The sequence below is a fragment of the Lysinibacillus sp. NPDC093216 genome, assembly GCF_050280325.1.
In the GTDB taxonomy this organism is placed as follows: Bacteria; Bacillota; Bacilli; order Bacillales_A; family Planococcaceae; genus Lysinibacillus.
Window position 1 is genome coordinate 1 of sequence record NZ_JBNNVB010000037.1, and the last position, 42,179, is coordinate 42,179.

A 42,179-nucleotide genomic window follows, 5' to 3' on the forward strand; every position below is an offset into this window, starting at 1 on the left:
AGTACAAACTCAAGCAGCATAATTTTTAAAAACGTAAGTTTTCTTAATAGGAGCAGTCTAAGCTCTTGAAAAAAGTGATTTATGAAATTGATTCATTCAAGAACTTTTTAAAATTTCCTCTTGAACCTCAAGTTACTTTAGGTTATATGATAAACCTATACTTTTGATAGGAGGAATTTTGATGAATAAGGATAAAAAGTTTTCTATTGGTGAATTTTCAGAAAAGACAGGAATTCCAATTCCTACTTTGCATTACTATGATGAAATTGGTTTATTACAACCCGAAAAGAATCCATCTTCAGGGCATCGCACTTACTATTTTCAAGATATTATTACCTTACAAAAAATTATTAGCCTAAAATTCCTAGGGTATAGCCTAGATTTGCTGAAATACTTTCATGATTCGCCTCTCCTTGTGTCGCAATATTCAAATTTTCAACTTCGGACTTATTTACAAAATCTACAAATATTAGAAATTTTCTATCGACGAGTTGACATTTAAACCGCAAAATATTAAGGTATAATAATCCAACAAGGAGGTTTCTATACAATTATGGAAGTATTATTTGCCTTTATACCTATTCTTTTTCTAATAATTTTCTATGTTGTCCCCTTAGTATTTGTCGTTTGGTTCGTATTCAAAATTATTAGCATACATAATGAACAAACTCGAATTCTAAAAAGTATAGCTGAAAAGCTAGATAAATAATGTACTAATGGAGATCTGCTATAGCAAGCTTTCTACTGCAAAACTACCACTTACTTTGATAATTCAATAGTTTGGATACCTAGTGATCTAATCTAATACCAAGCGTCTGATTTATCCTTCTCCTGTTTGGATATTCCTACAGGAGAAGGACTTTGTATGGTATGAAATAAAAAATAATTTCCCGGGTAAGCGCAAGAAACGACAAGTTTTACCTTATCAGCAGCAGAAGGACTTTGAGAGGTATATTACTGTTCAATGATTAATTTCTCTTGAGTAGGATCATCTTCAATTACTGAGTAATCCGTAACGTCCATAACATCGTTCATATCCTCTGTTACCTCGGTTTTAATCGTTTCGTCATCCTCTGTACCTAGTAAACTAGAAACAGCTACATATTTGAGCATTGCAGTTGTAATTACCATTTTTAGTAGCCTTCTTAATTGTTATACGTCTTGATAACGATTCTTTGATATTTTTTCATAAAAAATTGGTTGTTCTTCTTTTAGTCGTTACTATCAAGTCGATTAGTTTGAACTGTTTTAAAAGTGACCTTGAAGTGATTAGAGTGCCCTTCTGCAACCTCACATGATTATTTTGAGTTGATTTTCATACTCTTTTCGTTGCTTTTCCTCAACCTTTATCAATTCAATTGCTTTTTAATGTTTGTCCTCGCTTAATGCTAACTTTGTCTAGGCATCGTTTCCACATTCATCTTTTACTGAATATTATAAGAACATAACTAATCAGTTGAGGTGAAATATGGATTACAATCATTTACGTTATCTTGCGATAGGCGATTCACTTACTGTAGGTATCGGCGTTCCGTTTTTGGACCCTGGATTTGTTGAATATTATAGATGTCTAAGCCAGCAAATTTTAAAAAAGCGTATTTCTTATCAAAAACATGCAAGGTCAGGAGCAACGACAGAGGATGTTTTAGCTATGCTTAATGCCCCGATTGTGACGGAAGCTGTAAAGTGTGCAAATATCATCACGATAACAGCTGGAGGGAATGATTTAATAAACGCTGCTAAAGAATTTCGAATAAGTAAAAATGAAGAAAGTATATCTCGAGCTATTAAGCAATCAGGGAAAAACATCTCAAAAATATTAGAAAAAATTCACCATCTAGACAAACAAGATAAATATATTTTACGGTTACAGAATTTATACAATCCATTTAGCGATATTCCTATAGCAGATGCGGGCATTAGAGCGTTTAATTCATTAATTAACAGTTTTGGTCGGGAATTGAATGTTAAAGTAGCTGATATCTATAGTGTATTTAAGGGGAATGAAAAAGCTTTATTATCATCAGGAGGAATTCATCCTAATAGTAGAGGATACTATCAAATGGCATTAGCTCTAAGTAGGCTCGGATATTCCCCTTTATAAGGCTAATGGCTGTCAGTTAATCTAATCCTGTTTGTTTTAAGCTATTACTTATTATTTTTCTAGCAAGAGGCTGACTATTATTGTCAGCCTCTTACAATGTAATAAAAATGGATCTTTGAACCATATCAGAAATGAAAATGACAGAATTTTAAATTCCTTTTTCAGGAAAATCACAACGCATTCACCTTATTCACATTTTCAAATTCTTTAGTCTTTTCCTGTAGTGTTTTTTTGACAAAAGATAAAATGATCGTTAGGATTCCAAATGTGTAGATGATCTGCACAGTATCCACGAAGCCATAAAACTCCATTAATTCGTCTAAGATAGAAACCTTTCGGAAAATGATCGTCTTCAGTTAGTTTTTCAGATGCTATTGTTATGGAACCAGATGGAGCTTTTTGTTGCTGTAAAGAATCCCCTGAATATTCTTCAGTTTGATCCAGATACTCCATCCTTAGGTGAGGTCCCAGCTCAAGCGGACATAATTTCAAACCAAGTTCCTCAGCTCTTTTAAAGATTCGATCCGTATTAGCTCCATCAGGAAAGCCAAGGTCTCCAACAGTTAGTTCAACAGTCTGCAGGCTGTACTTCTTATCAGAAGTCGTAAATTTATCATCAGTAAATAACTTTTCTCCATACTCATTCATCAAGATAGAGTACTGTTGCAATTTCTGAATAAGCTGTGATTTAGTAAGGCCACCAACTTCCACCGTTCTGGTAATAAATGGGCAACATGGGTATATTTCATTATTTTCAAAACACAATTGTAGTCACTCCTATCAAATTTGGTAATAGTTTGAAAATACAATACTATAGAAGATTATATTTAGTTATTCTGCAATTTACCAATAATTCCCCTTATTTAACTAACCTGTGCTGTTGATTTAATCCGGCTACTTTTCAAAATACTATTTCTTTCTCTATAAATTGTCCTACTAGATAGTTTCATCTACTTGGCAATTGCTCGCATGCTATTTCCCTCTAGCGTTCTGAAGAGTTTCTACATCCCTAACACCAATCACGTAAGGAATGCGTTTCTGAACTTCTACAACCTTTTGCGTATTCCTTAATGCGATAATTCAATGCATAAACACGGCGTTGAACTTCTGCAAACACCAGATCACTGGTACATTGCTGACTTTGGACCAATGTAGCTGTTGTTAGCATTAAAAAAATAATTTTGTTAGAATAATTTCATAAAAAGGAATGATACTATGAATCAATTAATCCAGTATATCAACTACCGACCAAGCTTGTAGGGCGTGCCGTAACATCCCTTGACCTCCTTGCAAGCTTTGGAGCTGATATTTGATGAAAAATCGTTCAAAAGCCTATATTCGCCATCAGAGAGAGCGAATTATTCGAAAAAAATTGACCATTGTTAAAAATGTTTTTTCATTGCCAGGAAATGAGTACAAACCTATACATGGCAAATTGAGCAAAGGTAAAGTTCATTGCTCTTGTAGAATGTGTAGATACGAACAGTATCACTCGATTCCAAAAGCAAAAATAAAAGCAAAATTAAAAGCTATGGAACAGGAAATAGACGAATATGTCTATTTCTTTTTTTCTATGTCGCAGATTCATTCGTTTAAAACTACTTTTTTCATTTGTAAAAAAAGCTTTTATTTTTCATTCATTTACTTTAATATCGATAAGGGCACCCCAAAAAAGAGATAGAGGTGCTGAAATGTACGGTATTATTAATTATGAAATGTTTTTATTAACAGGGATCTTATTAAATCTAATCCCTGGTGCGGACACCATGTATATTGTCGGTAGAAGTATTTCGCAAGGTAGAAAAGCTGGTATTTACTCTGTGTTTGGTATTATTACTGGCTCCTTAGTTCATACGTTATTAGTTTCTTTTGGCTTATCGCTCATACTTACAAAATCTATTGTATTATTTAATACCATTAAATTTATTGGTGTTATGTATCTCGTTTATTTAGGGATTAAAATGATACGTGATAAGTCAAACATCGGTTTCGAAGCATCGTCAAATAAATTAAACTTAAGAAAAATTTATATACAGGGACTTTTAACAAGTCTAACGAATCCAAAAGTTTCTTTATTTTTTATTGCGTTTCTCCCACAGTTTATAGATATTAAGGCATCAGGTCCTATTCCTTTTTTAATTTTAGGACTTACTTTTACAGCAACTGGACTACTATGGTGCTTATTTGTTGCTTATTTCTCTTCGTACATTACTAAAAAACTAAGAGGAAACCAAAAGGTAGGAATGATCCTGAATAAGATAACCGGAATGATATTTATTGGAATGGGGATAAAGTTGCTTCAAACGAAAGCCCCTTAATAAATTTATATAAAAATGCCCCCTATTATAAAAATGTTATATTGAATGTTAAATAGTTCACTTTTATTGAACAGTCCTTTCAAATTGAGAGGACTGCTTTCTTATTTATCCACTTCTTTTATTAAACATGTCTCTCATATTGTTCATTAGTTTATGTAGCATGTGAAGACGCTACGGCTTTTTTATTTTTTAATCTATTTCACAGGCAATTCACTATACAAACATAGCTATCACTTCATAATAATAGTAAGGTAAAGCTAATTTAGCCTTACACCTCCGAAGGTTTTACTGAGGGTCACTCCTATCCCAAGTGACCCTTTTTTATTTTCTTATCTCACAAAAAAATATTTTTTAATGCCTATAGCTGCATGGTTTAACACCCCACTCCTTCTCTACAGCTAACATATTATATATTGTAGAAAGGAGGTGTGCTTTATGGGATACTATGGTGGAAATGTTGGTGGAATTAATAACTGCGGCTATTACGGCGGCGGATATGGTAATGGTTCAACATTTGCCTTAATTGTAGTTCTATTTATACTTCTAATTATTATCGGCGCTACTTTTATGAATAGAGAGTATTAACATTTTCGATTTAAGGGTCGCCCCCCCAGCCTGGTGACCCTTTTATTCAATAAGATTATTTCACATTTTTTGTAATCAATGCTAATGTAAAAATACACATTATTCTAATACAACAGCGGAGGTTACACTAAAAATGTTTCAGATTGAATTACACAGCCTTCGTAAATTTAGGGAGTAAAGTCTTTGTTTTACTTTCTTTTATTTTTTCCAAACTTCTCGTTTCCCCGCTTAAAATTACCCGTAATTTTAGCTAATAATAACTGTACGGCTGTTAGATTATCTTCAACTTCTTTGATCCTCGCAATAAGACGCACAGCCTCCCCATCCTTTACAGTTTTTATTTGTTTCCCTTCGTAATATATGACAACCGTTCCTTTTTTCGTTATTTGATAATCAAATGGTTCTTCTTCACTTAATCTGTTTCGATTATCTATTTCGCTCACTTCACCATCTCCCTAATTCTTATAGTTTCAAACATTATATTCAAAAAAATATGTTGATTCACTCGTTTTCTTAATTATTTTCAATATGTATCTGATGTAGTAAATAGTCTTCACCCAAACCGCTGTCTTTTGTATAAATGCCGTGGATTTTTATAAAAAAAATTAAGTCCATTCCATACATACAGATTTTATTCCCACCAATTAAGTTGATTAGTTTATAAAAACATATTCACATGTAATTTAAGACTGTTTTCTCAAAGATTGTTGCTAAATAGCATTAGATATTTAAAGGGAATGTTATATTTTGGATTATTGGAAAGGTCTAACGAAATAGTATAATTAAGCGTATTTAACTTATTTCGTAAGAGGTGCTGAGTTTGTTTAAAAAGAAAATATTAGTTGGACATTCAGAAGATGCTTTCCCGGCAATTATCGAACACTTAAAGAGAAGTAGCGTTCCGTTTGAACTAGGGATCAAAGATATTTTAAGGCAATCGTCTGGAAGATTCCGCTCGAAAAAAATGATGAAGTATACATAGCGTTTTATACAGTCAAAGTTCGAAAAAAATATGAGGAACAAGTAAAAGCTATTGTTGAGCAGTATATGTCGCAAGAAGATGTGATGCAATGGTATAAAGTATCGAAAAAGAATGCTAGAAAATTAGAAAAGAAGGAAATGTCGTCTTTTTCAGTTGTGTCTGGTATAAACTACATAGCGATGACAATCATCCATCAAGGTAAGATTGATGGCGGGGGAATTGTTTCGTATATAGCTTGTGCGGTCATAATGATGACTGGTGCATTTTTGACGATAAGTAATTATAAGGAGATGCAAAAAGAATCGAGCTATTTGAGACTGATCGATATGGGATTGGCAATCATAGGTATTGGTGTGATGATTTATGCTGTTTCTTCTTTTTATCTTTACTTCGATAATATTCTCAGAAACATAAATATTTCTAGTGTTTTTTACCTTCTTTCCTTTAATCTTTTATTTACATATTCTGGTAATATAAAAATCAAACCCACTAGTATGAACCCTAAAGAATGTACTTATAATTCATAATTCATATGTATAGTATCATCTGCAAACTGACTAAATACCGGACCGCCTCGGCTACTCAGTCTGTGCATGAACAACTTAAAACTACCAGTTAAAAGAAAAATGTACCTATAATATAACCTGTATTCATAATGCTTGCATGACATTCTTCAAGGAAAAATCTCCTGAAATAAGTTAACTAACAACAAAATTTATGTTAACATATTATCAATCCAATTATTGGAGGTGTTTTTTTGACAGAAAAGAATAGAACATTACTTAGCTCGGTTAGTGGTTTGGCATTAGGTACAGTAGGAGGATATAGAATTTTTACAAACAACTTAGAAAGTATGTCAATGCTAGTAGCATATATTTTCTTTATTTGCGGTTTGATTGGTTTTATTTCTAGTGTTGTAAAGTTGTCTAGAATTTCTTGAACTTGCGTTGCTTTATTGCAACGCTTTTCTTATTACTATTGCACATTATCTCAAGATTCTCTTAGCTTACCTACACAAATTAATAACCTCTTTTCCGGTTCTTTTTCACTGCCAATATTTCGGACATTCTTTAGTTGAAGTTTTTTTGAACGTCAGCTCAACACGTCATTCCGCTTCATCACTTACAGTTCACTTTTCTTTCTAAATCCCCTCGCATAGCAAGAGGGCTTCGTAGCATACAAAAAAGTCACTCATGTTTACTTATGAGTGACTAGACTATCGTGAGAGAAAACGAGCTAATTATTTTATACCCTTAAAAGCTTCAGTTTGCTCCTTAATTCCTTTTTCTGCAGCAAATCTTTCAATACTAGATGCACCAAAGAATCCAACAATTCCATCTACTCTTTCAATAATATAAGCAGCATCTTCCGGTTCTGCAATTGGACCTCCATGGCAAATCGCTAATATATCAGGATTTATAGACTTACCAGCATTAATAATTTTTCGGATTCGATCGGCACAGTCATCTAAAGTTAATGAAGTTTGTGCACCAATCGTTCCTTTTGTTGTTAATCCCATGTGGGCCACTAAAATATCTGCACCCGCTTCAGCCATTTTCTTTGCTTGCTCCTCATCGAAAACATATGGAGTAGTTAGTAAATCTAATTTATGAGCTTCTCTAATCATATCTACTTCTAAATCATAGCCCATTCCTGTTTCCTCTAGATTTTGACGAAAAACACCGTCAATTAATCCAACTGTAGGAAAATTTTGAACGCCACTAAACCCTTGATCTTTCAGCTGCTTTAAGAAAACTCCCATCACTTTAAAAGGGTCTGTTCCATTAACACCTGCTAGTACTGGGGTATCCTTTACAACGGGTAATACCTCATTACCCATTTCAACAACAATTTGGTTAGCATCACCATATGATAATAAACCTGCTAGTGAACCACGACCAGCCATTCTATAACGACCCGAGTTATAGACAATCAACATGTCTGCTCCCCCAGCTTCACTACTTTTAGCTGTAATTCCTGTACCCGCGCCAACACCTAGAAGAATATTTCCTTTTTTAATTTCTTCTTTAAAACGATTCAATATTTCTTGTCTCTGTAACATAATCGTTGTCCCTCGCTTTATTTTCTATTAATTCAATCAATTTTTTCGCTGAAGCTAGTGCAAACTCTTCGCTATTTATATCCGCATTGATTTCAATCATTTCCACTTTATGTTGGTCAACCTTTTCTCTTAATGTATCAAATAACATGTTGTCTTCCTCTAAACCGTAGAAAGGCTGTCCTTCAACATCAAGACCTGAGAGCCCTTTTAACGGTAAAAATAAAGCCGTGTACCCTTTAGCTAAAGCTAATTTTTCAGCAATCACTTCACCTATTTGCTTGTTCTCTTCAACAGATGTACGCATTAAAGTTACTGTCGGATTATGCTTATAAAATTTTCTTCCTACAAATTTATGAGGGACAGAATCAAATGGACCAAAGTTCACCATATCTATTGCACCCACTGATACAACTTGAGGAATTTGTTTTTTTGAAGCTGCCTCTAAACGATGCGGTCCAGCTTTCAATACGCCCCCAATTAACTCATCTGCCCATTCAGTAGTTGTAATGTCAAGAACACCATCTATAAATCCATTAGCAATTAAATTCTCCATTGTACGACCACCAACACCCGTTGCATGGAAAATTAATACCTCATATCCTTTAGCTTCCAAGAAATCTTTAGCCTGATTAATACAAGGTGTTGTCACTCCAAACATAGTTGCGGCAATAAGAGGCTTCTTTTTCTCTATAGTTTTATTTTCAAAGTTAAGCATTCCTGCTATCGCAAATACTGCATTCGTAAATATTTTTGTCGAAATTACATTTAAACCAGCTACATCTACTACTGACGGAATCATCATAATGTCGCTAGTCCCTACATACGGCTCCGTATTGCCAGAAGCGACTGTTGAAACCATTACTTTTGGAACACCAATTGGTAATGCCCTCATGCCAGTTGTTACAATAGATGACCCTCCAGTGCCTCCAAAGGATAGTACACCGTCGAATTTACCTTCTTCATACAATTTCGGTAAAAGCACTTCCATCCCTTTTGCAAGAACTGCGGTTGCATTTGCTCGGTCTCCTTTCGCTGCAATTTCTTGTATATCTTCTCTAGCTGCAGCAGCTACTTCAGCATTTGATACATCAGGCTCAAATGCTGGAGTAAAAACACCTGTATGGATCGTAAAAGTATTAAAACCTAACGATTCTATCAACTCTTTTACATATAAATATTCTTTTCCTTTTGAATCAAATGTTCCAGCCAAAGCAATTGTTTTCATATCAACTCTCTCCCTTCTTGATCTTTAAAATCATATAAGAAAGCGGTTTCATTTATTACTCCATTTCATAATACCGTTTTCTTTTAGGTGAGTTAATGTGCTTTTGTTCTATAAAATTGTCTCTTTGTTATTTTTTATATAGTTTTGAGGTGATACACCTTTATATTTTTTGAATATTTTACTAAAGTGAGTATAATCGGGATAACCTACCATTTCGGCAATATTATTTAGTGGTAATTTTTCTAATTTTAATATTTCAATTGCCCTATTAAGTCGAAAGTTAATAAGATATTCTGTAAATGAAATACCCACTTCTTTTTTGAATAATGTGCTTAAATAAGAACGAGACAAATTTAATATTTCTGCCACTTCATTCAATGACATTTCATCCATATAATGTAAACTAATGTACTTCTTGATAAAATTAATATAATCAGCTTGACTTCCTAGACCATCAGTAATTTTACCGATTAAATCATCCAACTGAAAATCGTTCGTTTGCTTAAATGATTTCGTAATATGTATGAGAGCTTGTTCATTTGGAATCCTTTCAAACACAGAACCTCCGATATAACCCATAATAATAGTATCATCATACATATATTGAACATCTATTGGTTTATTAACCGGGCCTCCATAAATCATTTTAATAATGTTAGGATTTAGTTCATTACATCTATTAAAAATATTTACCGCCAACCTTTTGGCAGCCTGTAAAGATAAAATCTTTTTAGCTCCAAGTGATCCGCCATTTGTTAAACCTAAGTGAACACAAATTATATCTGCACCGGCCTCTATCATACTTATTGCTTGTTCTTCGCTAAATACAAAGGCCACTGTAAACAGCCCTTTTTCATTAGCGATACGAATAGCTTCTACCTCTTTATCATAAGTAATCCCTTGTTCCTCTAAAGCTTCTCTAAAAAGCCCATCTACTAAACCTATACTTGGATAATTATTAATGCCCGAAAATCCTCTTTGCTTAATTAAATCGATATAACTATCTAATTCAATTGTTGGATCTGTAGCACATAAACCAAAACAAACTGGAATTTTTTTGATCATAGGAATGATCTCTTTACTTGCAAAATCCATTACTACATCATTACTATTTGCATATGGTAAGAAACCAGCTAATGAACTTACACCCATTAATCTGAATCGTCCTGAATTTAGAGCTAAAATAAAATCTGCGCCGCCTTGTTCTGCATATTTAACCGTCATTCCAGAACCAGCAGCAACACCTAAAATATATTTATTTTTATTAATTTGTTTTCTTATATTATTTTTTATTTCATATTTATTATTTAGCTTGTCCTCCATATAATTTTCACCTCTACTAATACATTGTTTACTACGGATTTCCTAACTTTTAAAATGCGGCAAAAATCACTAGTATTTAATTCAAAACTCTTCTTAAATGGCAGTATAGTTCAGCTTTTAGAACTAATAAAAACCCTCACTTAAATCTCCCATAATCTCTTTACATCGACCAATTCTTGCCCATCGAATTCCATTCTGTATATGTCTGGCTTTGTTGTATGTAATAAAAAGTTCAGATCGTATTTACTATCATAAAACCGCATCATTAAAGTCATAACTGCACCATGTGTGCCAATTACTACTTTCTGTCCTTGATATGTATTTAATATTTCTTTTAAAACATTTATAGCACGTTTCTGGCAGTCAGCATTTGACTCACCTCCCTCTAAAGCATAGGTTGGGTCAGAAAATGACTTTTCTAATAAAGGGAATAATTCCTTGTCAGATATTCGCTTATCACCAACAATAAATGTTTGCTCTTTAAGGTCTTCAAATACAATTACTTCTTTTGCTATTTGTTCAGCTACTTTCTGAACAGTTAAGATTGAACGACTATACGGACTAGAGATAACAGTATCAATTCTCTCTTTTTTTAGAATATCAGTTATTCGTTGTGCGTCTATTCTACCTTTTTCAGTTAATTGTCTCGTTCTCTCATTTCCGTCTTTCGGTGAATCTCCATGTCGTACCATATATATGAATGTTTTCATAATGCCTCCTATAGTGCTTGAGTCTTTGAATCATTTATGAAACGAAACTAAAAATCAATATTGCTCGGAAGAACTTCTACTGTTCGACTTCTGATATCGGTAAGACTGTTGAATATTTAACTTCTCGTAAAGATAAATTCGTTTGAATTCGGGAAATGCCCAGTCTATTTAATTTTCTTATAAAGCGATCTAATTCTTTTCGATCTCGAATAACAACCTTTAAAAGATAATCATACTCTCCTGTTAAACAATGACATTCTAATATTTCCGGCATTATTTTTAAGGCCTTTTCCAAAGCTTCTAATTCCTTAGCTTGATGAATATTTGTACTCATGAATACATAGCACAGTAAATCGAATCCCAGTTTCTCTTGATTTAAAATGGCAACTTGTTTGTCAATAAACCCTTCACTTTCTAAACGTTTTATTCTTGTATGGGTTGCTGGTGGGGACAAATTCACCCGTCTCGCTATCTCTGCATTACTTATCTGGACCTCCCTCTGCAAAATATCTAGTAATTGGGTATCAATACTATCTAATAATTTTCTTTCAACATCTTTCATGCATTTTTCCCCCTTTTTTATATTCGAAATTTCAGCTTCATTCGGCACCGATTACTAATTATATTCTGAGAAAACCAGTTATTCTTATTGTTATTTTGTTTTTAGTTCATCACACAAAATATTATACAGTTAAAAAGGTAAAAATGTTATTATTCTTTTATCTGAAAAATCAATTATACATACGATAATCAAAGGAGAGATCGTGATTTGCCAAATGTTTATGTTTTATTAATGCTTTTAACTAGTTTACTTTGGGGAGGCAATTTTGTAGTTGCCAAATCCCTTGTTGATCATGCATCTCCGTTAACATTGACGAGCTTAAGATGGCTCATTGCCGTCGCTGCGCTTCTTCCAATGGTATGGTGGAAAGAAAAAAGATTGCTTCCCTCTCGAAATGCCCTCCTACCTTTATTGTTAATGGGCGTTACAGGTGTGGTATTATTCAATATCTTTCAATTTTTAGCATTGGAAAGAACTACGTCGACGAATGTTGGCTTTATTTCAACTTTAAATACAATTTCAATTGCGATTTTTTCAATTGTTTTTCTAAAGGAAAAGATGAATATACTTCAAGCACTTTCAATGCTACTTTCGTTGTTCGGTGTTCTACTCGTACTTTCGAAGGGCAATATCAGCCAATTATTGTCTTTCCATTTTAATTTGGGTGATTTATGGATGCTTGCAGCTGTATGTGTATGGGGAATTTATTCTGTTTGTAATAAATGGGCAATGAAAACTACCTCGCCACTAATGTCAACTTTGTATTCAGGAATATTTGGACTTCTTATCCTATTGCCATTTAACCTTAGGGATTTTACCGTTTCTAATGTTAATCATTCTTTTATACTATCGCTTTTATATACAGGGTTTATTTCCACTGTCGTTTGTATGGTACTTTGGGGCATTGGAATTCAAAAATTAGGGGCTACAACATCCGGTGTTTTCCTTAATTTCAATCCGATTTTCACTGCACTTCTAGCGCTTTTATTTTTAGGAGAGAGCATATCTTGGAAGCAAGGGATCGGGGGATTGATTGTTATTATTGGATGTTTTTTATTTTCGCATTTTAAAACAAAAACCAATCAATTAAAAAAAATACCACTTCAAGTCTAGGTCATTTATAAATAAGAAGTTCCCGAACCTTGCTTTGGGAACTTTTTTGTATTGAACAACCTTTATTGAATGAAAACGTCTATGAAAGATATAGAGAAAAAATTGAGGTGACATTATGCGATTTATTTTTAATAAGATAACACTTTTCAGCATAATTTTTTTATCATTTTGTTCAATAGTAATTGGATATATATTACAAACAATCCTTATCCCTTTACAAGATATTAATTCTATAAGTAGTAAAGAGCTATTGGAATTTCAAAAAGAATATGCAATAAATTATCCCTTAGGAAAAGGGCTACTCTATCTAGGTCTATTTCTGATGATTTTAGTCATAATTCTATTCATTATTAAGTTAAAAAACTTAAAATATAATAATCAAAATTCCGATGTTTAACTCAACCACAATAAAAAAAGTATTATGTAAAGGCGTATGAACACAGTTGCTATAAGCCTTTTTGGAATTTTGCAGAAAAACGCTGCTGGTGCACTGTCTAAATAAAACCATGTATATATAGACCATTTCTTAATTGTAAAAGCGCATTATTATGACGAGACTCTTATTAAAACTACCTGCACCGTAAGCTTAAGAGGGGATTGCTCTTATCGACAAATCACCTCTTAAGCTTACGTGTAGCGTGAAAATAGGCACATTTACACATCACCTAAGTCTTCAATTTGTTCCGGTTTCTTCCCCACAATTTCCTTTACGATCCTATATTATACATAACGTTTCAGTGAACTCTGTCTTTTTGGTTTAATATTTCGCGAATCGAATAATTAATTAAAGCCCCCATTAGTTAAAGAAGAACACAAAATTAAGATTCTACTTTTTTTATCATTTTGAAATTGGTCAATTTAACACCCTCTCGTTCAACAGTTTGTGAACAAATAGTATTGTAACCTCTGTGTTCAAAAAAATGTTTAGCTGTAATACTTGCATCTGTTTCGATTTTAAATAGATTTAATTTTTTCGCTTCGTCTTCTAGTTTATCAACTAAAGCCATAGCTATACCTTGACCTTGAAAATCTTTATGAATATACAGTCTATCTAGGTGCCCGCTATGCGTCATATCACAAAAGCCTACTACTTTATCATTAATTTTTGCGACATAAGATATGTTCTGACCTAATGAAATCTTCCAAGCATCTATCTTTAACTCTTTTTCTTCCTTTGGTGCCCAAGCATCTAATTCTGTTTGTGAATAATCTTTTAAATTAATTGAATGAACTGTTTCATAGAACAAAGAAACAATTTCTTCAATGTCAGCTTCCTCAAATTTCATAATATTCATTTCCCCATATACCTCTCTGCATTAAGATAAGTATATTTTATCATCAAAGTCCATATTTCACTAAACTACATCGTTAGTTCAATAACAATTACTCAGCTCTTTCGTAAATGTGAAAAAAATAAGGGTATGGATTTTCTTCATCAGTAATCCCTTTTTGTACATAAATTTCATTCCATTTTGCAAAGTCTAATTCTGGAAAGAATGTATCCCCTTCAAATTCAAAATCAATTCTTGTAACGTACAGTTTATTAGCATATGGCAAGAACAATTTATAAATTTGTTCACCACCAAAAATGAAAATTTCTTTTTCATCTTCACACATTTTAAATACATCATCAGTAGAATGCCCAATTTCGCAGCCTTCAACAGAATAGTTCATATCTCTTGTTAAAATAATGTTTCTTCTTCTAGGTAATGCTCTTCCAATAGATTCAAGTTTTTTCTGCCAATGATAAGCGAATGTCCTAAAGTAGTTTTCTTTACATACTGCAATTCTTTTGGCAATTTCCATGGTAGCTTATTATCTTTACCAATAACCCTATTGTTGTCCATAGCTACAATAAGTGAAATAATCAATATCTTCACAGCCTTTATTTCTGGTTTTAATCCATTTTAACTTGTTTTTCGTTGCTTTAATCAAGGACGTGGCGTTCTTAGCCCAAGTTCCTCTATTTCAGCGGAGGTTTGGACACCCGCTAAAAGAAATTAAAGTGAATTATATTTTTTCACTTCTAAAGGAATCGATATTATATATAAATCAATAGCATATGTAGTAATCGTAATCCCTTTACCTTTTTCAGTAAATTTTGCTTGAAAAAACCGCTCCGAAACTTTTCTTTTCCCCCATTTTTTAGGGAGCCATTCAAATCCTAAAATATAATATTTATCACCTTAAACAAATCAGAATGTAGTTCGCCCTAAATAATTCGCTTATTCTTTTGGAATTAATTTCATTGTAAAATAACAGTTAATTATTTTCAAAAAAGAATTATAACGCTGAGCTCGTTGCGTGTTCACTGTCTTGACAATATTATGTTTCACTAATGTGGCAAATGAATCTCCGTTCCCCTTTACCTGCGTACATGGTTTATACTTTAAATAAGGTGTATTAAGTACTAATTCCGGGTATTTACCTTTAGCGGCTGAAAATAAAATATACGAGGTGGAATGACTATGGAACATTGTTGCAGTAGCCTTAAAAATGAAAACACTAATATTTGTCCCTCTTGTAATAATAAAGCTAAAAATGTACAGCTAATAACTATTAAATCAATGATGAGACCATCTGTATTAGGATCAATAAACGCTATGGAAAATCACTATTTTTGTGCTACTAAAGATTGTCATGTCGTTTATTTTGATACGAGCAATAAGGAGTACCATTTATCTGATATAAAGGTAGATGTACATCAAAAGGATGATTCATTAAGTACACCGGTTTGTTATTGTTTTGATTGGACTAAAGAAAAAATTAAACAATATCTTGAAAATGAGCTTACGCCTAATCCATTAGAACATATTCGTGCAAATATAAAAGAAAACCGTTGTGGCTGTGAGGTAAACAATCCACAAGGTAGTTGTTGTTTAGGGAATGTTACTAAATATATAAAAGGTCTAGCTTAACCATCTTTCTTTAGTGGAAAAAAGTTATAAGTCGCGAGTCCTAAAAGCCTTTATAAAACAGGGCTTTTAGGACTTTTTTGAATCATTGTGAAGAGGCTACGGACGCCCCAAGGAAGCTTTGCTCTGTGCGAAAGCGAAGCGTCAGCAGCAAATGTTTTATCTGTGCGAAAGCGAAGCGTCAGCCAAGCAAAGCGCCCACACACTTCAAGTTTTTCAGCCAATTCTTAAGCAGTGATTTTTTGATGATTAACTAATAAATTTAAAATACTAAACATGCGGGTTGATTTCATTTCTTCTTCCTCTTTCAATGTTTCTATTACTGACTTATTCGTTATCTTTACCCTTCTTGTTCAGTCTTAGCGCTTTTCCAATAAGTGTTTGGTCCATTACATTTTAAAGTTGCATTTTTCGGTACCTGTTTCATTATTAGAAGAAGATTTAGTAAATCAACTGACGATCCCAATGAGTTTAGTATGATTAGGAACTTTAATGTCGTTGATAAAAGTCCAAATGCACTAAAAAGTAGTGGGAAAATTATTGAAAGTATCATAAAAGGTGCAATCGTAATGAATATATATCTTGATTTCGATATCTCTTCTTCCGTAATGACAAAACCCCCGAATAGAGTAAGCCCTACAGAAGTTTTTTCTGATTTCATAAAATTAGGAATGAACATCAAATGAAGTAATTCGTGAATGATTAATAGTAAGACGATCCCCAAAATAACGCTTAAGTTAATGGTTATTGATATTCCACCAGATGTAAATCCAAAATCTCTCAAAGAGATACTAGAAAAAATATTTATTACCCCAATAGAGATCATTGAAGCGATAATCATTAAAGGGATAGATAACAATATAGCACTAGTTAAATTTTTAGGTTCTTTCATTGGAATCCAGCCATTGTTAATTAAGTCTTCATGTAAATTTGGGTTACTTTTTGGTAATTTGTTTAGTATTTTCATTTAACCTCTCCATTCCATTTTTACGATCTATTGTTTTTAATAATTTCACTTAATTTGAAAATCCCTTCCTTCATTTCATCGAGTGAAGCATACCCATAGGAGATTCGTATAAATTGTCCTGTTTTTTCAGCATAAATGCTACCGGGATTTAGAAGAATATTGTCGGATAATGCTTTCTCAAATAGCCTTTTTACTTTAAACTCAGGCTTTATTTTCACCCATATGAACAAACCACCATTTGGGATGTCCCACGATGCGTAAGGACTCAAATATTTATCCAGTGCATCTAAAGCAACTTTTCTACGAACCTTAAGTTGTTCTCTTACTTTATCAAGGTGATCATCATAGAAATTACTAGATAACCACTCCGCAGCAACGAGTTGTGAAAGAGTACTTGATCCATAATCGGATTGCATTTTTAAATCTGCTAATCGATTGATGACTGACTCCGAGCCAACTATCCAACCAATTCGTAATCCTGGACTAAGGGTTTTCGATAAACTTCCAACATATAACACATTTCCGTAAAGGTCCATTGCTTTCAGTGGTTTAGGTGGTGGGGTGTCAATCCATAAATCACGGTACACATCATCTTCTATAACTGGCAGCTGCTCTCTTTCACAATAGGCAATTAATTTCTCTCGTCTCTCTTCTTGCATTAAGGCGCCTGTTGGATTGTGAAAGGTTGGAATCGTATATAAAATATTTTTTCCTTTTTCCTTCGTCGGATAAATTGAATCGATGATAATCCCCTCATTGTCCATCGCTAATCCTTGCAACTCCATACCCGCAGACTCAAAAACAGTCAACGAATAAAGATAGGACGGCATCTCTAGCAATACCGTAGAACCTCTTTTTAGTAGTCCAATTGAAATTAAATGTAAAGCTTGGAGCGCACCAGAAACAACGAGAATGGACGACGGAGACGCTTCGACCCCTCTTACCTTTAAATAGTCACTAATGGCTTGCCGTAATTTTATATTTCCTTTTGGCTCTTCATAGCCAAAAGAGGTTAATTGATTCGATACCTTTTGAACAATGACTTTCATCTCTTCTAAAGGGAACATCTCTGGTGATAGCTCCCCTTTACTCAATTGAATAAGATTCGTATTCGATTCCGCTTCGTTAATCTCCTGCACCATAGATACACTGGGTTTATGAATGCCTAAAGTGACATTTTCATTCCAGTTAGTCGAGGATTTCGCCCCCATCAAAGTCCAAGTATTATTGGTGACGACTGTTTCCTTCCCTGCTTTACCTTCTAGTAACCCATCTGCCATTAGTTCCTCTAATGCCGTTATGACTGTACTACGATTAACCTCAAACTGTTTTGCCAAATTACGTTGACTTGGTATGGGACTTCCGATCGCCCACTCCCCTTTAGCAATTTTTTCTTTTATAAAATCAATAATCAATTGATATTTTGGTTTTTTCATATGTACGCTCTTTTCTATACTGGTTGGTTTTTTTTATTTTAACCTGTTGGAGAAATTTTACCAAAATCCTATTAATATTGAAATCATAAATTTAATTGGTTGGATAACGAGGTGTATTCATGTTAAAAACATTAGATCTTAAGATTATTTCCGCTCATTTCATAACAATCATTTTATGGGCATCAGCTTTTCCAGGAATTCGAGTGGCATTAACGGCCTATTCACCTGAGCATATTTCACTTTTACGATTATTAGTCGGCTCATTCGTCTTAATAATCATAGCAGTTATTACAAAAACTCCTTTGCCTGCGTTAAAAGATATCCCCATTATTTTATTACTTGGCTTTTTAGGTTTCACCGTGTACCAAGTAGCACTAAATTATGGAGAACAAACGATTAGTGCCGGGGTTGCAAGTTTACTTGTTTCCACAACTCCTATATTCACTGCTTTGTTAGCTGTATTCTTTTATCGTGAGAAGCTTGGATTATGGGGATGGCTTGGTTCACTTGTTGGTTTTTGTGGTGTAGCATTTATTACAATAGGTGGTTCAACTGAAGGATTTTCTTTTAATACTGGGATTATTATCGTTTTAATAGCATCTCTTTCAGAAAGTATTTACTTTGTTTTTCAACATCGTTATCTAGAAAAATACGGCGCTATCCCCTTTACGATGTACGCCATTTGGTCAGGTACTATTTTTATGTTACTATTCTCACCTGGCCTAAGTGAAGCAATAATGGATGCCCCGTTAAATGCAACATTAGTCATTTTGTATCTTGGAATTTTTCCAACAATCATTCCTTATTTTACACTAGCTTATGTTACTTCGCGAACAGGAGCAGCTGAAGCAACAAGTACGCTTTATTTAACCTCTGTTTTTGCATTTCTTATCGCATGGATTTGGCTTGGTGAAGTTCCGCATTTTTCTGCCATAACAGGTGGTTTGATTACTTTAGTAGGTGTATTTATTGCAAATATAAAGAAAGAAGATATTATGAAAGATGATAAGAATGCGCAGCGTTTACACTAACTGGCTCGATCGCATAATCTTATGTCTCAGTATAATTGCGTCCGGAATGGCTGAAAGAAGTTAAAGTCTATTAGACTCGCTAATCAATAGACTGTTGACAACCTTTTTAGAAGTATTTACTAAGTGCTCACATAACAAGTAGTGCAGTTCAATCCACACAAATAGAAAACCGAGTACTCAAATTTTTATGAGTTAACTCGGTTTCACTTTAGTTTAATTCACTTTTCACCTGCAAAGCAAACTGTTCAATGGCTTCTCTATCCTGATAGATTGTAATACCAATACCAGAACGAGTACATCTATGTGAATAAAATTCTCCTGCATCTATCCAAAATTGAAATTGATAAATCTTTTCGTCAACTAGCTCGCTTTTATTCTCCTGGAGTGAAAATGAAAACGCAGGTTCCGTTGAGTCCCATACACCGACCCTTAAAATTTCATCCCAATTATTTAAAATCAGTATAGATAAAGTTTCAAGGTCACTCCGTAGAACGGGAAATTTAAAATCCAATTGATGTGCACCACAATTGAGGATAATCTTTATATCACTTGAAATAGAATCACTTTCTATATTTAATAATTCAAGACTTACTTTTGAAGCACCATATGATCTATCATATAAAGTGGCCATTTCTACCTCCTAATGAATTACATATGAAAGAAAGGACTTACCTAACTTAAAAAGGATTGTTGACCAATACGATTACTCTCAAATCGTACAATAAAAACCTTCACTATTGATGTGAAAGGCAATTATCGATTTATATACGAAAAAAACTCACTTGAAATAAAAATCCATCGCGTTTTGATAAAGAATTTTCTCAGCTGACTTTGCATCAAACAATTCTTGAATTAGTTCAATATCTGCATAAGCAAAAGGTCTTTTTGCTCGTGTGGACGGTAAGTCTGTGCCGAACATTAACGCCTCTGGATTAACAGCTTGAATTGATTTCAAAGCTTGTTCTACATCGAGCTCTACACGACCAAAACCAGTCGCCTTTACTCGTACACCTTTTTCTACTAGGCGCAACAAATGAGGTAAGCCTTCCTCAGATAACCCTAAATGATCAATTGAAATCGCTGGTAATTTTTCAATCGTTGGTGTAATTTCAGGCAAATCTTTTGCATCGATATATAATTCACTATGCCAACCAGCTAAATCATAGACACGTCTCGCAAAGTAATCGAGCTTCGTTAAATCTTCGGAACCGCCACGTTTCACATTGAATCGTAGTGCGCGAACACCTTTTTATGTAAATCCATAATCTTATCATCTGTCACCGCAAATGGTAGCTGTGTAACTCCACAATATGTAGATTCCATTTTCTCTAAAGCATTCACTAAATAAGCTTGGTCAAATCCTTGAAAAGAACCTGAAACAATTGCACCACCGACAATATTATAAGTCGCTGTTTCTTTTTGGTAATCCTCTACAACATAGCTAGGTGGTACATATCCTTGATTTTCAGTAATAGGGTAATCAAAATCAATAATGTGAAAATGTGCATCAAAAATTCTCATCTTACCGCCTCCTTTCTTTTACGTTATCAAACAAAGAATATAAAGTAAATTTATGATGTTTTATATAAATACATAAGTTTCCCTTATCATCAGCCCGTTCGAATCTTAAAAGTCTTACAAAAATCCCCTCAGTATCACAAATATCGTGAGCCAAAATGAAAGTCAAATATCATTTAGCTACATTAAAATTTAGTACCTTATAAGAGATACTTTAAAGCATTACTCCCAGATGTAATTAACGCTAGCTAACCCGCAGCCAGTATCCATATTGCATAGGGACTCTCTTCTTGTCTTCTCTTGCTTATCCAAAATAATATCATGCTAATTAATAATAAAACCACACCCAGAACTGCCCCTGTAATAATACCTATAATCATTCCCATTTCTTGTTGCCTTCTTTCTTTACATTTTTTATTGTAAACACCAATATTAATTACTAAAACTCTTCGATTTCGATAGTCTTTTGATTCTGCTTTACTTTACTTTACTCTAAATTACATTGCATCTACATTTTCAATATTACGAATACCTATGTACGCAATAATTACTCCAATTGCTGCAAGTCCTAATTGCAGTGGAATGAAGGTTACTAATGATATTTCTGGGTTATAAGCACAAGCAATTGCCACCACAAGTAAAGATGAACCGATTGTAGCCGGAACTGAATGGTTACGCATCCCAAAATACAATGGAATTAAGCTTGTTCCTGTTGCCGCAATAGCAAAAGGAACTATGTTTATGACTTCTCCAATAAACTGGTTTGCAGTTATTGTAAATGGAACGAAAGGAAAATAAATATTAATGATCGAAAAAAGACCAGCTACAACGATATTTGACAACATCATAGTCATTAAGGTTAAAAAAGCGATCAAGGCCAGTTTACTAGCAATCAATTTCTTACGACTAAACGGATAAGTGAACATAATCAAAATTGTTCTGTTTTTATACTCTTCAATAACTAGTTTTGCAATTAATACAGAGGCAAACACAATAAACGTTGCCCTCACACTTGCACCAATTAGTACATAAACATCTTCATATGTTGAAATGGGTATATCCCCTTCTCTTTGTGCTATATAAACTACGAAACACACTACTGCAGTTATAATGATGTTTGCAATAATCGCACCTTTTACATACCAACCTAAGTTATATTTCTTCATTTCCAACTTCAGTAATTGTAGCATAGAACCATCTCTCCTTATTGCATGATAATATAAACAATACTCATTATGTTGAATATTGGTAGACCATAACTATTCTTGTATTTATCAATTATTAAACGTATAGTTAAAATAATAGTCACTGTTGTTTTGATAAGAATATTCAATAATGGCATTAGTCCGCTCCCATCTTTAAATCCCCACGACAAAAGTTCAACAGGATAGGAGGCCGCCACAAAACAAATGATTATTTCTATAAAATAGTTAGATAATCGATATTTTTTCCATCCTAGTTCCATCGATTTAAGCATGGATTTTCTCTCCGTTCGTTTATTTAAGAAATACTTCCAAAAGAGCTATGTTTTTTAAGAGTATCTGATATTAATTGATATCCTTTTAGCACTCTTAATCCGTAATAGAATTTCCCCCTTTCATGTACTTTAATTGTACGAATCGATCATCTCTTTTTTCTTACTCATTCCTTACAAAATTATTAATTGTAATAAACTAATACAATTGGTAAGCAGTTCTAACTTTGCTGATTTAATTTGTTGGAAAATCTGAAAAAGAAAATTTGATTCGTTTTAAAGCGAGAGAAACGATATAATAAAAAAATACCCGGCTCAATTTAATGAGTACCTGGTATCTTGGGTTTACCTTATGACATTGAAAAGTTTACATTTATTGAATAGCACGTCGTTCTGAATAAAGCATTTGGAGTCGAGTTATTTGTTAAGACAGAAGTATTTAAATTTCTTTACCCAATTCAAAATGATTATGTATTCTCTATTAGGCTTTTACCTGAGTATTAGTAGCAATATAAACACCTACCAGCACCATCACCATCCCAACGATTTGTATCAATGTAATTGAGCTGCCGTACGCAATAACTGCAAGTAATGTTGCGACTATAGGCGTTAAGTTTAAATACAAGCTTGCTTTACTAGCTCCTAAGCTCTCTACACCTTTGTTAAAAATAACATAGCCGATCAATGTCCCACAAACGACCATATAAAACATTTCAATCCAACTTTGAACCGACATATTAACTACTTGATCCCAACCACCTTCAAATACCGTGCTAATCGCTAGGAAAACAGCACCAGATAACATCATAATAGTATTCGATAGCATTACTGGTATACCTTTAAGAATTGATTCACCTATTAATGCATAAATAACTCCGCATAAAAGTGCCCCGACAAAAAGAATATCTCCTAAGTTAAAAGAAAGAGAAAACAAATCAGAAAGCGACCCTTTGACAATAACAATAATTACTCCAATCATCGATAAAGCTAAACCTGTTCCAGATTTGTTACTCCATTTTTCTTTACCTAATAAGACTGCCCCTAACATAGTGAATGCAGGCATCGCAGCTATAATTAACGCACCATTTGTTGCTGAAGTATACTTCAATGCCGTGAAGAAAAGAGCATTGTAACCGAAAATTCCGATAAAGCCAATAAATAATAAGCCTTTCCATTGATTTCTGATTACTTGCCACTGCCATTCTTTCTTAATTGTTATGAATGTAACGAGTATTATTCCTGTTATGCCAAAACGTAGTGTAGCTGCAACAAGTGGTGGAACTTCCGTAATGACATGCTTCGCTGTCGCGAAGGCCCCACCCCAAAACAAAGGAACGAGCAGCATTAATAAATACATATTTCTCGATTGATTTTTGTTCTTATTCCCCATGATTTAAATCCTCCTAAACATTCGAATAATGTTTGTGTGTTTAAGTTTTTAAACATACGAACATTGTTTTGTAAAAAAGAACAAATCAATAGCTTTGCTCAATAGTTTGAATTAGCTCTTTGATTTGTTTTAGAAACTCGTTAGAACTCAATGAATAATATTTTTCATTCCCATTTCGGTTAAAAGTAACTAAACCTGCTTGTCTTAAAATTTTCAAATGATGGGAAACGGCTGGTCTAGAAAGCTCTATTCTTTCTGTTAATTGATTTACATTCAGGCTATCATGTGTGAGTAATAGCATGATAATTTGTTGACGATTTTCATCACCAAGTGCTTGGAAAATGGGGGTTGATAATTTAAATTTTTCTAAAACTTGTTCTTTGTTATTGCAATTAAAATTCTCCATAATTCCCATCCCTATGTTTAAATTTTTAAACATATTTAATTTAAATTAAAAAACATAATTTGTCAAGATACTCTTTATTTACTCTATGAAACCCTTTTAGAAAACTATTTCCAAATGGTTACAGCAATACAGCTTTTTAAAGCTCCATTCATCAAAAAAAGCTAGGCTCACAAAAGATTTGTGAATACCTAGCCGTTTTTATGCGTGTTCATTTGTTAACCATGACATAACTAGGTTACCACATCATTCTCAACAAATTCTGAACAAATCATGAAATTCTCTATTTTTTGGTCTTATAATGTATATTTGTTTTACTACGACAAATGACATCGAGAGTGCCTTCTATTCATTTAGCTTTCAAGTCACAATGCATTTTTACTCATTACTTTCAACCTTCAGCCTTTTAGATGGATATTTTATAGCACTTATTTTTCTATAAAATACGTATCGTACTCTTCCTTCAACACATAACCTAACTTTTCAGCTAACTTAACTGATGGAGAATTTGCCCCATCCCAGTTCGGGTAAATTCGTTGCTCTAAACAGTCTAAAATTAGGGAGGCAGCTGCTGCCGCCCCTAAACCTTTACGTTGGTGTCTTTCGTCAGTTGCAATTTCAATTTCAATGCCAGCATCATATATACTAAAAGAAGTTGCACCGCAAACTGGAGCATCTTTATACGTAATACAATAGCCAATGCCACGCGCCAAAAAGTCATCATATGACTCAAACTGACTGAAAAAATCTTCAGAAAGTGTTGAAAATGCAGAGTGATTGATAATTGTAGCATTTATTTTTTGTAGCTTATAATCTTCTGGTAAATCATTAATTAATTGTTTTAATTTCTCTTGATTAAAATGAGTCATGTCTCTTTTAAATCGATAGCGCTTAAATTTATGTGCCTGTTCTTTGTACTCAAGCTCAATACTATTTTTCCATTCATCCGTATTTACAATAACTAATGGATAGTCAGGTAAATTGTGTAATAATTCCTTGGTACCTGGTACACCTGCATCTCCTGCATAAAAAACAAATATACCTACGATAATTTGAGCTACTTTCGGATTTTCTAAACTATCAACATAAGCAGTTCCCATATGTCTCTGTAGATACGACTGAACTAATGTATCTTCTACGCTTTCAAATATCTTAGTTACGTGTTCTACTAGCGACCCTTTTACCTCATAAATCATACATAATCTACTCCCTTATACGTTTTTAGTACATAATAAAAAACCTCGTGTTCTGCCCTTCAGCAGTCACAAGGTTTCATCCACGTTTAAGAGAGTATACGTCTAGTTTACAACGTACACAAACAGTGAGGGAAATTGGACAAACTGAATGGCAAGAACTTGTTTACACGTTTGTTTGACATTACCCATCACCCTCTTCCTTCATTTTTTTCTAATATATAGGAAAAACACAAAAAAGTCAATTGACCAAACATTTTTTAGCTCCTAAACTTAGCAGATGGAATATCAAATCTATACGTTGTAGCCATTGTACCATCTTTTGAGACTCCCACGACTAAAGTCGCAAGCCCTATACCTTATGGTATGACGGGTGGGATTCTTGAATGACTACGCGTTCGCAGTCCATTTCTGTTTTGAACAGCCTTCAAGACGAGGGGATCTCATTACCCTTCCTAAGACAGTGCATATAGCATCTTAGGCTGATTGACTGTTACCATCAATCACAGGTGCATATCGAATATTCATTGCACCGACTAAATCACGATGTTTTTCGAATCCACATTTACACTTATATATTCTATCTTGTGCCTTATTCTTTTCGGAACATTTCGGGCATGTTTGACTTGTGTACGCAGGATTCACAAATTCAACTTTAATACCTACTAGGATCGCTTTGTACGCAATGAATTGAGCAAGACGATAGAATGACCAGTTGTGCAGATTCTTTTCGTTTTTACGGCTTGTTCTTGCCGTCTGCCTGATGTTCGTTAGTTGTTCTAAGCGAATGACAGAAACATTATTTTCTTTAGCGAAATTAACAATCGCACGACTAACCTTATGGTCTTGGTTTTTCATGTATCGCTGTTCTTTATCATCAAGATTGCGAATAGCATTTAATTTCTTTAATTTGCCTAACTTCTTACGTTTGGATTTAAACTTACGTCTGACAGATTTATTTTGTCTACCCTTTCCAAAGAAACGAGCGCTTCCATCTTCTGTCACTACAACAGCAGGGACTTTCAAACCCAAATCTACCCCCATTATCTTTATTCCTGTTTTTTCACTTGTAGGAATGGTGACAGATATTTGTGCCATCCATTTATTCGCTTTTTTCGTGATACGAAGAGTACCTAATTTGTGTTTCAACAAATCAAAATTGCGGTTTTCTTTATCGACCAACAAAGCACGAATAGGTGTTTTAATTGTCTTACCATCCATCATGATGGGCATTGAAATGTGCGTGAAATCAAAAGAATAGTTTTGGTTATTCCAAATACACACTGGCTTCTTTAACACAGGAACAACCTTGAATTTATTTTTCTTCACTTTCTTAAACACACTTTTAGCGTCTTTAATCGCTTGGTTTTTAACAGCACTTGGCAGGTCGGCAGAAATATCCTTGCTTGATTTCTTTGTACTTTTCTTTTCTGCAACCATTTCAGAAACAAGGGAATTGATTGTATACACATACGATTGACTCATATTCTGCAAAATGGAAGCCTGTTCTTTTGTAGGAAGCAGTTTGACTTTTACAGTTATTGTTTGCGACATTGTTCTTCACCTCAATCTCTAATTAATCTAGCTTTTTTACTCTTCTAAAATTGCTTCTCTAATTATCAACCATGAACTGAGATGTTGGTTTTATTGAATTTTCAGTCTTTAAAAGATTGCGCAAAACCACAATTACTACATTTAACTTGCATAGTATTCCCCCTTGTTTTATGTTGTTCCACATAATGCTTGATGATTTCACTCGATACGTTTCCTGCGGTAGATACAAAATAGGAACGTGTCCATTGGCTTGGCAAATGTTGAAGATGAGGAAATTCCTCTCTCAACTTAAATTTATCAGCTTTATTTATAAATGCAACATACATACAAAAAAGTGCGGAATTTTCGGATACTTGAAGTACCACAAACCTTTCAGTTTTTTAGTAGCACTCCGTATCCGACCTCACTCTCATCCCACACCTGAAGGATCGAGCTTTCCCGTTCGAAAATCTGTAAATCTTCTATTTGCGAGTCCTGAATAATTCTTTTCTTGTATTCACTTTTTTAATGTTTGAGCTCTTGGACCATACTCGAAAGCTTCATAAGCGTTTTCCAATTTCGAACAGTTGCTGGAATTTCAAGCTTTTTTAGATTATTGCCTAGTTTGGAATTTCGAATGCTGTCAAAAAGTAAAAGATACACATCCCTTCCATTTATGACACTAAGTTCTCTTTCGTTTGCTAGAGATAAAAACTTGTCGCTATTGACCTTCGAAGGAGTTGCCGGTAACAAAGCAACATGCAAGCATTCCCCCTTACATGATTGCTCCGCTTCTGAAATCTCCTGATTTGAAAAAGGGGATTGATTTACAATCTGCTGTATTTCCTCTGCTGTCCTAATGACAACAACACTAGAGATCCCAAAATCCTCTTTAATTTTATCGTGAATTTTCGTTTGCAAAAGCTCCTCAGTTTCGTCAGATTCAAAAAGGATGTTTCCACTTTGGATATAAGTCTTTACATTATGTAATCCTAGTTGCTCAAGAGAACTTCTTAACTCTGCCATGATTATTTTATTGTGCCCGCCTACATTAATTCCTCTAAGTAATGCAATATATATAGTCATACTATCCCGCCTTTCCATTTACTATTTATTTACTAATAATAGTTACATCCTTATATTGCTTTAAAGGCTTATCCTCTAGATAATCAATAACCATTTCATTAAAAATATCTCGGCGCAATCAGTAACATATTATTTCAGATTAGTTTCTAAAACATAACCATTGCTCCAAGTACCTATAAGTAGTAATTCATCATTTTTACTAAATTCTGCGAAACAAGCATAAGAAAATGTTTCTACTAAAATAACCTGTAAATCATCAGAACGTACAATCAGAACCTTTTTACTATAAGCTAATACAATGAATAAGCCGTTATCAGACAGATGGATATGTGTGAAGTACCCGATATCATCTAATTTTTCATCCTTTAATAGATTTTTTCTCATCAATATTTTATTAAATTCTGCATTCACTATGATTAAGTTATATTTTTCCACTAAAATATATACCTGATAAACTGGATTATAAATCAATGTATCCCAAAAAAGCTCGTCTGGAAAGCTAATTAACGAAGTATAAAATGTACCATTTTTTTCAGTGACTTTTAGTACTTTAAGTTCATCATATAGTTCATTTTCAAAAGCTATTGTAAATAGATGCGCATTTTCACTTTGTATATGATGATGGTATCTCATATATCTGATAGGCTCTTCGAAATTAGTCAAGACATTAATTTCTCCATTTTCTGTATTGATAGAAGCTAATTGAATATCTGCTTTTATTCTTATTTCATCAAGAATAATAAAGGGGTTAGTAGTTAAAGCAAAATTCCCTTCAGTCAGATGTATAGCTTTATTCGATTGAAATATAGCAACTAAACTAAATTCAGTCGTTTCATAAACATACACCGTACCAGTAGTTCTTTTAATAAATAGATATTTATCATCAGCAGAGAATTTTATCTCACCAGGATTTTTAGGTTTAGGAATCTCCACCACTTTCTCCCAAGAAATAGTGTTATAAACAATCGTCTTTCCGCCCATTGTATGACATAATAGTTGATAATCATTTGAAAGACATAGCTGAAACGAAGTTTAGAATTTTTTAATGGTGTTCAATTTAAACATTATGTAGAAAACCCCTAAATAAATTATTTTATATAGAATCATCATAACACAACTATAATTCCCTCATTCCTTATTGCACTATCCTCTGTTTGTGGAATAAGAAAAGGAATTAAGAAGTAACAATTTCTACGTACAGACCATAAAAAAGAGCTTATATCTTTTATTACTTAGATATAAGCTTTTCTTATCAAGTCCGAAGGGATCAATGTATATTTAATTTTATCTGAGTGCCCTTGAATGTTCTTTTTTATCGATACGAATCATGTGTAGGTTGAAACAAGTCTTCTTCAGAATTTCTAACAACAGAAAAGTGTTCGACATTGTAATGACCATGAAGTGTATTATTATGATGCTTGATAATTTGTTCTGCACTTAAAACATCACTGTCCGTTGTTGAATGCCCATCACCAACTAACGTGACATCCAAACCGCTAATAGTTGCAGTTCTTACTGCACTATCGATACAGTACTGCGTCGAACAGCCCATCACAACAACATGTTTAATGTCATGACTTTGTAAATGAGTTAAAAGTTCAGTCCCATGGAAACAATTCGTTGCTTTTTTATCGAAAATCTTCGCTTCCTTAGGTACGCTAATGCCATTATGAATACCGAACCCTGTCCCTTTACCTTCAGCAACATCAAGATCCCTTACAAAGACGACTGGAACATTGGCTCTTCTTGCTTTGTCAATGACTAAATTTATATTTCTAATAAGCTGTTCCTTCTTAAAAACAGCCCTTTCTTTCTCATTACCATCCATTAATTCTTGCTGAGCATCAATAATAAGTAGTGCTTGATTCAAAAAATTTTCCCCTTTCAATTTGAGGAAACGCTATATAATTATTTTTTAGTTAGACGATTTCCCCTTTTTGTTTATCACGGTGCTAACATAATTTTTGTTCATAATATCTACCCCCTAAAATGAAATTGTCATTTAAGAATTAATATTATCATATTTTCCACAAAAAGTAATAATAGGCAAATCAGAACATTTCAATCTCATCACCAAAACATGTGGTGATAACCACATTTCATTAGTTTTTAACACTATTACATTGCTTAAGTATATAATCCATACATTGAATAGTGTCATCAATGCGTTGTTTTTTCGAATTACAATAGCGTTTATTAGAACCTTCTCGAATACTGATGGCTTCGTTAATAATATTGTGATATTCTTCTGGTAAATGATGTGTTGCATATTTACAAGCATCAACTTTCGAAACAATATCATGTTCTTGCAGTGTATAAAATTGCCGTAAAACCCCTGTTATTGACCACTCTACTTCTGAATCAACTAAATTTTTTGGTATTAAAAATGCTTTATATTTTTTAATTTTTTCCAATCTACTCGACCAATAACTGTTCATATTTTCTAAAACATAATCATCAAGCACTCTTTCATCTACACTGAAGTTATATGTAGCTACATCTGCCCCTAAAATGGTAATCCCTTTATTTTTTAATATCCACCAAGTAATTGGGTTAATATGATCATTACTCCAATTTGTTTTACCTTCGTTGACGTTTAAACAACCATTTACCTCACTCTGTTTCTTGCCAATATCCTCAACAAGTAAATAACATCCATCCATCCCTGTATTCTTGTATTTTCGATTTAATTCTTTGTGAAGAGCCGATATTACTTTCGCATCTTCTTCGGTTAAGGATCTATTAACAACTGCAATAAAGTCGATATCACTAGAACCGTTTATGTAAGCGTTAAGAGCAATTGAGCCATGTAAATAGAACCCTTCAAGCGTATCCGGTATTTTATTTTGAAATAGGGTAGTATATTCATTTAAAATTTTTTGAACCTGAATAGAAACTCTAGAATCCATAAAAACTCTCCTTTTAATCAAATAATACTTATATTACCAAAACACCAACTATATTTTCCATTATTGATACTAATATGATTATCATCAAAACGTATTGTTGATTTCCATTCCGACTGGGCGCTTTCTTTGGGGACGTCCGATGAGCCTCAAGGAGTCGCCCATTCCCCACTTCAATTAACTTAATTACATAGCATACGTTTTAGACAAAGGTTATCTATACTTTTGATAATGAATCAACATTGTATCGATTCATTTATTTTCTTATAAAACTTAAATAGAACACTAATCAATTCGAACTCGGCCCTGTAACGACGTATCTTTTGGAAATTCATTGGGTATTCTAGTGATTAGATAAGGAGTGGGAGAATTTGTACACAGGTTATATACAAGTAGGTGTTCAAACGATTATTAGTTTTTTTGTTCTTCTGACACTTACGAGGTTTCTAGGTAAAAAACAACTAAGTCACTTAACTTTCTTTAACTACGTAACTGGTATTACAATTGGTTCAATGGCAGCCAATATGGTAGTTTTAAAAACAATTGTATACACAAAATTTTTAGTAAGCTTAATTGTTTGGTGTGCGCTTACTACTTTAATTAGTTACATCGCTCTAAAATCCGGAAAAGCAAGAACATTACTTGATGGACAACCGACAATTGTGATTAAAAAAGGAAAAATAGATAGAAAAGCTTTAGCAAATACTAAAATAAATATTGATGACCTTACGATGATGATTAGACAATATCAAGTTTTTTCAATTACAGAAATTGACTATGCAATATTAGAACCAAATGGCATGCTTAGTATTTTGAAAAAGCCTGAATTTCTAGGCACACAAAAGATCGATTTAAAAATCTCTCCTTCATCTCCAGCTTTTATCCCCATTGAAGTGATCACAGATGGTAAGCTATTGAAACGAAATTTACTGGAAGTTGGAAAAAGTAGAGAATGGCTAGATAGCGAATTAAAAAAAGCACATATAAAAACAATCGAAGAAGTATTTTATGCAGAAATTCAACCGAACGGTAAAATATTTATCCAAAAATTTGATTAAGGAGATTTCTAAATCTAATGGCTTATCGGTACTGAAAACTTGACAAAAAAAGTTATTTATGCAATAATTTACTTTTAAATAATTTATCTGTAAAATAGGATTCTCCTGGCCAGGAGAATCCTATTTTTTTTGAAGGAGTGTATTTGCATGAACAAAGGTGAATCCAGTTTAACTTCATTAATCTCAGCTTTTAGTAGAGCCTATCATAGTCAATTTGATACCCCTAAAATTTTTGATGACTATCTAGCTCAAGAATTAATCACACAACAAGAGTTCCATGACATTCAAACAAATATGGTACAAGGCATCCAGTTTTTTAACAAAGAAATCGCAGAAAAACTAAATGGACAAACTGAAGAGCTATTAAAATGGATTGTGCAAACACAGCTCTCCCCCACACCCTTGGCGCGTGCAGCATATTGTGAAAAAGTTTTACTGAATGAAGTTTTGCTGGGTTTACAGCAATACGTCATACTCGGTGCAGGGTTAGATACATTTAGCTTAAGAAACCCGGAATTTGAAAGCATTTTGGAAATCTTTGAAATTGATCACCCTGCAACGCAAGAATTTAAAAAGAAAAGATTAGCTAAAGTTAATTTAAAGCTTCCAAGTAATGTACATTTCGTTTCGATGGATTTCACAAAAAAGTTTTCATATCAAAATCTAATGGATAGCGGCTTTGACAATAAAAAAACTTTCTTTAGTCTACTAGGTGTTTCCTATTATTTAACGAAAGATGAAATTTCAAGTTTAATTGATCACTTGTTTGCCAATGTACCAACAGGAAGTTCGATAATGTTGGACTATGCAGATGAAAAACTATTTAAAGAACAAGGAATTTCAAATCGAGTAAACAACATGGTAAAAATGGCTGCAGCAGGTGGTGAACCGATGAAATCATGTTTTACTTATGAAGAAATGGAAAAAATGTTAGAGAACTCAGGTCTGCTTATTTACGAACATCTATCGCCAGATACAATTAATGAGCTTTATTTTGACAATCGAAAAGATTATTTAACAGCCTTTGAAACGATTCACTACGTCCATGCTGTGAAAAAATAAGTTAAGTTCGGAGGAATCAAATGAAATTTTATCAATTGTCCAAAGAAAATGGCAAAAATATAACACAGTTTAAGTCAAGTTTTATTATGTCTCGTATTATCAAAACTGAAGCATCAGCTAGTCTCGGGTGTATGTATTTAGAAGAAAACGGTGTTATTGGCTATCATCAAGCGGTAGTTCCCCAGCTTCTCTTAATTATAGAAGGCGAAGGATTTGTAAGAAATGCACAGGAGCAATATTATCAAGTTCAGCCTGGAGATGCAGTTTATTGGGAAAAGGGTGAATGGCATGAAACTAAAACGGATAAAGGATTAACCGGCATCGTGATAGAATCTGAACAATTAAATCCCGCGGCTTTTATGCCTTTAAAGTGACTTACTAATATTATCAATTATGCCTCAACATAATTGCGTCCGGAATCGGCTTTGTGCTTGGGCCTGCACGATGCAGGTCAGTTAGCCGTTATCGCATGGATGCGATGGTTTTAGGCTAACATCCTTTAATCACTCCTTTCCGATTCCGTGACATCCGCCGGAGGCTTTAACTTCTTTCAGCGACCCGCTGAAGGAAGTTAAACTATTTCTCAGGCAATTAACTATGCAAGAATAACATCGTATCATATGTTAGTAATGTAAGATTGGTTTAGTCTTACACCTCCGAAGCTTTGTTACTAAGGGTCACTTAGAATAATTAAGTGGCCCTCTATAAGTTTTCTGTTCAGGAAATAGTGTTTTTATATAGTTTATTGACAAACTCTTAGAGTATTTCTATCTCGATCATACAAGATAAAATTTCGTCTCTCCTTCTCTATCATTCCCCAACTCCAAATAATTGTCTGGGAAATTTAGTGAAATCGGAATAAATATCACTTCTACTCCTTTCAATATGGTTTACTCTCCATCCTTGTAACTCTCCATGAACGCTGGGTTTGTAAAGTAACGTTGGAAATGACTAGACTCAAATTCGAGTTCTAGTCACTTGATTTATTATATTTCAATTATTATTCACTATACTTGAATGTTTTTAAGGAAATGATAAGTGTCACGGCTAAGCATCCCGATAAAAGAAGTAAAGATTCTCCCCATGTACTAAAATTATTTAGAAACGCGGCTTTAATTCCATTTACAAACCATTCAAATGGATTTACCAGACTAATATATTGTATAAGGTTTGGCGCTTTTTCCATTGTATAAAATGCATTACTACAAAGTAGCATTGGTATCATCAGTACGTTTGCAGTCATACTTAAATGCCCCTCGTTTTTCACGAGACTTGAAATAAAAAAGCTTAAAAAAACAAAACTTAATGAAGCTATTAGGATAATCGGTGTCATATATAAGAGGATTTTAAAAGTAAAATTCAGTTGATTGATAACGATAGCGAATAAAAGCACGATGTAAGATAAGATAATCGCTACTATAGCCCATGCACTAGAAATACTGACGATATATTTCCATAATGGCATTGGTGTAGCGTGAAGTAAATTATAAACCCCTCTTTTTCTTTGCGATAATGCTATAAAAGCAGTGGTCATAAATGAATAGAAAAATACACTAATGGCAATGATTCCTTCTACATAATTTCCTGCATAACTCGGTAAAAATATCCTTAACGCAATAATCGCAGCAAATGGCATTAATATTGACCAAAAGAGTAAATACATATCCTTTATGCTAGACTTCAAATTTAATACGAAAATAGCCTTCATCTTCTCGCACCTCACTTCGTTAATTCAAAAAATAATTCTTCTAAATTTTGCGTTTGGTAATGCTCCATTAAACTATCAGGTGAGCCATTTGCCATTATTTTTCCGTGATGCATAACCAAAACTCTGTCAGCTACATTCATTACTTCCAACATATCGTGGGAAGAAAATAACACGGCAACCCCGCTATTTTTCAATCGTTTAATGATCTGTTGAATTTCTCTTTGGCCTCTAGGATCCAATCCAGCAGAAGGTTCATCCAAAATTACTAGTTTAGGGTTATGCAAAGTTGTCACGATAATAGCTAGCCGTTTTTGCTGTCCTAATGACAGTTTGATAGCTGGCGTTTTTTTGACCTGCAATAAATCAAAAGCAGCGAGTTTTTCATCAATATCATTTTTTGTTAGTGAAATTCCATAGAATGCCCCAAATAATTTCACATTATCCTCTACAGAATAACCTTCAAAAAAAGGGGTTGATTGAAGCTGCGCACCTATTTCCTTTTTGTAGTCGGATGTCCAGTATTCAATCGTTCCACTGTCCTGCGGAATAATGCCAAGAAGCATACCGATCGTTGTAGTTTTCCCAGCACCATTTGTGCCCACTAAAGCTATTACCTCCCCTTCTTTAATGGCAATATTTATATGATCAACGACACATCTAGCTTTATAACTTTTCGTTAATTGACTAGCGCTAATGAGTTCTTTCACATTATCTCCCCTTACTTAACATTGTATATTCAACATTGAATATATGGCTAATTTTTAACTCCCTCATTCGAGAGAGTCACTTTTTTTCATAATTTCAATAGCTTGATGTACAAATTTTGATTGTACTTGAACAATTTCAAGCATATTATCAAATGCTAGTTGTGTTAATGCTGGTAGTTCTCCTTGCATAGCAATTAATTTCGCCTCATAGCCAGCATTGATCGCCTTTTCTTCTTGTTCCAAAATTATTTTCTGCTTTTCTAATGCATTCACCGCTTTAGCTTTTGGCAGTTTAAATGCAAAGGAGACACCAGAATATAAAGTTGTAGGATAAACTACAGAGGATTTTTCAAGAGCCTCGATAATTAATTCTTGCTCATGTGCCCTGCCCTTTTCAGTAATTTGGTAAATTGCTTTTTGTCTGTGACCTGTGGATTCAATACTAGCCACCTCTATATAGCCATCTTTTTCAAGTTTCTTCAAAGCATTATAGATCGAGCCGATTAGCACACCACCCCAGCGTTCAGCGTCGCTTAATTCAAGCATTACTTTAATATCATAGCCAGTCATTGGTTTTAGCCCCAACATAGCAAGAACTAATAGTCTTGTCATAATAATCACCTTTTTATATTCAACGTTGAATAAATTGAATATAACGGTTCTGCATTTTTTTGTCAATAATTTTTTATTTATTATTGAAATGTTGCAAAAAACAAAATATATTACAATAACGTTTTTTATGATAAAATATATGATATTGCGCCATCAAGGGGCATGAACCAATTCAGGCTGTAGCAAATTTATTTGCTACAGCTTTTCTTTTTAAATAAATTTAGATATATATCCCGCATTAGAAAAATAAAAAATGGGACTGCACTCTTGCATCTATAATTTTCTAATTATCCTTGCAATTTAATCAAATAATTTACTAAGATTATTATTAACTGGCCAGGCGTTTTGTAAAAATTCATTAAACGTTAGTATATTCGGTTCATTTGAGCGAACTTTTAAATTAATGGCTGATGTAATGATAGATTCTGAAACATGTTGGAGGATGCTGATCGAACCATCCTGTATTTCATTCTCAATAGCATTTTGACCTAAAATCGCATAGCCTGTTCCGTTCAACACGGCACGCTTTATCATCTCATCACTTCCACCAACCATAATAGTGGACTGAGGTTGAAATTCGGCTTTTTTGAAGTATTGTTCAATGATATTACTGAAACTACAATGATAGTCATAGGAGATAAAGGTATCTTCACATAGAATTTCTTGAAAACTTCTTTCTTTACTAATTCTAGAAGAAGCAACTAAATAAGCCTTTTCCTCTTCTAAAAAAGTTTTACTAATATCAATATCATTACATTCATTCGCAATAATAGCAATATCCGCTACGTGGTCTCTTACACTTTTAATAGCATGTATACTATTTAATGGTAGAAGACTTATTTTCACAGTCGGGTAGATTTCCAAATAAGCTTTTACAATCGGTGAAAGATGTTGAGTACAATAATATTCTGAGGCAGCAATGGTCAGAATGCCAGACGGTCCATGTAGCTCTTCCATGTCTTTTTCTATCTTATCTATAAAGATAAATAAGTTATCGACATGGTCTTTTAGCTTTTTTCCAGCAGCTGTTAGAAGAGTCTTTTTACCAACTCTTGTTAATAGAGTGTGCTTCAGTTCTTTTTCTAAAGATTGTATTTGTAGTGTAATAGTTGGCTGTGTATACCCTAATCTTTTGGCAGCCTTTGTAATATTTAATTCTTCTGCGACCACTTGAAAGGTTTTCAAATTCCTTAGTTCCATTTAATCACCGTCTACTTTCCCCTAATTCCTACATATTAAATCTGTATTTCTATTATAAAGTAATAATTACCCTTCTTCCATTTAAGAAATTATGAGTGTTATGCAAGGTCGATGTAGATGTTTTTTTATCTCTATCCTTCTTTATCAACTATTAAAATTTTTTATGGTAGGCATTTGACGTTTTTTCTGAATTGAGAGAAAATTCCTTCAACACCAATGAAATGGGGATGAGATTATGATTGATTGGAAAAACATTAACGAAGAAGGCCTATTAGCACCCACAATGGCGAAGGATTTTCCGAATCTGCAGGTAGTAAAATCTGAGGGATTATTTTATATAGGAGTAGATGGTAGAAAGTATCTAGACTTTACTTCTGGTATTGCTACAGAAAATACAGGGCATAGACATCCAAAGGTAATTACAGCTATTAAAGATCAAGTAGATCGTTTAGTTCATGGTCCTATCGGTATTATTAATTATGATTCAATTATTCTATTAGCTAAGAAATTGAGAGAGATTTTACCAGAGCCATTAGATTGTTTTTTCTTTGGAAATAGCGGAGCAGAAGCAATCGAAGGTGCAGTAAAATTAGCAAGACATGTAACCAAGAGACCTTACGTTGTTTCTTTCCTTGGAGGATTCCATGGCAGAACGATGGGAGCGTTGAGTCTTACTACATCAAAAAGTAAATACAGAAGGAATTTACCGGTTGGAGCAAACATGACATATCAATTACCTTATGCTCAATTAACGGAAACACCAGAAGGTTTAAACCATAATGAATATTGGTCAAATCATGTTGAAAAAGATTTTGAACGTTTATTTAATCATCAAGTGTCTCCAGATGAAGTGGCAGCTGTTATTTTAGAGCCTGTTCTAGGAGAAGGCGGTTATGTGATCCCGCCAAAGGCATGGTTACAAAAAATAAGAGAAATCTGTGACCGATACGGAATTTTATTAATCTTCGATGAAGTTCAAACTGGTTTTGGTCGAACAGGTGACTGGTTTGCGGCCAATCGATTTGGTGTGACACCAGATATTATGGCGATTGCAAAAGGAATTGCCAGTGGCTTGCCCCTTAGCGCAACTGTAGCTTCACAGGAGTTAATGGAACAATGGACAATTGGTAGTCATAGTACTACATTTGGCGGAAATCCTGTCGCATGTGCAGCTGCATGCGCTACAATAGACGTTTTAGAAGAAGAAGGTTTAGTGGAAAATGCTAGAATATTAGGTGACTATGCATTAAATAAATTAATACACTTAAAAGAAAAACATCACACGATTGGCAATGTTCGTGGAATTGGTTTAATGCTAGGAATTGAAATTATTCATCCTGTTACCCTAGAACCAAATGGTCAGGGCTTAATGAAAATCCTCGAGAAGTGTCTGGACAAAGGGGTTATTTACTATTTGAGCGGTAATAAGGGAGAGGTAATTCGAATGATGCCTCCATTAAATATAGATAAGGAACATTTAGACTTAGGAATTTCCTTGCTTGACGAAGCGATTACCGAATACGAATTAGAGTTAAGTTTCGGGGGTGAATAAATGAATACACTAGATACTTTTGTTCTTCTTCTATATTTTGGTGTCCTAATGATTATCGGAATAATAGGAGTTAAAAAAGCGAAATCTGAAAAAGATTTTGTCCTCGCAGGAAGTCGTTTAGGGTACTACAGCCATGTCGGCTGTTTAGCAGCTGTTATTATTGGTGGTGCAGCTACTATGGGTTCCACGTCATTAGGTTATAATTACGGGGTTTCTGGTCTTTGGTTTGTTTCGATGATGGGCTTTGGTATAGCTGCCTTGGGTCTTTTCGTCGTTAATAAAATTGGCGGTTATGAGGTTTTTACTATTAGTCAGTTACTCGGAAAGCGCTTTGGAGAAGGAACTCAGCTTATCAGTGCTATTGTTACAGCCATCTATACCCTTATGGTCGTAGTAACACAAGTAATTGGTATGGGAAATGTTATTCACGTGTTATTGGGCTGGTCCCTTATTCCTTCTATGATTATTGGCGGAGGGATCGTGCTCTTTTATACAATCTTAGGTGGAATGTGGAGTATTACCTTAACCGATATTATTCAATTTATAGTAATGACTATTGGTGTATTTTTTATTATGTTCCCGTTTAGCGTAAACAGTGTCGGAGGTTTAACAGCTCTATTTAGTAGTGTGCCAGAAGCACATCTTAGCCTTACAAATATCGGCTGGGATCGTATCTTCCAATACTTTTTATTGTACTTCTTTGGTTTAATGGTTTCTCAAGACATCTGGCAGCGTGTATTTACAGCGAGAAGCCAAAAGGTAGCGAAAAGTAGTGCCATATCGGCCGGTCTATACAGTGTTTTATATGGTTTAGTACTAAGCATTGTAGGTATGTGTGCACATGTGCTACTTCCAAATTTAGGAGACTCTCAATCAGCGTTTACTAGCCTTGCATTAGAAATTCTCCCACCAGGCTTGTTGGGGCTTGTTCTTGCTAGTGTTTGTTCTGCACTTATGTCAAATGCTTCGGGTGCTATTTTTGCCTCTGCGACCCTAATCACTAACGATATTATTAAGGTATACGTAAAAAAAGATATGACTGATAAAGATATCATCAATACATCACGAATTGTCATACTTGGCTTAGGTGTGTTAGCAATCATTTTCTCAGTATGGATTCAAAACATACTAGTGGCATTAGATATGGCCTACGCAATTTTATCAGGTGCTATCTTCGTACCACTCATCATTGGTCTCTATTGGAAGCGTGTAACAAGTAAAGCTGCTTTCTATTCTATTATTGCTAGTTCACTAGTTATCTTTATTTCATTTATCATTTTTGGAATTACTTCTACACTACCGATTATTTATGGTTTAATTACTGGACTCGTTGTTATTGTTGGTTTCACACTTATTATTCCCGAAAATAACATTGATGTGAACAAGGAAAATACGTCAATTTATAAGTAAATATTAAAAAGTTTCAAGTTTATAAGACAATCTAAATTAAGCTGCACTCCAATAGTTAGGCACAACTAACAATTGGAGATGCAGTTTTTTATAATTCGGAATCATTAATTCAGGAATTTGCTGTGATTAGGTAAAGCAATCTGCTCAAATTCAGTCGCTAACTTATGCAAATTTCTAGTAAGCTCTTCCCCCTTCATCGGTAATCCATGTCCTGTAATAGCAACTAAAGGTTTTAATGCCTCTAATTTTTTTACAGAATCCCAAGCAGCCTGCCAATCCGTTGTGAAATATCGTGGCGGTCCGCTAATTTCCTTTTTTTGTAGCACGACTTTGTAAAGAGACTCTTGTTTAACCGTAACAAATGCATCTCCAACAATTAACGCTCTATCTTCTTCGCGAAATAAAGATATATGACCTGGCGTATGGCCCGGAGTATGAATCCAACGAAAACCATCCATATATGGAATACTCCCATCGGACGGGAGCTCCTCAATGTTGTTTCCTAAGTTAATAGCTTCATTCGGGAAAATGGATGATACTTTTGCTATTAAGCCACCATTTACAGTAGTATCAGGTTCAGGATAATTTTTTATATCAGTTAAATAAGGTAATTCTAAAGGATGGGCATAAACCGGCATACCCCAATGTTCAATTAGATCAATTATCGCCCCAACATGATCAAAGTGCCCGTGCGTTAAAATTAATGCTTTAGGTCGACAATTTGATCCAAATCTCTCCTCGACTATTGAAATAATTTCCTTTGCACTTTTTGGCATGCCTGCATCAACTAATACGAACTCTTTCTTATGAGGTTCACCGTAAAGTACGATATTAACAATTTGAATCGTATGTTGGTATAAATCTGGCAATACTTCTACACCATCTCCACTCCAAATTGATGTTGCTGGAATATATTTAAAGTCGCTACCATAATTCATATCTTTATGCATGGAAAACCCTTCTTCCTTCATTGAAATATAGACAATCATATTTTTCCTTTATACAGTAAAAATAAAGCAAGAAAAAAATGGATTGTGTCTAGTAGTTATATTGATTGATCCAGTTTATGAGGTTTCAAAATAAATATATATATCAGCATGAACCAACATTTTATCCCTTTTCAAATAAGGAATTAAGAAACTTCCAGTCCCCTTTCTTTAGTTCCTTTTAATCGTTCTTCCAGAAGCCTCTACGCCCATCAACTATTGACATACTAACTATCAGAGACAAGTAATAAAATAGTCTGATTGCATAACATTACCTGTAAATGTATAATTTTACTATCATTTGTTAAAAGTTAGTGTTGCATGATTTAAACTGCGACAAATAAAAAGCATGGAAAGGAATGTACCAGTTTGAAGATCCTTATGTATATTGTAGGAATTATCGTAGTGATTGTGTTTTTACTTATTGTAGGTTTAATTACAGCGAGCAAGCGAATTAAGAAAAATGAAAAAAAATTACGATTAGAAATGGAGATGGCTAACCCTTTACCGAAGGAGAAACAGCATTTACTAGCCTACGGTGCCAATCTCGCTCTTTACCGCACTGATTCGCCACGGATACTGCCGATAGATGTAGATAATGAAACTTTGAGGGAGGTCCTTTCTTCATATTGGGACGTTAATAATCCGGAAGAGGCTGTAGAAACCCTGGAATGGCTGCTTACTGAAGGCCATCGTACGAAGTTTGGTCAGCTTTTTATGGCATTGAAAGCTGGCCAGTCTTTTACAGAAGAGGAAGTGGGAAAATCGCAGGAATGCTTTGAATCAGCCCAAGAAGCGATGATGAAGAAACTTTCCTTTACGAAATCCGATTTTGAACGGGTGGACACTATTGCTGCCTGGGATTTTGACCGAGCTGTAAATGTTGCAAGATGGAGCTACATAGTTGGTTATATTACCGAGGAACAGACATGGAGCTATATAACGCGAGCAGCTGATGCCGGAAGCCATGCATTCCAATCCTGGAAGGACTATTTTATTTCATTTGCATTTGGCCGAGCCATTGCTTACGAGGGTGACATTTACGACA

The 42,179-nt window shown here is 34.0% G+C and carries 43 protein-coding genes and 3 pseudogenes; 17 read left to right on the plus strand and 29 right to left on the minus strand.

All coding sequences use genetic code 11. The annotated features are described in order from the left end of the window. Positions 1 to 181: 181 nt before the first annotated feature. Positions 182 to 475 (plus strand): annotated as a pseudogene (locus tag ACQKOG_RS24655) (MerR family transcriptional regulator); the annotation flags it as partial. Positions 476 to 954: 479 nt separating this feature from the next. Here the strand turns inward: ACQKOG_RS24655 and ACQKOG_RS24660 are convergent. Continuing rightward, complete coding sequence (locus tag ACQKOG_RS24660) at positions 955 to 1,131, minus strand: hypothetical protein (protein WP_427448428.1); 177 nt, start codon at positions 1,129 to 1,131, stop codon at positions 955 to 957. 337 nt (positions 1,132 to 1,468) lie between these two features. Between ACQKOG_RS24660 and ACQKOG_RS24665 the strand changes: the two genes are divergently transcribed. After that, positions 1,469 to 2,104: a GDSL-type esterase/lipase family protein gene (locus ACQKOG_RS24665; protein WP_402872748.1), complete on the plus strand. Its 636-nt coding sequence runs from the start codon at positions 1,469 to 1,471 to the stop codon at positions 2,102 to 2,104. Positions 2,105 to 2,311: 207 nt separating this feature from the next. Here ACQKOG_RS24665 and ACQKOG_RS24670 read toward each other — a convergent pair whose 3' ends face one another. After that, the gene (locus tag ACQKOG_RS24670) at positions 2,312 to 2,869 is read right to left on the minus strand and encodes a helicase (protein WP_402872751.1); all 558 of its coding nucleotides are present in this window, start codon (positions 2,867 to 2,869) and stop codon (positions 2,312 to 2,314) included. Between the two features lie 547 nt (positions 2,870 to 3,416). Here ACQKOG_RS24670 and ACQKOG_RS24675 point away from each other — a divergent pair. From ACQKOG_RS24675 to ACQKOG_RS24685, 3 genes are all read left to right on the plus strand, one after another. Continuing rightward, a complete protein-coding gene (locus tag ACQKOG_RS24675) occupies positions 3,417 to 3,785 on the plus strand; it encodes a hypothetical protein (RefSeq protein ID WP_427448429.1) in 369 nt (122 codons plus the stop codon). 10 nt (positions 3,786 to 3,795) lie between these two features. After that, positions 3,796 to 4,422, plus strand: coding sequence for a LysE family translocator (locus ACQKOG_RS24680; RefSeq protein WP_370080231.1), 627 nt, complete (start codon positions 3,796 to 3,798; stop codon positions 4,420 to 4,422). A gap of 435 nt (positions 4,423 to 4,857) precedes the next feature. Then, entirely contained in the window at positions 4,858 to 5,007 is a 150-nt protein-coding gene (locus ACQKOG_RS24685; RefSeq protein ID WP_370080233.1) for a YjcZ family sporulation protein, read from the plus strand. Between the two features lie 188 nt (positions 5,008 to 5,195). On the opposite strand, the gene ACQKOG_RS24690 is transcribed toward ACQKOG_RS24685, so the two are convergent. Then, positions 5,196 to 5,450: a hypothetical protein gene (locus ACQKOG_RS24690; RefSeq protein WP_427448430.1), complete on the minus strand. Its 255-nt coding sequence runs from the start codon at positions 5,448 to 5,450 to the stop codon at positions 5,196 to 5,198. Positions 5,451 to 5,827: 377 nt separating this feature from the next. On the opposite strand from ACQKOG_RS24690, the gene ACQKOG_RS24695 reads away from it, so the two are divergent. The 3 genes from ACQKOG_RS24695 (at position 5,828) to ACQKOG_RS24705 (ending at position 6,929) form a co-directional block, all read left to right on the plus strand. After that, complete coding sequence (locus ACQKOG_RS24695) at positions 5,828 to 5,989, plus strand: hypothetical protein (RefSeq protein ID WP_370080237.1); 162 nt, start codon at positions 5,828 to 5,830, stop codon at positions 5,987 to 5,989. A 65-nt stretch (positions 5,990 to 6,054) separates the two neighbouring features. Then, entirely contained in the window at positions 6,055 to 6,516 is a 462-nt protein-coding gene (locus ACQKOG_RS24700) for a hypothetical protein (protein ID WP_427448431.1), read from the plus strand. A 230-nt stretch (positions 6,517 to 6,746) separates the two neighbouring features. Beyond that, entirely contained in the window at positions 6,747 to 6,929 is a 183-nt protein-coding gene (locus tag ACQKOG_RS24705) for a hypothetical protein (protein WP_370080241.1), read from the plus strand. A gap of 300 nt (positions 6,930 to 7,229) precedes the next feature. Here ACQKOG_RS24705 and ACQKOG_RS24710 read toward each other — a convergent pair whose 3' ends face one another. The 5 genes from ACQKOG_RS24710 to ACQKOG_RS24730 all read right to left on the minus strand — a co-directional run bounded on the left by ACQKOG_RS24710 (position 7,230) and on the right by ACQKOG_RS24730 (position 11,871). After that, positions 7,230 to 8,051, minus strand: coding sequence for a phosphoenolpyruvate hydrolase family protein (locus tag ACQKOG_RS24710; RefSeq protein WP_402872764.1), 822 nt, complete (start codon positions 8,049 to 8,051; stop codon positions 7,230 to 7,232). Beyond that, positions 8,017 to 9,276: a Tm-1-like ATP-binding domain-containing protein gene (locus ACQKOG_RS24715; protein WP_427448432.1), complete on the minus strand. Its 1,260-nt coding sequence runs from the start codon at positions 9,274 to 9,276 to the stop codon at positions 8,017 to 8,019. Before ACQKOG_RS24715 ends, ACQKOG_RS24710 begins: the two co-directional genes overlap by 35 nt. 108 nt (positions 9,277 to 9,384) lie before the next feature. Further along, positions 9,385 to 10,599: a phosphoenolpyruvate hydrolase family protein gene (locus ACQKOG_RS24720; RefSeq protein WP_427448433.1), complete on the minus strand. Its 1,215-nt coding sequence runs from the start codon at positions 10,597 to 10,599 to the stop codon at positions 9,385 to 9,387. A 140-nt stretch (positions 10,600 to 10,739) separates the two neighbouring features. Further along, on the minus strand, positions 10,740 to 11,309 hold the full coding sequence (locus tag ACQKOG_RS24725; RefSeq protein WP_370080248.1) for a histidine phosphatase family protein: 570 nt from the start codon (positions 11,307 to 11,309) through the stop codon (positions 10,740 to 10,742). 76 nt (positions 11,310 to 11,385) lie between these two features. Next, entirely contained in the window at positions 11,386 to 11,871 is a 486-nt protein-coding gene (locus ACQKOG_RS24730) for an Lrp/AsnC family transcriptional regulator (protein ID WP_370080250.1), read from the minus strand. A gap of 207 nt (positions 11,872 to 12,078) precedes the next feature. Between ACQKOG_RS24730 and ACQKOG_RS24735 the strand changes: the two genes are divergently transcribed. Beyond that, positions 12,079 to 12,984, plus strand: a complete 906-nt coding sequence (locus ACQKOG_RS24735; protein ID WP_370080252.1) for a DMT family transporter — start codon at positions 12,079 to 12,081, stop codon at positions 12,982 to 12,984. Positions 12,985 to 13,802: 818 nt separating this feature from the next. Here ACQKOG_RS24735 and ACQKOG_RS24740 read toward each other — a convergent pair. Further along, a complete protein-coding gene (locus ACQKOG_RS24740; protein WP_370080254.1) occupies positions 13,803 to 14,279 on the minus strand; it encodes a GNAT family N-acetyltransferase in 477 nt (158 codons plus the stop codon). A gap of 88 nt (positions 14,280 to 14,367) precedes the next feature. Further along, positions 14,368 to 14,855, minus strand: a pseudogene (locus ACQKOG_RS24745) (dihydrofolate reductase). A gap of 597 nt (positions 14,856 to 15,452) precedes the next feature. Between ACQKOG_RS24745 and ACQKOG_RS24750 the strand changes: the two are divergent. Next, the gene (locus tag ACQKOG_RS24750) at positions 15,453 to 15,902 is read left to right on the plus strand and encodes a putative iron-sulfur cluster-binding metallochaperone (protein ID WP_427448444.1); all 450 of its coding nucleotides are present in this window, start codon (positions 15,453 to 15,455) and stop codon (positions 15,900 to 15,902) included. A 337-nt stretch (positions 15,903 to 16,239) separates the two neighbouring features. Here the strand turns inward: ACQKOG_RS24750 and ACQKOG_RS24755 are convergent, their stop codons facing one another. Both ACQKOG_RS24755 and ACQKOG_RS24760 read right to left on the minus strand, forming a co-directional pair. Further along, the gene (locus ACQKOG_RS24755) at positions 16,240 to 16,866 is read right to left on the minus strand and encodes a DUF3267 domain-containing protein (RefSeq protein WP_402870645.1); all 627 of its coding nucleotides are present in this window, start codon (positions 16,864 to 16,866) and stop codon (positions 16,240 to 16,242) included. Between the two features lie 20 nt (positions 16,867 to 16,886). Next, positions 16,887 to 18,302 carry a PLP-dependent aminotransferase family protein gene (locus tag ACQKOG_RS24760; RefSeq protein WP_370080258.1) on the minus strand — a complete coding sequence of 472 codons (1,416 nt, stop codon included), beginning with the start codon at positions 18,300 to 18,302 and terminating at the stop codon, positions 16,887 to 16,889. A 119-nt stretch (positions 18,303 to 18,421) separates the two neighbouring features. Here ACQKOG_RS24760 and ACQKOG_RS24765 point away from each other — a divergent pair, with 119 nt between their 5' ends. Further along, the gene (locus tag ACQKOG_RS24765; protein WP_370080260.1) at positions 18,422 to 19,333 is read left to right on the plus strand and encodes a DMT family transporter; all 912 of its coding nucleotides are present in this window, start codon (positions 18,422 to 18,424) and stop codon (positions 19,331 to 19,333) included. A gap of 208 nt (positions 19,334 to 19,541) precedes the next feature. Here the strand turns inward: ACQKOG_RS24765 and ACQKOG_RS24770 are convergent, their stop codons facing one another. From ACQKOG_RS24770 to ACQKOG_RS24825, 12 genes and pseudogenes are all read right to left on the minus strand, one after another. Beyond that, positions 19,542 to 19,964 (minus strand): hypothetical protein, encoded by a 423-nt coding sequence (locus tag ACQKOG_RS24770; protein WP_370080262.1) that lies wholly within the window; start codon positions 19,962 to 19,964, stop codon positions 19,542 to 19,544. A gap of 147 nt (positions 19,965 to 20,111) precedes the next feature. Beyond that, positions 20,112 to 20,854: pseudogene (locus ACQKOG_RS24775) on the minus strand (amidohydrolase family protein). Between the two features lie 494 nt (positions 20,855 to 21,348). After that, on the minus strand, positions 21,349 to 22,041 hold the full coding sequence (locus ACQKOG_RS24780; protein WP_427448434.1) for an ABC transporter permease: 693 nt from the start codon (positions 22,039 to 22,041) through the stop codon (positions 21,349 to 21,351). A gap of 765 nt (positions 22,042 to 22,806) precedes the next feature. Continuing rightward, positions 22,807 to 23,715, minus strand: a complete 909-nt coding sequence (locus ACQKOG_RS24785; RefSeq protein WP_415732062.1) for a DMT family transporter — start codon at positions 23,713 to 23,715, stop codon at positions 22,807 to 22,809. An 85-nt stretch (positions 23,716 to 23,800) separates the two neighbouring features. Then, entirely contained in the window at positions 23,801 to 24,121 is a 321-nt protein-coding gene (locus ACQKOG_RS24790) for an ArsR/SmtB family transcription factor (RefSeq protein WP_370080274.1), read from the minus strand. 425 nt (positions 24,122 to 24,546) lie between these two features. Then, complete coding sequence (locus tag ACQKOG_RS24795) at positions 24,547 to 25,314, minus strand: GNAT family N-acetyltransferase (protein WP_427448435.1); 768 nt, start codon at positions 25,312 to 25,314, stop codon at positions 24,547 to 24,549. Positions 25,315 to 25,788: 474 nt separating this feature from the next. After that, entirely contained in the window at positions 25,789 to 26,865 is a 1,077-nt protein-coding gene (locus ACQKOG_RS24800) for an RNA-guided endonuclease TnpB family protein (protein ID WP_427448436.1), read from the minus strand. 101 nt (positions 26,866 to 26,966) lie between these two features. Continuing rightward, positions 26,967 to 27,191 carry a transposase gene (locus ACQKOG_RS24805; RefSeq protein ID WP_427448445.1) on the minus strand — a complete coding sequence of 75 codons (225 nt, stop codon included), beginning with the start codon at positions 27,189 to 27,191 and terminating at the stop codon, positions 26,967 to 26,969. Between the two features lie 178 nt (positions 27,192 to 27,369). Continuing rightward, positions 27,370 to 27,930, minus strand: a complete 561-nt coding sequence (locus ACQKOG_RS24810; RefSeq protein WP_427448437.1) for a DUF1697 domain-containing protein — start codon at positions 27,928 to 27,930, stop codon at positions 27,370 to 27,372. Positions 27,931 to 28,059: 129 nt separating this feature from the next. After that, positions 28,060 to 28,863 carry a hypothetical protein gene (locus ACQKOG_RS24815; protein WP_427448438.1) on the minus strand — a complete coding sequence of 268 codons (804 nt, stop codon included), beginning with the start codon at positions 28,861 to 28,863 and terminating at the stop codon, positions 28,060 to 28,062. Between the two features lie 379 nt (positions 28,864 to 29,242). Further along, positions 29,243 to 29,800 carry a cysteine hydrolase family protein gene (locus tag ACQKOG_RS24820; RefSeq protein ID WP_402870620.1) on the minus strand — a complete coding sequence of 186 codons (558 nt, stop codon included), beginning with the start codon at positions 29,798 to 29,800 and terminating at the stop codon, positions 29,243 to 29,245. Between the two features lie 232 nt (positions 29,801 to 30,032). Further along, the gene (locus ACQKOG_RS24825) at positions 30,033 to 30,839 is read right to left on the minus strand and encodes an aminoglycoside adenylyltransferase domain-containing protein (protein ID WP_402870617.1); all 807 of its coding nucleotides are present in this window, start codon (positions 30,837 to 30,839) and stop codon (positions 30,033 to 30,035) included. A 368-nt stretch (positions 30,840 to 31,207) separates the two neighbouring features. Between ACQKOG_RS24825 and ACQKOG_RS24830 the strand changes: the two genes are divergently transcribed. The 3 genes from ACQKOG_RS24830 to ACQKOG_RS24840 all read left to right on the plus strand — a co-directional run bounded on the left by ACQKOG_RS24830 (position 31,208) and on the right by ACQKOG_RS24840 (position 33,330). Beyond that, positions 31,208 to 31,894 carry a DUF421 domain-containing protein gene (locus ACQKOG_RS24830; protein ID WP_402870614.1) on the plus strand — a complete coding sequence of 229 codons (687 nt, stop codon included), beginning with the start codon at positions 31,208 to 31,210 and terminating at the stop codon, positions 31,892 to 31,894. Between the two features lie 147 nt (positions 31,895 to 32,041). Continuing rightward, positions 32,042 to 32,956, plus strand: a complete 915-nt coding sequence (locus ACQKOG_RS24835; RefSeq protein ID WP_427448439.1) for a class I SAM-dependent methyltransferase — start codon at positions 32,042 to 32,044, stop codon at positions 32,954 to 32,956. Between the two features lie 20 nt (positions 32,957 to 32,976). Then, positions 32,977 to 33,330 carry a cupin domain-containing protein gene (locus ACQKOG_RS24840; RefSeq protein ID WP_402870608.1) on the plus strand — a complete coding sequence of 118 codons (354 nt, stop codon included), beginning with the start codon at positions 32,977 to 32,979 and terminating at the stop codon, positions 33,328 to 33,330. A 626-nt stretch (positions 33,331 to 33,956) separates the two neighbouring features. Here ACQKOG_RS24840 and ACQKOG_RS24845 read toward each other — a convergent pair. From ACQKOG_RS24845 to ACQKOG_RS24860, 4 genes are all read right to left on the minus strand, one after another. Continuing rightward, complete coding sequence (locus ACQKOG_RS24845; protein WP_427448440.1) at positions 33,957 to 34,664, minus strand: ABC transporter permease; 708 nt, start codon at positions 34,662 to 34,664, stop codon at positions 33,957 to 33,959. An 11-nt stretch (positions 34,665 to 34,675) separates the two neighbouring features. After that, the gene (locus ACQKOG_RS24850) at positions 34,676 to 35,371 is read right to left on the minus strand and encodes an ABC transporter ATP-binding protein (RefSeq protein WP_402870603.1); all 696 of its coding nucleotides are present in this window, start codon (positions 35,369 to 35,371) and stop codon (positions 34,676 to 34,678) included. 63 nt (positions 35,372 to 35,434) lie between these two features. Continuing rightward, positions 35,435 to 35,983: a PadR family transcriptional regulator gene (locus tag ACQKOG_RS24855; RefSeq protein WP_370080300.1), complete on the minus strand. Its 549-nt coding sequence runs from the start codon at positions 35,981 to 35,983 to the stop codon at positions 35,435 to 35,437. A gap of 300 nt (positions 35,984 to 36,283) precedes the next feature. After that, entirely contained in the window at positions 36,284 to 37,183 is a 900-nt protein-coding gene (locus tag ACQKOG_RS24860; protein ID WP_427448441.1) for a LysR family transcriptional regulator, read from the minus strand. Between the two features lie 235 nt (positions 37,184 to 37,418). Here ACQKOG_RS24860 and ACQKOG_RS24865 point away from each other — a divergent pair, with 235 nt between their 5' ends. Further along, positions 37,419 to 38,735: an aspartate aminotransferase family protein gene (locus ACQKOG_RS24865; protein WP_402870599.1), complete on the plus strand. Its 1,317-nt coding sequence runs from the start codon at positions 37,419 to 37,421 to the stop codon at positions 38,733 to 38,735. Beyond that, complete coding sequence (locus tag ACQKOG_RS24870; RefSeq protein WP_402870596.1) at positions 38,736 to 40,145, plus strand: sodium:solute symporter; 1,410 nt, start codon at positions 38,736 to 38,738, stop codon at positions 40,143 to 40,145. It abuts the gene before it with no gap. A gap of 104 nt (positions 40,146 to 40,249) precedes the next feature. Here ACQKOG_RS24870 and ACQKOG_RS24875 read toward each other — a convergent pair whose 3' ends face one another. Next, positions 40,250 to 41,095, minus strand: a complete 846-nt coding sequence (locus ACQKOG_RS24875) for an MBL fold metallo-hydrolase (RefSeq protein WP_402870594.1) — start codon at positions 41,093 to 41,095, stop codon at positions 40,250 to 40,252. 417 nt (positions 41,096 to 41,512) lie between these two features. Here ACQKOG_RS24875 and ACQKOG_RS24880 point away from each other — a divergent pair. Continuing rightward, a partial coding sequence (locus tag ACQKOG_RS24880; protein WP_427448442.1) for a DUF1266 domain-containing protein occupies positions 41,513 to 42,179 on the plus strand: 667 nt, incomplete at its 3' end.

What these genes read in the sequence shown, in the direction of transcription:
- ACQKOG_RS24660 (WP_427448428.1), bottom strand. Translation starts at nt 1,131, where the DNA reads ATGGTAATTACAACTGCAATGCTCAAATATGTAGCTGTTTCTAGTTTA.
- ACQKOG_RS24665 (WP_402872748.1), top strand. Translation starts at nt 1,469, where the DNA reads ATGGATTACAATCATTTACGTTATCTTGCGATAGGCGATTCACTTACT.
- ACQKOG_RS24675 (WP_427448429.1), top strand. Translation starts at nt 3,417, where the DNA reads ATGAAAAATCGTTCAAAAGCCTATATTCGCCATCAGAGAGAGCGAATT.
- ACQKOG_RS24680 (WP_370080231.1), top strand. Translation starts at nt 3,796, where the DNA reads ATGTACGGTATTATTAATTATGAAATGTTTTTATTAACAGGGATCTTA.
- ACQKOG_RS24685 (WP_370080233.1), top strand. Translation starts at nt 4,858, where the DNA reads ATGGGATACTATGGTGGAAATGTTGGTGGAATTAATAACTGCGGCTAT.
- ACQKOG_RS24700 (WP_427448431.1), top strand. Translation starts at nt 6,055, where the DNA reads ATGTCGCAAGAAGATGTGATGCAATGGTATAAAGTATCGAAAAAGAAT.
- ACQKOG_RS24710 (WP_402872764.1), bottom strand. Translation starts at nt 8,051, where the DNA reads ATGTTACAGAGACAAGAAATATTGAATCGTTTTAAAGAAGAAATTAAA.
- ACQKOG_RS24715 (WP_427448432.1), bottom strand. Translation starts at nt 9,276, where the DNA reads ATGAAAACAATTGCTTTGGCTGGAACATTTGATTCAAAAGGAAAAGAA.
- ACQKOG_RS24720 (WP_427448433.1), bottom strand. Translation starts at nt 10,599, where the DNA reads ATGGAGGACAAGCTAAATAATAAATATGAAATAAAAAATAATATAAGA.
- ACQKOG_RS24725 (WP_370080248.1), bottom strand. Translation starts at nt 11,309, where the DNA reads ATGAAAACATTCATATATATGGTACGACATGGAGATTCACCGAAAGAC.
- ACQKOG_RS24730 (WP_370080250.1), bottom strand. Translation starts at nt 11,871, where the DNA reads ATGAAAGATGTTGAAAGAAAATTATTAGATAGTATTGATACCCAATTA.
- ACQKOG_RS24740 (WP_370080254.1), bottom strand. Translation starts at nt 14,279, where the DNA reads ATGAATATTATGAAATTTGAGGAAGCTGACATTGAAGAAATTGTTTCT.
- ACQKOG_RS24750 (WP_427448444.1), top strand. Translation starts at nt 15,453, where the DNA reads ATGGAACATTGTTGCAGTAGCCTTAAAAATGAAAACACTAATATTTGT.
- ACQKOG_RS24755 (WP_402870645.1), bottom strand. Translation starts at nt 16,866, where the DNA reads ATGAAAATACTAAACAAATTACCAAAAAGTAACCCAAATTTACATGAA.
- ACQKOG_RS24760 (WP_370080258.1), bottom strand. Translation starts at nt 18,302, where the DNA reads ATGAAAAAACCAAAATATCAATTGATTATTGATTTTATAAAAGAAAAA.
- ACQKOG_RS24765 (WP_370080260.1), top strand. Translation starts at nt 18,422, where the DNA reads ATGTTAAAAACATTAGATCTTAAGATTATTTCCGCTCATTTCATAACA.
- ACQKOG_RS24770 (WP_370080262.1), bottom strand. Translation starts at nt 19,964, where the DNA reads ATGGCCACTTTATATGATAGATCATATGGTGCTTCAAAAGTAAGTCTT.
- ACQKOG_RS24780 (WP_427448434.1), bottom strand. Translation starts at nt 22,041, where the DNA reads ATGCTACAATTACTGAAGTTGGAAATGAAGAAATATAACTTAGGTTGG.
- ACQKOG_RS24785 (WP_415732062.1), bottom strand. Translation starts at nt 23,715, where the DNA reads ATGGGGAATAAGAACAAAAATCAATCGAGAAATATGTATTTATTAATG.
- ACQKOG_RS24790 (WP_370080274.1), bottom strand. Translation starts at nt 24,121, where the DNA reads ATGGAGAATTTTAATTGCAATAACAAAGAACAAGTTTTAGAAAAATTT.
- ACQKOG_RS24795 (WP_427448435.1), bottom strand. Translation starts at nt 25,314, where the DNA reads ATGATTTATGAGGTAAAAGGGTCGCTAGTAGAACACGTAACTAAGATA.
- ACQKOG_RS24800 (WP_427448436.1), bottom strand. Translation starts at nt 26,865, where the DNA reads ATGTCGCAAACAATAACTGTAAAAGTCAAACTGCTTCCTACAAAAGAA.
- ACQKOG_RS24805 (WP_427448445.1), bottom strand. Translation starts at nt 27,191, where the DNA reads ATGTATGTTGCATTTATAAATAAAGCTGATAAATTTAAGTTGAGAGAG.
- ACQKOG_RS24810 (WP_427448437.1), bottom strand. Translation starts at nt 27,930, where the DNA reads ATGACTATATATATTGCATTACTTAGAGGAATTAATGTAGGCGGGCAC.
- ACQKOG_RS24825 (WP_402870617.1), bottom strand. Translation starts at nt 30,839, where the DNA reads ATGGATTCTAGAGTTTCTATTCAGGTTCAAAAAATTTTAAATGAATAT.
- ACQKOG_RS24835 (WP_427448439.1), top strand. Translation starts at nt 32,042, where the DNA reads ATGAACAAAGGTGAATCCAGTTTAACTTCATTAATCTCAGCTTTTAGT.
- ACQKOG_RS24840 (WP_402870608.1), top strand. Translation starts at nt 32,977, where the DNA reads ATGAAATTTTATCAATTGTCCAAAGAAAATGGCAAAAATATAACACAG.
- ACQKOG_RS24845 (WP_427448440.1), bottom strand. Translation starts at nt 34,664, where the DNA reads ATGAAGGCTATTTTCGTATTAAATTTGAAGTCTAGCATAAAGGATATG.
- ACQKOG_RS24855 (WP_370080300.1), bottom strand. Translation starts at nt 35,983, where the DNA reads ATGACAAGACTATTAGTTCTTGCTATGTTGGGGCTAAAACCAATGACT.
- ACQKOG_RS24860 (WP_427448441.1), bottom strand. Translation starts at nt 37,183, where the DNA reads ATGGAACTAAGGAATTTGAAAACCTTTCAAGTGGTCGCAGAAGAATTA.
- ACQKOG_RS24865 (WP_402870599.1), top strand. Translation starts at nt 37,419, where the DNA reads ATGATTGATTGGAAAAACATTAACGAAGAAGGCCTATTAGCACCCACA.
- ACQKOG_RS24870 (WP_402870596.1), top strand. Translation starts at nt 38,736, where the DNA reads ATGAATACACTAGATACTTTTGTTCTTCTTCTATATTTTGGTGTCCTA.
- ACQKOG_RS24875 (WP_402870594.1), bottom strand. Translation starts at nt 41,095, where the DNA reads ATGCATAAAGATATGAATTATGGTAGCGACTTTAAATATATTCCAGCA.